This window comes from Streptosporangiales bacterium (genome assembly GCA_009379825.1).
In the GTDB taxonomy this organism is placed as follows: domain Bacteria; phylum Actinomycetota; class Actinomycetes; order Streptosporangiales; family WHST01; genus WHST01.
In genome coordinates this window covers 1-47,265 of sequence record WHTA01000044.1, presented here as the reverse complement: position 1 = coordinate 47,265, position 47,265 = coordinate 1, and the positions used below count along the sequence as shown (strand labels likewise).

Below are 47,265 nucleotides of genomic sequence, written 5' to 3'. Positions count from 1 at the left end.
CTTTCCACTACCGATCAGGAAGCTGATCTACACCACGAACGGGATAGAGAGCCTGAACTCGCGGTTCCGGCAGGCCGTCCGGCGTCGCGGGCACTTCCCCACTGAGCAGGCCGCGATGAAGATCCTCTACCTGACCGTGCGACAAGATCACCCTCACCGGCACCACCATCGACACCGTCGCCGCCACCAGCACCACAGCGCTCGCCCAACCCACACCAATGGGCGGCGATAATCGACCCGAAACGGGCTCAACCGCCATCGACAAGCGGGAACCTGGGACCGTCTGTGTAGCGCCCCCGGCAGGAATCGAACCTGCGACACACGGTTTAGGAAACCGTTGCTCTATCCCCTGAGCTACGAGGGCAACTCTGGTGACCAGGCTACCGGTTGGCCTGCGGGCGCTGTCACGGTGTGGGCGTGTTGCGGGCGGCGTGTGCGGCTAGGCCGCGGGCGGTGGTCTCGATGAAGGTGCCCAGGGTGCGTTTGAGCATGCCGCCGGTGCCTGGCAGCTTCGGATAGAAGGTGGAGTGCCAGTGGATCGCGGTGCCGTTGGTGTCCGGGGTGAGGGTGATGTCGGCGCGGTAGTCGCGGATCGGTAGGCCGGACAGGGTCGTGTAGCTGACGCGCTCGTTCGGTACCAGCTCGAGCACCTGCTCGCGGTTCACCACGGTGCCTGACCAGCGCTTCGTGCGGAAGACGCGGATGGCGCCGGCGGCGTCCGGGTCGCCGTCGACCGGCGTCTCCGACTCGTAGCTGTCGACGGGGGACCAGGTCGGCCAGCTGGCGCCGGCGCGCAGCAGTGCGTACACGGTCGCCGGGGTGGCGGCTGTGTGTACGCGGACGTCGATCTCCTGCCTTCTCATCGCGGGCCTCCCAGCGGTGTGTACCTCTTGGTACACGTACCAGATGGTACACACCGTTCGGCAGTCTGGCCCAACGCCCCTGGCGGCCCTACCATCCTGGGTAGGCGACCCGCCCGAGGCGTGCGCCGCCTACTGGACCCGGACCGCCGGCGGCTGGCCGGTGAGTGAAGCGGAGGCCCGAGACCACGACACTTCGGCCGGCTGCTCGGCATCCCGTCCAGCCGGTTCGGTGCGGACGAGGGAGGTTCTAGTGACCAGGCACGTCGACTTCGTCATCGTAGGTGGTGGGTCGGCCGGGTCGGCCCTGGCGAACAGGCTCAGTGCCGACCGGTCGACCTCGGTACTGGTCCTCGAGGCCGGCCGCAGTGACTTCAAGGTCGACCCATTCGTCCACATGCCGGCCGCGTTGCCCTACCCGATCGGCAACCGGTTGTACGACTGGAAGTACGAGTCCGAGCCCGAGCCGCACATGGGTGGCCGGCGGGTGTACCACGCGCGCGGCAAGGTGCTCGGCGGTTCGAGCAGCATCAACGGGATGATCTTCCAGCGGGGCAACCCGATGGACTTCGAGCGATGGGCCGCCGACCCGGGCATGGAGCAGTGGGGCTATGGCCACTGCCTGCCTTACTTCAAACGGATGGAGACGTGCCTGGCGGGTGCGGACCAGTGGCGGGGCGGCAGCGGCCCGCTCGTCCTGGAGCGCGGTCCGGCGACCACCCCGCTGTTCGGTGCGTTCTTCGAGGCGGTCCAGCAGGCCGGATATCCGCTCACCGACGACGTGAACGGGTACCGACAGGAAGGCTTCGCGCCGTTCGACCGCAACGTGCACCGCGGGCGCAGGCTCAGCGCCGCGCGAGCGTATCTCCACCCGGTGATGGGCCGACCCAACCTGCGCGTCGAGACGCTGGCACACGCGACGCGGCTCGTCGTCGAGGGTACGCGCGTCGTCGGAGTGGACTACGTCCGCGCCGGCCGGGTGCGCCGCACGGTGCGGGCCGGCGAGGTCATCCTGTGCGGCGGAGCGATCAACTCACCGCAGCTGCTGCAGCTGTCCGGCATCGGCAACGGCAACGACCTCCGGGCGCTCGGCATCGACGTGGTCGCGGACCTGCCGGGCGTCGGGGAGAACCTGCAAGACCACCTCGAGGTGTACGTGCAGTACGCGTCCAAGCAGCCGGTGTCGCTCGCGCCGTGGCTCAGGCACCGGCACAAGCCGCGGATCGGTGCGGAGTGGCTGCTGATGCGGAAGGGGGTGGGTGCGTCGAACCACTTCGAGGCCGGCGGCTTCGTCCGTAGCAATGACCGCGTCGACTACCCGAACCTGATGTTCCACTTCTTGCCGGTCGCCATCCGGTACGACGGGTCGAGGCCAGCTGCCGAGCACGGCTACCAGGTACACATCGGTCCGATGACCTCGGACTGCCGGGGAACGGTGCGGTTGCGCTCCACCGACCCGTTCGAGCATCCGGCGCTGCAGTTCAGCTACCTGTCGACCGAGAACGACCGGCGCGAGTGGGTCGAGATGGTGACCGCGGCGCGCCAGATCATGTCCCAGTCGGCGTTCGACCCGTTCAACGACGGTGAGATCTCGCCGGGCCCTTCGGTCGAGACCGAGCAGCAGATCCTCGACTGGGTGGCGCGCGACGCGGAGACGGCGCTGCATCCGTCCTGCACTGCGCGGATGGGTACCGACGAGCGCAGCGTCGTCGACCCGGCCAGCATGCGGGTACACGGCATCGAGGGTCTCCGCGTGGTCGACGCGTCCGTGATGCCCTACATCTCCAACGGCAACATCTACGCGCCGGTGATGATGCTCGCCGAGAAGTCGGCGGACCTGGTCCAGGGCAACACCCCGCCCGCGCCCGTGGACGTCCCGTACTACCGATTCCGGGACAACAGCCCGCTGTATCCGCCCGGCGACCCACGCAACGCGACCGCCACAGGAGCGACGTCATGAGCCAGACAGAACAGGCCGCGCCGCCCACCGAACCCGCCACTCGCGTCAACTGGGTCGTCTTCGTCGGCTCGTCGGCCGGTATCCTCGCGATCGCCGTCTGGTCGATGGTCGCCCCGAGCGCTGCTGCCGCGGCGATAGGCGTCGTCGTGGGTTGGGCGTCGCGCTGGTTCGGCTGGTTCTACATCCTGCTCGCGACGGTGATCCTCGTCTTCGTACTGGTCCTCGCGTTCTCGCGATACGGCAAGACGAAGCTGGGGCCACAGCACTCCAAACCCGAGTTCGGCACGTTCTCCTGGGCCGCCATGCTGTTCGCCGCCGGTATTGGTACCGACGTGATGTTCTTCTCGGTCGCCGAACCCGTCACGCAGTACCTCGACCCGCCGGCGGGTCAGGGCGAGACCGTGGAGGCCGCCAGGCAGGCCACCGTGTGGACGTTGTTCCACTACGGGATCACCGGATGGGGTATGTACGCGTTGATGGGGATGGCGTTGGCCTACTTCGCGTACCGCATGAACCTGCCGTTGAGCATCCGCTCGGCGCTCTATCCGCTTGCCGGCCGGCGCATCTACGGTCCCCTCGGGCACGGCGTCGACCTGGCCGCCGTGCTCGGCACGATCTTCGGCATCGCGACGTCGCTGGGCATCGGTGTGGTGTTGCTCAACTACGGGCTGACGGCCCTGTTCGGTATCCCTGAGGGCCTGGGTGCGCAGACCGGCCTCGTCGTCCTCGCCATCATCATGGCCACCGTCTCCGCGGTGACCGGGGTCGACCGGGGCATCCGTCGCCTGTCCCAGCTCAACGTACTGCTGGCGATCGTGCTGGCACTCTTCCTTCTGGTCAGTGGGCGTACCGCCTTCCTGCTCAACGCGTTCGTGCAAGACATCGGCAACTACGTCGCCACCTTCGCCGACAAGACGCTGGAGACCTTCGCCTTCACCCAACCCACGGCGTGGCTCAACACCTGGACCCTGTTCTTCTGGGCGTGGTGGATCGCCTGGGCCTCCTTCGTGGGGCTGTTCCTGGCACGTATCTCCCGTGGGCGCACCATCCGCCAGTTCGTCGTGGGAACGCTCACCATCCCGTTCTTCTACATCGTCATGTGGGTGTCGATCTTCGGTAACAGCGCTCTGTCGGTCGTGCGGGGCGGGAACGAGGGGTTCGGCGAGACGGCGGTCGACAACCCCGCCCGTGGGTTCTACGACCTGCTGGCCGAGTACCCGGCGTTCGGAGTCGTCGCCTCGGTGGCGACGTTCGTCGGGCTGTTGTTCTACGTCACGTCCGCCGACTCCGGTGCGCTGGTGATGGGCGACCTCACCTCGTACCGGAAGACCCCGCAGGACGACGCTCCTCCACCGCTGCGCATCTTCTGGGCCACGGCCACCGGGTTGCTCACCCTGGCGATGCTGATCGTCGGAGGGGTGCCGGCACTGCAGAACGCCACCATCATCATGGGCCTGCCGTTCGCGTTCGTGCTCGTGCTGGTCATGCTCGGTCTGTACAAGGCGCTACGCGTGGAGGGGTACCGCGCGGACAGCCACCAGCGCAGCCTGCCCGGCTCGCTGTCCGGGCGCGGCACCGACGGTGCCGACCGGGCGCCCACCGGAGAATGGCGGCGGCGACTGCGGCGCAGCATGGACTTCCCCACCTATGCGGCAGCAGTGCAGTTCCTCGGCGCGACCGCGCTTCCCGCGGTCTCTCAGGTCACCGACGAGCTGCGCGAGCACGGCGTCGAGGCAACCGTGCACGACGGGACGGGCGACCAGGACGCCGCGTACGTCGAGCTGCGGGCGGGCCTGGGCGAGGAACCGCCGTTCGTCTACCGGATCTCACCGCAGAAGTGCGGTATCCCGTCGTACGGAGTTCGGTTCCAGCCCGGCAGCAACTTCTACTATCGGCTCGAGGTGCACCTGACCGAGGGTGGCCAAGACTACGACGTGATGGGCTATACGCACGGTCAGCTGATGGACGACATCCTCGACCAGTACGAGCGGCATCTGGAGTTCGCCCGGCTGCACCGGGAAGGCATCGGCTGACGCTTACCGGCCGCGTTCCCCGGCGGGTCTGTACCATGTGGTACATGCCTACCTCCGCAGCCGGGTCGCCGCGGGAGCGGTTGCTTGCGGCCGCCACCGCGTACGTCGCCGAGCACGGGCTCGGCGCGGTAAGCCTGCGGCAGCTCGCGACCGCGCTCGGCACCAGCCACCGGATGCTGATCTACCACTTCGGGTCGCGGGACGGGTTGCTGGTCGAGGTCGTGCGCGCGGTGGAGCAGCGGCAGCGCGCCGCGTTCGCCGAGCTGCTGCAGGGGGCCGGCGACGAGGAGCCGCTCGACGTGATGCGCAGGCTGTGGCGCCGCTTCGTGGACACGTCGCAGGCGCCGTACGAGCGGCTGTTCTTCGAGCTCTACGGCCGGGCGCTGCAGGGCGACCCGGCGGCCGCGCCGCTGCTCGACGGGATCGTGGCGTCGTGGCTGCCGCCGCTGACCGAGCTGTGCGAGCGCGCCGGCTTCGACCCGGAGACCGCGCAGGCGCAGGCACGGCTGCAGGTCGCCGTCACCCGCGGGCTGCTGCTCGACCTGCTCGCCACCGGCGACCGGACCGCGGTGCAGGCAGCGATCGACCACTACGTGGACATGCTGGAGCTACGGTTGGCCGCCTCGGCGCGGCGGCAGTAGAGGAACAGCTGCACCTCGGGCGGTGCGTCCGGCGTGGCCGGTTCGTACGCGTACTCGCGCAGGTCGAGGACGTCGAAGCCGGCCGCGGTCACCAGTGCGCACAGCTCGTCGCGTGGATAGCCGGTGACGCGCAACGTGTTGCCGAGGAACGGGATCGGGACGTCGTCGAGGTCGGCCTCCACCATGGCGAGCGCAAGCAGCCCGCCGGGTGAGAGCACGTCGCGCAGCCGCTGCAGTGCCGTCGGTACGTCCGCGCGGAGCAGCATGAGCAGCGCGAAGAACGCCACGACCGCGTCGAAGGTGCCGAGCGAAGCGTCCAGGTCGAGCACGTCGAGCTGCCGGAAGTCGGCGTCAGGTACGTTCTGCCTGGCCAGGTCGAGCATCCCCGCGGAGATGTCCACGCCGGTCACCGCGTGACCGGCCTCGTGCAGACGCCGCGCCGTGGGCACGCCGGTGCCGCAGCCGGCGTCCAGCACCCGGCCACCGGCGGGTAGTTGTGTGGCAAGCCAGTCGCCCGCCTCGAGCTGGCCCTGCTTGTGGGGGAACGCCTCGTCGTACCTGGCGCCGATCTGGTCGAAGGCCGCCGCCTGCCGCTGCGCCGGGGTGTCTGGCTGCATGGTCATCCCGACAGTGTGGCGCGTTCTGGCGCGTCATGGGAGGCTCGTACGGTGAAGCTGAAGCTCGACCTACACGACATCTACAACCGCGGCCACGAGATCGACCGTGCACTCGAGCAGATCATCGACGAGGCGATCGAGAAGAAGGCGCCCGTCGTGGAGATCATCCCCGGCAAGGGCTCGGGACAGCTGAAGAAGAAGGTCCTACGGTTCCTCGACCGCAAGGACGTCAAGGCCAGGTACCACCGCGTGGACAAGGACGCCAAGAACCACGGCCGGCTGTTCGTCTACTTCAAGCACAAGTAGCCGGCAGGTCAGCCGTCGAGCAGACGGGCGGCGTCGACCACTAGTGGGTCGAGGTCGTCGACGTCGCCGGATGCTACGTGCTCGACCAGCTGCTGGCGCATCCGGCGTTCCCAGAACTGCCTGATGTGGTTCGCGATCGCCTTCGCGGCCGCGTCCGGGGGCAGGTGGTGGAACTGGACGGCGATGTCGTTTGCCAGCCGCACCTGAGTCGCGATCGTCACCGCGGCCTCAATCCACCAACGCCGCGGGCACGTCGACCTCGGCCTCGTGTGCCGGCTGCTGTGCTCTCGGGCTGGCGAGGCCGACCTGCACCGCCGTCACCTTGTACTCGGGACAGTTGGTCGCCCAGTCCGAGTGCTCGGTCGTGACCACGTTCGCGCCGGTGACGGGGAAGTGGAAGGTCGTGTAGACGACGCCCACCGGCATCCGGTCCGCGATCTTCGCGTGCAGCGTGGTCTCGCCGACCCGGCTGGCCAGCGTGACCGGATCGCCGTCGTTGATGCCGCGGTCCTCCGCGTCGTGCGGGTGGATCTCCAGCACGTCTTCGTGGTGCCAGGTCACGTTGTCCGTACGCCTGGTCTGCGCGCCCACGTTGTACTGCGACAGGATGCGCCCGGTCGTGAGGATCAGCGGGAACTTCCGCGTGCTGCGCTCCTCGGTCGGCACGAACGCGGTCGGGATGAACTTCCCCTTGCCGCGGACGAACTCGCCGATGTGCATGACCGGGGTGCCCTCTGGGGCCTTGTCGTTGCACGGCCACTGCACGCTACCCAGCCGATCGAGCTTGTCGAACGAGACGCCGGCGAACGTCGGTGTCGTCGCGGCGATCTCGTCCATGATCTCGCGCGAGTGGCCATAGTGCATGTCGTAGCCCATCGCCTGTGCGATCTCGCAGGCGACCTGCCACTCGTCCTTGCCACACTTTGCGGCCATCACCGGGCGCACCCGGTTGATCCTGCGCTCGGCGTTGGTGAACGTGCCGTCCTTCTCCAGGAACGACGTGCCGGGTAGGAACACGTGCGCGTACTTGGCGGTCTCGTTCAGGAAGAGATCCTGGACGACCAGCAGGTCGAGGTTCGACAGTGCCGCGACGACGTGCTTGGTGTTCGGGTCGGACTGCGCGATGTCCTCGCCCTGGACGAACAGCGCGCGGAACGAGCCGTCGATGGCGGCGTCGAACATGTTGGGGATCCGCAGGCCAGGCTCGGGCAGGATCTCCTTGTGCCACAAGCTTTCGTAGATGTCTCGTACGGAGTCGTCGGAGACGTGCCGGTAGCCAGGCAGCTCGTGCGGGAACGACCCCATGTCGCAGGAGCCCTGCACGTTGTTCTGTCCGCGCAACGGGTTGACGCCGACGCCCTCCCTGCCGATGTTGCCGGTGGCCATCGCGAGGTTGGCCATGCCCATCACCATGGTGGAGCCCTGGCTGTGCTCGGTGACGCCGAGGCCGTAGTAGATCGCCGAGTTCGGGGCCGTGGCGTAGAGCCTGGCCGCCGCCCGTAGGTCCGCGGCGGGTACGCCGCTGATCTCCTCGATCGCTTCCGGGCTGTTCTCCGGCCTGGCGATGAACTCCGCCCAGGTGTCGTAGTCCTCGCAGCGCTCCTCGACGAACTCCCGGTCGACCAGACCCTCGGTCACCGCGACGTGCGCGATCGCGTTCACGACCGCGACGTTGGTGCCGGGCCGCAGCGGCAGGTGGTGCGCGGCCTCGACGTGCGGTGACTTCACCAGGTCGATGCGGCGCGGGTCTACGACGATGAGCTTCGCGCCCTCGCGCAGCCGGCGCTTCATCCTGGAAGCGAACACCGGGTGGCCGTCGGTCGGGTTGGCGCCGATCAGCATGATGACGTCGGCCTTGGCGACCGAGCGGAAGTCCTGCGTGCCCGCGGACGTGCCGAACGTCTGCTTCAGCCCGTAACCCGTCGGCGAGTGGCACACCCGCGCACAGGTGTCCACGTTGTTGTTGCCGAACGCGGCGCGAACCATCTTCTGCACCGCGTAGACCTCTTCGTTTGTGCACCGGGAAGAGGTGATGCCACCGATGGCGCCCATGCCGTAGCTGTCCTGGATGTCGCGCATCCTGGTGGCGACGAACGAGATCGCCTCGTCCCAGGACACCTGCCGCCACTCGTCGTCGATCGAGTCGCGCATCATCGGGTCGAGCTGGCGGTCGCTGTGCGTCGCGTAGCCGTACGCGAACCTGCCCTTGACGCAGGAGTGCCCCTCGTTCGCGCCACCCTGCTTCGACGGCACCATGCGGACGACCTCGTCGCCGCGCAGCTCGGCGCGGAACGAGCAGCCGACACCGCAGTACGCGCAGGTGGTCTCGACGCTGCGGGTGGGCATGCCGAGGTCGATCACCGACTTCTCCAGCAGCGAGTCGGTGGGGCAGGCCTGCACGCAGGCACCGCAGGAGACGCACTCAGAGTTCATGAACGAGTCGCCGGCGCTCGCCGCGACCCGCGAGTCGAAGCCGCGCCCCTCGATGGTCAGGGCGAACGTGCCCTGGGTCTCGTCGCACGCACGTACGCAACGGGAGCAGACGATGCACTTGCTCGGGTCGTAGGTGAAGTACGGGTTGCTGTCGTCGACCTCGTCGTGCAGGTGGTTCTCGCCGTCGTGGCCGTACCGCATGTTCACCAGGCCCACCTCGCGGGCCCGATCCTGGATCTCGCAGTCGCCACCCTCGCCGCAACCCGAGCAGTCCTCCGGGTGGTCGGAGAGGTACAGCTCCATCACGCCCTGGCGGAGCTTGTCGAGCTTCGACGTCTTCGTGGTGACGTTCATGCCGTCACGTACGGGGGTGGTGCACGACGCGGGTGTGCCGCGCTGGCCGTCGATCTCCACCAGGCAAAGGCGACAGGAGCCGAACGCCTTCAGCGAGTCGGTGGCACACAGCTTCGGCACGTCGACACCGGCGAGCGCGGCCGCGCGCATCACGGACGTACTTTCGGGCACGCTGACCTGTCGACCGTCGATCTCCACCTCGACCGTCGACTCGGCGGTGCTCGCCGGGGTACCGAGGTCGCTGTCCTTCATGACCGTCATGGATTGGCCTCCGTCACCGATTCGGTTCGGCCGTTGCCGAGGAAGTCTTCCTCGAAGTTCTCGAGCGCGCTCTTCACGGGCATCGGGGTGAGCCCGCCCATCGCGCACAGCGACCCCTCGGTCATCAGGCCGCAGAGGTCGTCTAGCAGCACCAGGTTCTCGTCGCGGTTCTCGCCGGCGACGATCTTGTCGATCACCTCGACACCGCGCACCGAGCCCACCCGGCACGGTGTGCACTTGCCGCACGACTCCTCGGCGCAGAACTCCATGGCGAACCGCGCCTGCTTCGCCATGTCGGCGGTGTCGTCGAACACCACGACGCCGCCGTGCCCGATCATCGCGTCCGCGGCGGCGAACGCCTCGTAGTCCATCGGCAGGTCGAACCGCGACGTCGGCACGTACGAGCCGAGCGGGCCGCCGACCTGTACGGCCTTCACCGGCCGGCCCGACCTGGTGCCGCCGCCGTAGCCGTTGACCAGCTCGCCCAGGGTGATGCCGAACGCGGTCTCGAACACCCCGCCGTGGGCGATGTTGCCGGCCAGCTGGAAGACCTGGGTGCCGCGCGAACGCTCGACCCCGAGCTCGGCGTACGCGGCGGCACCCTCGGCCATGATCGTCGGCACGCTGCCCAGGGTCAGCACGTTGTTGACCACTGTCGGCTTGCCGAACAACCCCTCGATGGCGGGCAGCGGCGGCTTGTACCTGATCATGCCGCGCTTGCCCTCGAGGCTCTCCAGCATCGACGTCTCTTCGCCGCAGATGTACGCGCCCGCGCCCACCCGTACGTAGAGGTCGAAGTGCAGCTCGGAGTCGAGGATGCGTTCGCCGAGCACCCCGCGCGCGTACGCGATATCGATCGCCCGCTGCAGTGTGGCGACGGCGTCGGGGTACTCGGACCTGATGTAGATGTAGCCCTCGGTGGCGCCGACGGCGTGTGCGGAGATCGCCATGCCCTCGATGAGCGTGAACGGGTCGCCTTCCATCAGCATCCGGTCGGCGAACGTGCCGCTGTCGCCCTCGTCGGCGTTGCAGCAGATGAACTTCAGCTCACCTGGGGTGTCGAGTACGGTCTTCCACTTGATGCCGGCGGGGAAGCCGGCACCGCCGCGGCCGCGCAGCCCGGAGTCGGTCACCGCGGCCACCACGTCCGCCGGTGCCATGGACAGTGCCGTACGGAGCCCGTCGAGCCCACCGGCGGCGACGTAGTCGTCCAGCGAAAGCGGGTCGATGACGCCGACCCTGGCGAAGGTGAGCCTGGTCTGGTCGCGTAGCCAGGGTAGCTCCTCGACCGGTCCGAGGCGCAGTGCGTGCTCGGCGCCGTCGAGCATGCCCGCGGCGACCAGGTCGTCCACGTCGCCGGGGGCGACCGGGCCGTACCCGACGCGTACGCCGTCGACGACGACCTCGACCAGCGGCTCCAGCCAGAGCATGCCGCGGCTGCCGTTGCGTACGACCTTGACGTCGCGGCCGGCAGCGGCGGCGGCGCGTTCGACGGCGGCTGCGACCTCGTCGGCACCGACCGAGCGGGCGGACGAGTCGCGCGGGACGTAGACCGTGGTCATGGCGCCACCGCCTTGCCGACGAGGGAGTCGAAGCGGGCGGCGTCCACCCGGCCGTACATGGTGCCGTCGACCTGTACCGAGGGGCCGAGCGCGCAGTTGCCCAGGCAGAACACCTGGTCGACGGTCACCCGCCCGTCGGCGGTGGTGTCACCGAGCTCGACGCCCAGGGAGCGCCTGGCGTGCGCCACCAGCGCCTCGGCGCCGACCGACTGGCAGGCCTCCGCGCGGCAGATGCGTACGGTGCTCTGGCCGGGCGGGCGGTCGCGGAAGTCGTGGTAGAAGGTGACCACTCCGTGCACGTCCGCGCGGGAGAGGTTGAGCTCCTCGGCGAGGATCGGCACCACGGCGGGGTCGACGTGCCCGAACTCGTCCTGGATGCCGTGCAGGACGGGCAGCAGCGCACCGCGTTCGCCGCGGTGGGCAGCGACGACCGCACGTACCCTGTCGTCGAATGACTCGTTGCTCCGATCGGCCGTCACGACCGCTTCCACCCACCTTCACACCGCAGGCGGCCAGGCTGGCATCCTTCGGCGAGAGACGCCATTGTCTGCAGAATAACGGCCGGCACCGACCCGTGGCACGACTCTTTGCGCAAGTCGCATCGCGGCCCCCGCCGGCGCAGGGGATTCCCATATCGTGAGCCGAAAAGTCCCAGATACTGAGCTTTCCGGCGCCGGCTCCGGTGCCGTCATCATTCGCCACGAGATTCTACGCGGTGAACGCCATGACACAAGGGTGCGGTTGCCGCGACCGCGGTGGGTCAGCGGCCGGTGAAGTTCGGCGGGCGCTTCTCCTGGAAGGCGGCCGGGCCCTCCTTGGCGTCGTCGGTGAACTTCAGCAGCCGGCTGAGCGCCTGCTCCATCCGCAGCCCGCCGGCCAGGTCGAGGTCGGACGAACGTAGCGCCAGCTCCTTGATCGCCTGCAGGGCGAGCGGCGCGTTCTTCGCGACCCGCTCGGCGTACGCCCGCGCGGTGGCCATCAGGTCGCCGGCGGGCACCACCTCGTTGACCAGCCCCCACCGCTCCGCGCGCTCGGCCGAGATCGAGTCGCCGGTCAGCAGCATCTCCATGGCGATCGCGTGCGGCAGCTGCTTCACCACCCGTTGGGTGCCGCCGTTGGCCGGCAGCACGCCGCGCTTGACCTCCGCCAGGCTGAACGTGGCGTGCGACGCCGCGATGCGCAGGTCGGTGGCGAGCAGCAGGGTCATGCCGCCGCCGAGGCAGTAGCCGTTGACGGCGGCGATCACCGGCTTCCAGAACTCCAGCCCGCGGTTGAGCAGCTGGTCCTTCTGAGTGAGCCAGAACTCCTCCAGCCCCGGCGGGTTGCCGACGAAGCTCTTCAGGTCCGCGCCGGTCGTGAACGACTTCTCGCCGGCGCCGGTGATGATGACGACCCGGACATCCTGGTCGTCGCGTGCACGCTGCCAGGCCGCCGACAGTGCGGTGTACGCCTCGGCGTCGAGTGCGTTCAGCCGCTCCGGACGGTTCATCACGATCGTCGCGATGCCGTCGGCGACCTCGTAGTCGATGCTCACTGGCTACCCCTTCATCGCCTTGCCGAGCAGGCTGCGCGCGACCACCATCCGGTGCACCTCGGACGGCCCCTCGCCGATCCGTTTGATCCGCAGCTCCCGGTACCAGCGCTCCAGCGGCATCTCCTTGCTGACGCCCATGCCGCCGAGCACCTGGATGCAGCGGTCGACGACCCGCCCCGCGGTCTCCGTAGCGTAGACCTTGGCCACCGAGGAGGCGGTCTTGAAGTCCTTGCCCATGTCGGCGAGCCAGGCCGCCTGGTAGACCAGCAGCCGGGCGGCGCGCAGCTCGATCTCCGAGTCGGCGACCATCCACTGCACCGCCTGCTTCGCGGCGAGCACGCTGCCGAACGTCTCCCGCTGCTTCGCGTAGTCGACCGCGAGGTCGAGCGCCGCCTGCGCGATGCCGATGGTGCCTGCGGCGTACGGCGGCCGGGCGTGCAGCAGCCAGCGCTCCGCCACCTGGAAGCCCTTGCCCTCCTCGCCGAGCAGGTTCTGGGAGGGGATGCGGCAGTCCTCGAAGTGCACCTCGCAGGGCGACCAGGCGCGGATGACCTCGACCGGCCGTGCGCTGAAGCCCGGGGTGTCGGTGTCGACGATGAAACAGCCGATCCCGTCGCGCCCGCGCCCCGGCCTGGTCCTGGCGAAGACGATGCCCCAGCGTGCGGTGTCCGCGCCGGAGATCCAGAGCTTGGTGCCGTTGAGCACCCAGCTGTCGCCGTCGCGTTCGGCCCGTGTGCTGATGCTGCGGCCGGGGTCGGAGCCGCCGCTCGCCTCGGAGATGGCGACGAACGTCTTGCGGTCGCCGTGCTCGATGGCCGGCAGCGCGTAGCGCTCGATCTGCTCCTTCGTGCCGTCGAAGATGATGTTCGGCGGGTCCCAGCCGAACGCGCCGAGCGCGGGTACGTAAGCGCCCATCCGGCACTTCGCGGCCTCCTCGGCCACCACGCACTCGCCGAGGTTGCTGAGACCGGCGCCGCCGTACTCGGCGGGGGTCTGCATGCACCACAGGCCGGACTGGCGGGCCTTGCGATGGAGCTCGGCGAGCTGGTCGTCGGGCACCTTGTACGCGTCTGAAGGCAGCTGCTCCTCGAGCGGCAGCACCTCGCGGCGCATGAACGTCGCGACGGAGTCGCGCAGCTCCACCAGCTCGTCGGGCAGCTCCCAGCCGTCGGTCGTCGCAGTCATACCTTCGCCTTCTCCTCTGCCGCCTCGATCACGCCGGTACCGGCCACCGTCCGCACCCGGCACTCCCCCACGGTCACCCAGACGTCCATGCCGGGCGCCCAACCGTCGAGCTCGTCGGGTACGGCCTGCGAGCGCAGGGTCATCTCGCCGACGCGGACGTAGAGGTCGGCCAGGTTGCCGAGGTAGACGATGTCGTCGACGACGCCGCGGACGGTGTTCCCGCTGGCCTCGGGTGCTTGCGCGGACACCTTCACGTGCTCGGGCCGGATGGCCACCGTGACGTCGGCGCCGCCGCCGACGTCCGTGCCGGCGCGGCCGGTGAGCGCGACGTCGCCGGGCAGCCGTAGCCGTACGGTGTCACCGTCGGTGCCGGCGACCTTGGCCTGCACGAAGTTGGTGATGCCCATGAAGTCCGCTGCGAACGGTGTGCGGGGCTCCTCGTAGAGATCCTTCGCCGAGCCGAGCTGCACGATCTCGCCGTCCTTCATGAGCGCGATGCGGTCGGCGACGACCATCGCCTCCGACTGGTCGTGCGTGACGTAGACGGCCGTGATGCCGACGCGTTGCTGGATCTGCCTGAGCTCGAACCGCATGTGCTCGCGCAGCTTGGAGTCGAGGTTGCTCAGCGGCTCGTCGAACAACAGCAGCCGCGGTTCGGGGGCGAGGCTGCGCGCGACGGCCACCCGCTGCATCTGGCCACCGCTGAGCTGCCCGGCATAACGGCTCTCCATGCCGGGCAGGCCGACGAGCTCGAGCACCTCGCGCACCCGGTCGCCGATCTTGTCCTTCGGCCACTTGTTGGTCTTCAGCGTGTACGCGATGTTGCCGTGCACCGTCATGTGCGGCCACAGCGCGTACGACTGGAACACCATGCCGAGCTGTCTGCGTTCCGGTGGCAGCGTGAAGCCGGGCTCGGAGAACGTCTTGCCGCCCACGGAGATGCGGCCACCCTCGATGCTCGCGAGTCCGGCGATGGACCGCATCAGCGTCGTCTTTCCGCAACCGCTCGGGCCGAGCAGGCAGAGGAACTCGCCCTCCGCCACGCCGAGCTCGATGCCGCGCAGCGCCGTGAAGTCGCCGTACTTCTTGACGACCTGGTCGACTTCGATGAATCCCATCTCTGCACTCCAGCTTCGGTCAGCGGTCGCTCATCGTCTTGGCCAGGTCGACGCGGAGCACCTTGCGTGCGACCACGAAGGCAGCCGCGACGATGGTGACCTCGACGAGTGCGACGACCGCTGCGCCGCCGTACTGGCCACCTTCGATCTCGCTCCACAACATCACGGGGAGCACGGTCGTCTGGGAGCTGTACACCATGATCGCGACGTTCAGCTCGCGCACCATCATCATGAACAGCAACAGCCACGCGGACAGCGTGGAGTGCTTCAGCAACGGCAGCGTGATGTTGCGCAGCGTCCTTACGATGCCAGCGCCCGACACTCTCGACGCCTCGTCGAGCACCGGGTCGATCTGCACCAGGGTGGCGGAGAAGATCCGCAGTACGTGGGGCAGGAACCTGGAGACGTAGGCGATGACGAGGATGGCGAGCGTGCCGTAGATCGGGGTGCCGACGTACGCCCAGACCATCCCGACGCCGAGCACGATGCCGGGGATGGCGACCGGGAGCATGGCTACCGTCTCGACGGCTTTGCCGAACGGCGCCCGCAGCCGCTGCCACAGGTAGGTGAGGGAGAACCCGAGGACCAGCCCGAGCAGTGGACCGCCGACGGCGATGAGCAGGGTGTTGGTCAACGACTGGACGAACTTCTCCGTCGTCAGCACCCGCACCCAATTGTCCACGGTGAACAGCTCGAGTGACAGGCTCGGCGTGAAGGACCGCATCGAGGCGCCGACGATGAGAGCCAGCAACGGCAGGAAGATGGCGACCGACAGGTACGTCCAGCACAGGCCGGCACCGAGCCAGCGCCAGCGTCCGACGTTGGCCGGGACGATCGCAGGGCCCTTACCGCCGACCGTGACGAACCGCTCGCTCGCCCTGGTGGCACGACGTTGCAGCCACACGCCGATAGCCATGATGGCCAACAGCAACAGGCCACCGGCGGCGGCCAGCGGCCACTGCGGGGGCGAGAAGTTCGTCGCCTGGTAGATGAAGTACGGCAGGGTGTAGTAGTCGGCGGGCACGCCGATCAGGCCGGGCAGGCTGAACATCTCCGCGGACAGCACGAACGCCATCAGCAACGCGGCCAGCACACCGGGGAGCACGAGCGGCAGCGTGATCCGCGTGATGGTGCGTACGGCCGACCCGCCGTGCACGCGGGAAGCCTCTTCGAGCGAGGCGTCCATGTTCCGCAGCGGCCCGAGCGTGAACAGGTACGCGTACGGCGTCATGAACAACACCATGGCGAACACCAGCCCGGGGAAGCTGAAGATGTTTACCAGCGCCTTCTCGGTGTCGAAGAGCGCGCGGTAGCCGACGTTGATCAGGCCCGCGCTCTTGGAGCCGAGGAAGACCCAGGCCACGCCGCCGGCGAACGGCGAGAGGAACAACGGCAGCGGCAGGAGTACTTCGAGCAGCCGCTTGCCCGGCATGTTCGTACGGGCGACGAACCACGCGAACAGCACGCCGAGCGCGCACGAAAGCACGGTGACGATCGCACCGAGCCGCAACGTGTTCCACAGCACCCGGCGGTACGCCTCGCGCCCGAGCACTGCCTTGACGTTGTCCAGCGTGAACTGGGAGCTGGGGTCACTGGGGGAGCCGGTCTGGAACGCCGCGAAGACCAGGTAGCCCAGCGGCATGACCACCATGACGGCCACGATGAGGTAGAAGGGGATGGCCAACCACGTGCCAGGGTTGGCCCGCATCCGGTCGGCGACCGATCGCCGCCTCGGCGCGGCGTCGGGGAGGGCGAGCGATGTACGCCCTGTCGTGTCGTGCACGCCTGCCCTCCACCTGTTGCCGTGTGACGCTGTCGGAGCCGAAGCCGGATTACTCCTTGGCCGGGCCGATCAGCTTGTTCCACTTGTCGGTGATCGACTTGCTGTGCTTCTCGAACTCGAGGTCGTTGGGCACGACGAGCTTCTTCGGCTCGTCGAACCAGTCCTCGTCGGTCACCGGAGCCTTCTGCTTCAGGTCCTGGTTGAGCGAGTCGGTGGCGACGTGCTCGATCATCACCTTCTGGCCGTCGTTGCTGAGCAGCCACTCGATGAAGAGCTTCCCGGCGTTCGGGTGTTCGGCCTTGCTCGCCAAGCCGATCAGTGCCGGGTTGGCGACGCTGTACTCCTGTGCGGCGAACCCGATCGGTGCACCGTCGGGCGCAGCTCGCGCCGCGGTGATGCTCATCTGCGGGAAGCTCGCCACGTACTCACCCGCGATGACCCGCTCCGCGGCCGGCGTCACGCTGTTGAACGTCACCGGGTCGAGAGCCGCGTAGTCCTCCAGCCACTGGTCGCCGAGGTTCTTGTCCTTCTCGACCCACTGGTACAGCGCTCGCTGGATGGACGCGGAACCCGGGCTGCCGCCACTGATCCGTCCCTTCCAACGTGGGTCGCTCCAGCACTTGATCTTCCGCAGGCACTCGAGCTCGGCGTCGGTGATCTTGTCGGTGTTGTAGATCGCGCCCATTGTGTAGTTCAGCCACGGATACGCGTACCCGTCGACCACCGAGTCCTCGGGGAACTGGTCCGCCGAGCTCGGGGTGAACGGCTGGATGAACTTCTCCTTGCGGAACGTGCCCTCGAACGGCGCGATGCCTGGGTACTGGATGACGTCGGCGGTGTTGACGTTGGCGCGCTTCTCGCTGAGGAACGTCTCCAGGATCGCCGAGCCGGTCTTGTTGGTGATCTCGACGTCGATGTCGGGGTACGCCTCCTTGAAGGCGTCCACGACATTCTCGATCTGCTCCGAGTCGGTGACGTGGCTGTAGAGGTTGAGCGTGCCCTCTTTCTTCGCCGCCTCGTAGAGCTTGGGGAACTTGTTGCTCGCTTCTGACGCCTCGTCGCCGCCGCAGGCGCCGGCGAGCATCGCGGTCGCGGCGAGCAACCCAACGACCTGCACCCGACGTGGCGTGCATCCCCCGCGCGGATGGGAGTACCTGCTGACCCTCATGACATCTGCCCTCTTCGCTTCTTCGCGGTGGGAATGTACGCTATACGTACACACGTACGGTACGAGTACAGATTCTTGACGGCGGTTCAGTGCGCTGTCAAGCCGGCCGTGATGTCCGTTGTGTTGACAGCGGCGCTGGTCACGGACAAGGATGAAGTGTTCCCTCTGTGAACAGATGTACGTATAACGCACGCAGCGTAGCTGGCGAGGAGACATGGCCGTACTGCTGACCTGGGAGCCGACCGACGTCGAGCTCGATCGCATGCGGCAGACCTGGCCGGACGCCAGCTCGGTCGTGCGGATGGGCGAGCTGACGCCTGCCGAGCTCGACGGGCTGCTGCCCGAGGTCGACGTGATGGTCGGCTACATGCGCACGATCCCCGGCGACCGGCTCGCCGACGCGACCGGGCTGCGGCTCATCCACGTGCTCGGGCACGGTGTCGATGGGCTGCTGACTCCTGACGTGAAGACCCAGGTACGCGAGCGCGGTATCCAGGTGGCTCGCTCGAACCCCTGCGCGATACCGATGGCGGAGTTCGTACTGATGGCGATGATCGCGCTGACCAGGAGAACGGTGCGGCTGCACAACTCGCTGGTAGAGCGCGGCGACTGGTCCACCGAGCTGACCGCACGGCGCGCCGAGGGTGTGCTCGGCGGCGAGCTGTACGGCGCCACGCTCGGCCTGGTCGGCTACGGCAACATCGCTGGCGAGATCCACACCAGGGCCGCCGCGTTCGGCATGCGGGTGGGCACCGTTGTACGCCGGCCGGACGCCGTAGCGGACAGCGGACTCGACTTCGTGAGCGACTGGCGCGATCTGGACGACTTCCTCGGCCGCTGCGACTACGTCGCGCTGTGCATTCCGCTCACCGACCAGACCAGGCACCTCGTGGACGCCGGCCGGATCGCCGCCATGAAGCAGGGCGCGTACCTGGTGAACATCAGCCGCGGCGCACTGGTTGACGAGGACGCCCTGTACGACGGGTTGGCGAGCGGCCGGCTGGCAGGTGCGGCGCTCGACACGTTCGAGAGCGAGGACACCAAGGGCAAGCGCGGGTACCCCAGCCGTCGCCCGTTGCACGAGTACAACACGCTGCTGACGCCGCACTACTCGGGCGCCACCGCACAGTCGCGCGACCGCGCGCTCGCGACCGTCGGCGACAACCTCGGTCGGCTGCAGCGCGGCGAACCGTTGCGCAACCTGGTGCGGTTGGCCGAGGGTTTCTGAAACGTGCCGGACAGCGAGGAGCATGTGGTGAAGGCTGTTGTCGCGACTGCCCCAGGCGGGCCCGATGTACTCGGCTTCGTCGACCGTCCGGCACCGGTGGCAGGCGCCGGCGAGCTGCTCGTCGAGGTCGTCGGCACCGCCATCAACCGGGCCGATCTGCTGCAGCGGGCCGGCAGGTACGCGGTGCCGCCGGGATCCACGGACGTCCTTGGCCTGGAGCTGGCCGGGCGGGTCGCGGCCGTCGGCGCGGACGTTACCGGCTGGTCGACCGGCGACCGGGTGTGTGCGCTGACACCCGGCGGCGCGCACGCCGAGCTGGTGACGATCCCCGTGTCGGCCGCGATGCGCATACCCGACTCGATGACCTACGCGCAGGCGGCGGCGGTGCCGGAGACGTTCCTCACGGTTTACGACAACGTGCTCGTCCGCGGTGAGGTGGCGGCCGGTCGGACGCTGTTGGTGCACGGCGGTGCCAGCGGTATCGGCACGACGGCGATCCAGCTCGCGCGCGAACGCGGCGCTTCGGTGTACGTCACCTGCGGGTCGCAGCGGAAGATCGACGCCTGCCTCGAGCTCGGCGCGGCGGCGGGGATCGACTACCACACCGAGGACTTCGTCGAACGGGTGCGCGAGCTCACTGACGGGCGTGGCGTCGACGTGGTGCTCGACCACGTGGGTGCGCCGTACCTGCGGCGCAACGTCGACTGCCTGGCCATGGACGGCCGGCTGGTGATGATCGGCACGATGGCGGGTGCCGAAGGCATGCTGGACATCCAGGCGGTGATGCACAAGCGCGTGTGGCTCACCGGGTCGAGGTTGCGGCCGCGTACCGAGGCGGAGAAGGCCGAGCTGGTACGCGCACTCGACCGTGACATATGGCCCGCACTCGCCGCCGGCCGGATCGCACCGGTGGTCGACCGCGTGCTGCCGTGGGAGCGTGTGGCTGAGGCACACCGCGTGCTTGAAGCCAGCGACCATGTCGGCAAGGTCGTGCTCGCAGTACGCGAGGAAGAGAAGAGGTAGGTGGTTGTGATGTCCGACGTGGTCGTCTGTCACCCGTTGCGCACACCGGTGGGCCGTTACGGCGGCGCGCTTCGTCAGGTGTCGGCACAGGAGCTCGCGGCAACGGTCATCCGTGCCGTCGTCGAACGCAGTGGTATCGCGCCCGACCGGGTCGACGACGTCATCCTCGGCAACGCGTACCCGTCGGGGGAGTTCCCCGCCATCGGTCGGGTGGCGGCGCTCGACGCGGGTCTGCCGATCGAGGTGCCTGGCACCCAGGTCGACCGGCGGTGCGGTTCGGGGCTGTACGCGGTGCTCATGGCGGCGATGCAGGTGCAGACCGGCGCGTGCGAGGTGGTGCTCGCCGGCGGTGCGGAGAGCATGAGCCAGGTCGAGTACTACGCGGGCGGCCTCAGGTTCGGGCACCCACCGCCTGGCGTACAGCTGCACGACCGGCTGGCCCGTGGCCGGGTGACCGCCGGCGGTGTCAACCACGTCGTCGAGGGCGGCATGCTCGAGACGGCGGAGAACCTGCGCGCGGAGTTCGGCATCCCGCGGGAGGAGCAGGACCAGCTCGCGCTCGCCTCGCACCAGCGTGCAGTGGCGGCACAGCAGGCGGGCAGGTTCGACGACGAGATGGTGCCCGTGCAGGTGCCAGGCCGTGGCGGGGCGACGACCGTCGACGTGGACGAGCACCCGCGCGCCGACACTACGCTGGACGCGCTGGCCGGCCTGCGTCCGGTGCGCGTGAAACTCGACCAGAAGGCGACCGTCACCGCGGGCAACGCCAGCGGCCAGAACGACGGCGCCGCGCTCTGCGTCGTCACCACACCCGCCGTGGCCGAACGGCTCGGGCTGCAGCCGATGGCGCGGCTGCGGTCGTGGGCGCTCTCCGGTGTCGAGCCCGAGCGGATGGGCATCGGGCCGGTACCCGCGAGCGCGACCGCGCTCGACCGCGCCGGGCTGACCATGACCGACATGGACCTCATCGAGCTGAACGAGGCGTTCGCCGCGCAGGTGCTCGCCGTGACCCGCAGCTGGCAGTTCGGCGCCGACGACTTCGACCGGATGAACGTCAACGGGTCCGGCATCTCGCTGGGCCACCCGGTCGGCGCGACCGGCGCCCGGATCCTCGCGACGCTGCTGCACGAGATGCACCGCAGGGACGCACGGTACGCGCTGGAGACCATGTGCATCGGCGGCGGCCAGGGCATCGCCGCCGTCTTCGAGAGGTGGCACTCATGAGTGATCAACCACTGGCCGACGTCACTGCAATCGTCACGGGCGGGAGTGCCGGCATCGGCAAGGCGATCGCCGCCAGGTTGCACAGCGAGGGCGCGCGCGTTGCGATCTGCGCGCGCTCCGAGGGCCCACTGGCCGCCGCGGTCGAGGAGATCGACGCGGGCGGCACCGGGCGGGTCATCGGGTTGCCCACCGACTGCCGCGACGCCGACCAGCTGGCGAAGCTCTACGCCGACGTGGTCGACGCGTTCGGCCAGGTGAACGTGTTGGTGAACAACGTCGGCACGTCCAACCGTGGGCCGTTCCTCGAGCTGACCGACGACGACTGGCACAACGACTTCGACCTGAAGCTGTTCTCCGCCATCCGGCTCGCGCGGTTGATGGGCAAGGATCTCGTCGGCCGGCAGCAGCCGGGCCGCATCGTCAACATCCTGGCCATCGGCGGCAAGCAGCCGGGCGCGCGCAGCGCGCCCACCGCCGTCACGCGCGCGGCCGGGCTGGCGCTCACGAAGGTGCTCTCGAAGGAGCTCGCGCCGCACCAGATCCTGGTCAACGCCGTGTGCATCGGGCTGGTGAAGGCCGAGCAGCACGACGCCAAGTGGCGTGCTGCCGGCACCCTGGGCACGAGGGACGAGTTCTACGCCGAGCTGGGCAGCGGGGTGCCGCTCGGCCGCGTGGGCGAGCCGGAGGAGGTGGCGGGCCTGGTGCGGCTGTTGGTCTCCGCGGAAGGCGGTTACATCACGGGCACGGCCGTGAACGTGGATGGTGGTGCGGCGTCGGTGCTGTGAGCGCCGGCTCCCCAGGAACGGAAGGTTGGCAGCGCGTTGGCTGGTACCGAAGGCAAGGAGCCCCTCGCCGGGTTGGTCGTGATCGACCTCGGGCAGATCTATGCCGCACCGTACGCGACGCTGTTGCTCGCGCTCGGCGGCGCGACGGTCATCAAGGTCGAGCCCGTACACGGCGAGCACCTGCGGGTGCGTGGGCAGGTCGGTGGCCCGCGGTACGCGTTCGCGAACCTGCACTCCAACAAGAACTTCGTCACGCTCAACCTGAAGGACGACCGCGGTAAGGACCTGCTCAAGCAGCTGGTCGCGAAGGCCGACGTGCTGGTCGAGAACTACCGTCCCGGCGTGATGGAGCGGCTCGGCGTCGGCGCCGACGTACTCCGTGCCATCAACCCGCGGTTGGTGTACGCGCAGTCGTCCGGCTTCGGGCGGTCCGGGCCGTACCGGGAGTACCCGGCGATGGACCTCTCTGTGCAGGCGATCTCAGGCGTGCTCGGCGTGACGGGTTTCCCCGACGGGCCGCCGGTGAAGTCCGGCCCGGCGATCTGCGACTTCTTCGGCGGCATCCACCTGTACGGCGGCATCCTCACCGCGCTGTACCGCAGGGAGCGCACCGGAGGGGGCGCGGTCGTGGAGATCTCCATGCACGAGGCCGTGTACGCGTCGATGATGTCGAACCTGGGCCACTTCTTCTCCTCCGGCGTGGACGGCTTCCGCAGCGGCAACAGGCACGGCGGTTACTCGGTGGTGCCGTACAACGTGTACGCCGCGAAGGACGGGCACGTCGGCATCATCTGTGAGAGCGACGGCCACTGGCGCAAGCTGCTCGAGGTGATGGGCAGACACGACCTCGTCGACGACCCGCGCTATGCGCAGACCAAGGACCGGGTGGCGCACATCGACGCCATCGACGAGCTGGTCGGCGACTGGGTGGGCACGCTCGGCAAGGAGGACGTCTTCGCCAAGCTGCGCGACGTGGGTGTGCCCGTCGCCCCGGTGCAGACGCTCAGCGAGGTGACAACGGACCCGCACCACTACGCACGCGGCATGCTGCAGGACATCGAGCATCCCGAGCTCGGCACGGTGACCGTGCCGCACAGCCCGATCCTGCTCGAGGACGTCGGCAGGAAGAAGCCGCGCCCGAGCGGCGCGCTCGGCCAGGACAACGAGCAGGTGTACGGCGACTGGCTCGGCCTCGACCGGACGACTCTCGACGAGTTCGCGGCCGCGGGGGTCATATGAGCGGCCCCGACGACAGGATCGTCATCGCGGGCATCGGGCACACCGAGTACGGCAAGCTGCCCGGCAGGTCGATCACGTCGCTGAACGTGGAGGCGTGCCGCGAGGCGCTGGGCGACGCGAACATCGAGAAGTCTGCGGTGGACGCCGTCTTCACCAAGTCGATCACCTCCGGCTTCGAGCGCTTCTTCGGGCAGAAGCTCGCCGAGGCGCTCGGCCTGCAGCCGCGGATGGGCGGCCTGTGGGACCAGGGCGGCGCGTCCAACGTCACGCTGATCTGTCTCGCCGCCGCGGCCATCGAGGCCGGGCACTGCGAGGTGGCGCTGGTCAGTTACGGCGACAACCCCCGCACTGGTACAAGGAGCGCCTACGAGCGCCCGCTGGCGTCCGCCGAGGCGCCGTACGGCTGGTTCGGCGTGCTCTCCGGGTACGCGATGATCGCGCAGCGGCACATCCAGCAGTACGGCACGACGACCGACCAGCTCGGTGCCATCGCCATGGCGTGCCGCAAACACGGCGCGGACAACCCGAGCGCCCACCTGCGCAAGCCGTTGACGCTCGATGAGTACCAGGCCGACCCGTACGTCGTGGAACCGTTGCGTCGCAACGACTGCTGCCTGATCTCGGATTCCGGTGCCGCCGTGGTCGTGACGACCGAGCGTCGGGCGAGAGCCCTTGGGGTGCCGGCTCCGGTGCCCGTGCTCGGGTTCGGGCACGGGCAGACGTCGTGGGAGGTCGCGCAGCGGCCGGACCTCACCACGACGGCCGCATCGGTGGCCGGCGCGCGGGTGTTCGAGGCCAGTGGCCTGAAGCCGTCCGACATCGACGTCGCGCAACTGTACGACTGCTTCACCATCACCGTGCTGATGACGTTGGAGGACTACGGGTTCTGCCCGAAGGGTAGCGGTGGCCGCTTCGTCGAGGACGGCGCGTTGGAGCTGGGTGGCCAGCTGCCGGTGAACACCAGCGGCGGGCTGCTCGCCGAGACGGGCACGCCGGGTATGCAGCTGGTGATCGAGGCCGTACGCCAGATGCGAGGCACGTCGGTGAACCAGGTGCCTGGCGCAAAGCACACGTTGGTGACCAACCAAGGAGGCGCCATGCACACGCACGCCTCGATGATCCTGGGGAACTGAGGTGACCACGTTGGCCGACTTCCCCGCCCCGCCGGTGACCGACCTGACCAAGCCGTACTGGGACGGTCTCGCCGCGGGCGAGCTGCGTTTCCAGCGATGCCAGTCGTGCGGGCACGCGTGGCTGCCGCCGCGGGAGGAGTGCCCGCAGTGCCTGTTGCCCGACTGGCGGTTCGAGGTGAGCGCGGGCACGGGGATGTTGATCAGTTGGGTCGTCTACCACCGGGCGTTCCACGCGTACTTCGCCGACAAGGTGCCGTACTACGTCGCCGTGGTGGAGCTGACCGAAGGCCCGCGGCTGATCACCAACCTGGTGTTCGACGACGAGGAGTCGAAGCAACAGTTGCGCATCGACCAGCGGGTGCGGCTGCGGATCTCGTCGGAGGCCGGCTGGTCGCTCGCCCGGTTCGGCCCGGCCTAGGCGCGGGCGGCGCGCAGGTCGCTCTCGATCCGCTTGGTGGCGTCGAGCAGCGGCGGGAGCAGGTCGCGGCGCATCTTCGCCACCGGGGTACGGCTCGCCGCCGTGGAGATGTTCGCCGCCGCGATCACCTGGCCGGTGTGGTCGTGGATCGGTGCGGCGATGGAACGCAGCCCGTCCTCCAGCTCCTGGTCGACGAGCGCCCACCCCTGGTCGCGCACCTTGCGCAGTTCGCCGCGCAGGGTGCTGGCGGACGTGGTGGTCTTGCCGGTGAGCTGACCGCGGTCGGTGCGCTCGAGGTAGTCGTCGAGCTCGGCCTCGGGCAGTCCGGCCAGCAGCACGCGGCCCATCGACGTCGCGTACGCGGGGAACCTGGTGCCGACGTTGATCGCGACGGTCATGATGCGCGACGTGGGCACCCGCGCGACGTAGATGATGTCGTCGCCGTCGAGCACGGAGACGGACGCAGACTCCTTGATCTCACCGGCCAGCCGCTCCAGGTGCGGTTCGGCGACCTCGGGCAGCGACAGCGAGGACAGGTAGGCGTAGCCGAGGTCGAGTACGCGCGGGGTGAGCGAGAACTGCCTGCCGTCGCTGCGTACGTAGCCCAGGTCGACCAGGGTGAGCAGGAAACGGCGCGCGGCCGCCCGGGTGAGCTCGGTGGCGCGGGCGACTTCGCTGAGGGTCAGCTCGGGGGTGTCCGCGCTGAACGCCTTGATCACGTTGAGGCCGCGTTCCAGCGACTGGATGAAGTGCACCCCTCGCGGGTCGCTCGCGTTCTCCTCGGAGGGATCCTCCGGTGCTGCCATCGGATGCTCCTTCGTGTACGCGGTCAGGGTGCGTTCGCGCTCGCGGTGAGCGAGCGCAGCTCGGCGAGCTCGTGCGCCGTAGGCGGTTCACTTTCTCGTACGTCCGGTGCAACCGCCAGTTGCCACCCCACGGTCTCGCGTGCGGTAGCGAGGTCGACACCTGGATGGAGTTGGGTGAGGGTGAGCTCGCAGCTCGTCGGATCCGGTTCCAGCACACCGAGATCGGTGACGACCTTGGTCGGCCCGCGTCCACGATAGCCGAGCCTGTCCCGGTCTCCCGGCCCGGTGCCGTGCCCGATGGAGGTGACGAAGTCGACGCTCTCGACGAAGGTCCGCTTGCTCTGGCGCACGATGATGATGACCTGGCCGCACGACGCGGCGATCTCCGGCGCGCCGCCGGCGCCTGGCAGTCGTACCTTCGGGTTGGCGTAGTCGTCGCCGATGACCGTCGTGTTGATGTTCGCGAACCTGTCGATCTGTGCGGCGCCGAGGAAGCCGACCTCGAGCCTGCCGGGTTGGAGCCAGTAGTTGAAGATCTCCGGCACGCTGACCACGGCGTCCGCGGTGTCGGCGAGCACGCCGTCGCCGATGGACAGCGGCAGGCCAACCGGGTTTGGCGCCGAGTGCGCCCGCCTCGTAGATCAACGTGAGGTCGGGGGCGTGCAGCCGCCTGGCCAGGTTGGCCGCAGTACTCGGCAGCCCGATGCCGACGAAGCAGGTGGCGCCGTCGCGCAGTGACCTGGCCGCGGCGACGGACATCATCTCGTCGGCGATCCACTGTGGCTCCGTGGTCATGTGGCGACTCCGACGGTGGCTTGCAGCCAGTCGGTGAACCGCTCGCGGTCGGCGCTGATCTCGCTCCACTCGCGGTAGGCGTCGTTGTCGCGTTCGTAGTAGCCGTGCGCGTACGAGGGGCGCGCGCCACCGGGTGCGGCGGCGACCGCGGTCACCGCCCACGAAGGCAGGATCACCTGGTCCGGCATGGGGGTCAGCGTGTCGACGGCCTCCTCGACGGTGACCAGCGAGCGTTCGGCGGCGAGCACCGCCTCCTTCTGGATCCCCGTGAGTCCCCACATCTGCACGTTGCCCGCGCGGTCGGCGCGTTGCGCGTGCACGATGGTGACGTCCGGCCGCAGGGCAGGTACGGCGGCGAGCCGCTCACCGGTGAACGGGCAGTCGACGGTCCTGATGTTCGGGTTCTGATCGGCCAGCCCGGTGCCGAGGTAGCCGCGCAGTACGGCGAACGGCAGGCCGCTCGCCCCGGCGACGTACCTGTTCGCCATGCCGGCATGGCTGTGCTCGTCGACGGTGAGCGGGCGCGGCCAGGAGTTCTCGATGGCGTCCCTGAACCTGTGCAGCGAGCCGACGCCGGGGTTGCCGCCCCAGGAGAACACCAGCGCGCTCGCGCAGCCGGCGCCGATGAGCTGGTCGTACACGATGTCCGGGGTCATCCGGACGAGGGTCAGGTCGCGCTTGCGCTGCCTGATCACCTCGTGTGCGGCGGCGGTCGGGATCAGGTGGGTGAAACCTTCGAGTGCGACGGTGTCGCCGTCGCGCACGAGTTCGCCGATCCCGTCGATCAGGGTGCGGATCCTGGCCATCTTCTCCGCTCGTAGTCCTTCGGATGTGTGTTCACTATCCAAACACTAGTACAGTATTCGCACACTATCGAGATCAACTGTTCCCGGTCAACGAGGTGATGGTGACCCGATCCTGGCCAGGCTGGCTCGCGCGGATGGCGTTCGTAGCGCTCGCGATCCAGTTCTCGGCCAACGTCGCACGCCCGTTGGTGACGTACCGGGTGCTGCAGCTCGACGGCGGCTCGTTCGAGGTCGGTGTCATCGCCGCGAGCTTCTCGCTGCTGCCCGTCGCCATCGCGTTGCCGGCCGGGCGCTGGTTGGACCGCAGGCGCGAACCTCCTGTGGTCCGCTTCGGCGCGGCGCTGTTCGTCGTCGGCGTGGTGCCGATGGTCTGGTCGGTGAACCTCTGGTCGCTCGCCATCGGGTGCGCGGTCACGGGTCTCGGCCAGGTGCTCGCCATGATGGGACTGCAGACGCACATCGCGAACAACTCCCCACCTGCGCGGCAGGACGCCAGGTACGGGCTGTTCACCATCTTCACCTCGCTCGGCCAGATCATCGGGCCGATCGTCGGTACGGCCGTGGCAGCCGGAGTGCCGGGCGGCAGTGGTCAGCTCAGCACTGCGCCGGGCTTCGTGATCGCGGGCCTGCTGGCGGTCGCCGCGGCGTTGTCGACGGTCGGCATGCGCACCGCCGACCCGCGGCAGCGGCTCGCGGGCGCCGCCAAGACGCGCGTCGGCCAGGGCGCGGGGATCAGGCGCGTGCTCACCAGGCGCGGGGTGTCCGCGTACATCTACGTCGGCATGGCGCTGTTCATCGCCGTCGACCTGATCGCCGTGTTCCTGCCGGCGTACGCGGAGGAGAACGGCGTCGACGCACGGATGGTGGGCCTGCTGCTCGGTGTGCGGGCAGGTTGCACCATGCTGTCCCGGCTGTGCCTGCCGCTGTTGGTGCGCGCGGTCGGCAGGACCGTGCTCGTGCGGTTGAGTGTGTTGGTGGCCGGCGTGGTGCTCACCGCGGTGCCGTGGCTGCACACGCCGGTGTTGCTCGTCGCGGCGATGGCGCTGGCCGGGTTCCCGCTCGGCGTAGGGCAGCCGCTGACCATGTCCGAGATCGCGCAACGCACGTCGGCGGAGCTGCGGGGTACCGCGATGGGGCTGCGCATGGTGGCCAACCGCGTCGGCCAGGTGGCCATCCCCGCACTCGTGGGGCTGGTCGCGGCCGGTGTCGGCGTGGGTGCGGCTTTCTGGATGATGGGCGGCCTGCTGGTCTCGGCCGGCGTGCTGCCCGGCCTCGGTCGCATTGACAGCCGTAACCGCCGTCGGTAGGTTCGCATACGGTACACGTACAAGTGTACGGATACCGTACAAGTGCTAAGGGCGGCGCATGACTACCCTCGACCTCCAGCGGGTGCACCAGGTGGGTGCTACTGCTGAAGAGGTCGACGACTTCGCCGCCGCGCACGGCTGGAGCGATGGCTTGCCCGTCGTCGCGCCCACCGGCGAACGGGTCGCCGCCATGGGCGCGGCGGCCGGCGAACCCGCCGACACACGGATCGGCCCGGTGCCGGTGAGCGGACGGATCGCCGACGTGCAGAGCGTGGCCGTCAACGCCGTACTCGCCGGGTGCCGGCCGGCGCACTTCCCGGCCGTGCTCGCCACCCTCCGCGCCGTGCTCGAACCCGCCTTCAACCTCGCCGGTGTGCAGGCGACGACGCACCCGTGCGCACCGCTTGCCGTCTTCGGCGGACCCGTCGTCGATGCGCTCGGCATCAACTGCGGCGCCGGCGTCTTCGGGCCGGGCACCCGCGCCAACGCGGTGATCGGCCGTGCCGTGCGGTTGGTGCTGCTGAACGTGGGCGAGGGCATCCCGGGCACCGGCGACGAGGCCACCTTCGGGCAGCCGGGCAAGTTCACCTACGTCGCCGGTGAGAACGAGGACACCAGCCCGTGGCCGCCGCTGCGGGTCGACCACGAGGTCGACGCCGACGCGAGTGCGGTCACCGTGTTCGCGGCCGAGGCGCCGCACAACGTCAACGACCACGGCAGCACCGACGGCCGCGGCGTGCTCGTCACCGTCGCCGGCACCATGCGGACGTTGGGCAACAACAACATCTACCTCGGCGGCGACGTGCTCGTGCTGCTCGGGCCGGAACACGCGGCCCTGTGCGCGCGGGACGGGCTGACCAAGGATGCGGTGGCACAGCAGCTCTTCGAGCTTGCTCGAGTGCGGGCGGGGGAGCTCGCACCGGAGAACCGGGCGCGGTTCGCCAGGATCAGGCCGGACCCGTTCGCGACGGCGGCCGACGACGACCTGGTGCCGATCGTCGCGTCCGCGGACAACGTCGTCGTCACGGTGACGGGTGGTCCTGGGCGGCACTCCATGGTGGTGCCCACGTTCGGCGCCAGCCGCACGGTGACCCGAAGGCTCGACGGTAAGGAGGTGCCATGACGATCGAGTTCCTCGATCCCACGGGCCTTGCGCCCGAGCCCGACGCCGGCACGGTGGCGCCGCGGTTGACCACGTTGACCGATGCGCGCATCGGCTTGCTCGACAACAGCAAGCCGAACGCTGCGGTGCTGCTGAGCCTGCTCGGTGACAGGTTCGAGCGGGTGTACTCGGCCAAGGCCCGGCTGTACCAGAAGGGCGAGGGGATCGGCGCGGCCGGACCGATGCCAGAGGTGCTTGCGCTGTCGGTCATCGCGTGCGAGACGGCCGTGCTCAACGCGTCCGGCGACTGAGGCTCGTGCACGTCGTGGAGTGTCCACGACTCCGTTGTCCTGGAACGCGCAGGAATCCCGACCGTCACGTTCGTGACGACGCCGTTCGAGGGGTACGCACGTGCCCGCGCGGCGGCGTTGGGCATGCCGCAGTTGCGTATCGCCGTTGTGCAGCACCCGTTGGCGGACCGTACCGAGGAACAGCTCGAGGAGATTGCCTCCGCGGTCTTCGCCGACGTGGCCGCTGCGTTGACCGAGGTTGGGTGACAGGTGCAGGGACGATGTGTGCTGGTGTCGGCGCTGACCGACTTCGCCGCGGAGGTGCTCGCGGCCGCGGGCATGGAGACGTCCGAGAGCCGTGTCGTGGCAAGGCATCTCGGCGTGGCCAGCCTGCGCGGTGTGGACTCGCACGGCATCACGAGGCTGCCGGTCTACGCGCAACGGGTGCGCGCAGGCGGCATCCGTAGTCCCGCCGAGCTGAGGGTGGTGCGTGACCACAGCGCTGTCGTGGTGCTCGACGGTGGTCACGGTGCCGGTCAGGTCGTCGGCGAGCGCGCCATGGAGACTGCCGTGGAACGGGCGCACCGCTTCGGGGTCGGTGCGGTCGCAGTGCGGCACGGCAACCATCTCGGCGCGCTCGCCGCGTACACCATGCGTGCCGCCGAGGACGGTGTCATCGGCATCGTGGCGACGAACGCAAGTCCGCGGATCGCGCCGACCGGTGGTGCGGAGCCGTTGCTGGGCAACAACCCGTGGAGCGTCGCCGTGCCCGGTGACGACCGGCCGGTGGTCGTGGACATGGCGACCAGCGTCGCCGCGCTCGGCAAGGTGCGGCAGCTGAAGGAGCGCGGCGAGCCCATGCCGTCGGGTTGGGCGCGCGACCTCGACGGCCGGCCGACGACCGATCCTGCGGCGGCTATCGACGGCTTGCTCGAACCGATCGGCGGGCACAAGGGTTACGGCATCGCGCTCGTCGTCGACCTGCTCACCGGCGCGCTCGCCGGCAGCAGCACCGGACCCGACGTCGGGGTGCTGACCGACGCCGGCCGCGTCGGCGACCAGGGGCACCTCTTCCTCGCGCTGGCGGCGGAGGCGTTCGGGCCGGCCGACGAGTACCGGCAGCAGGTCGGCGCGATCGCCGAACGGCTGCGGGGGAGCAGGACTGCGCCAGGCGTCGACGCGGTGCGGGTGCCAGGCGACCCCGAGGAGCTGGTCGAGGCGCAGCGGACGGCAGAGGGGATACCGTTGTCGGACGCGCTCACCGTGCGGCTACGGGCAACCGCGGCCGAGTGCGGCGTCCACGTACCGACGTGGTTAACGGAGGCGGAATGAGCTGGCAGCCACCACACGAGGTCGACGACAGCGGGATCGAGGAGCTGCTGCACGGCGGGTACGACCTGCACGTGCACGCCGCCCCCGACGTGCGACCGCGGCGGATGGACGTCGTCGACCTGGTGGAGCACTACCGTGCCGCCGGCATGGCGGGCGCGTTGCTGAAGGACCACTTCCTGCCGACCGTCGGGCGTGGCTACGTGCTCGAGAAGTGGTACGACGACTTCCGTTGTATCGCCTCGTGCGCGCTGAACACGCCGTCCGGCGGGTTGAACCCGGTGCACGTGGAGGCCGCGCTGGCAGCGGGGGTGCAGTGGGTGTTCCCGCCGACGGTGACGTCGGCCTGGTTCGTGGAACACGCCGCCGACCCGGCCGAGACCGCGTGGCTGCTGCCCCGTGGCGCGGCGGCGCTGACCGTGCTCGACGACGCGGGCGAGCTGCTGCCGGCCGTACACGACGTGCTCGACGTGCTCGACGGCCGCGACGTCGTGCTGGCGTCCGGTCACCTCAGCCCACCGGAGACGCAGGCGTTGTTCGCGGAGGCGAGCCGCCGCGGCATCGAGCGCAGGGTCGTTACGCACGCGTCGATCGGGTTCATCGCCATGCCGGTGGAGCTGCAGCGCGAGCTCGCGGCTGACGGTGCGCTCATCGAGCACTGTTACGTGTCGTGCCTGTTCCACGAGCCGATCGAGCTGGCCAGGATCAAGCACGACATCGACGCCGTGGGAGCGAGCTCGTGCTACCTCGCCTCCGACCTCGGTCAGCCGCACAACCCGGCGCCCGTCGACGGGCTGGCGGCAGCCCTCGGTGGTCTGCAGGCGCTCGGCATGCCGAAAGACGACCTGCGGCAGGTGATCGCCGGCACCCCTGGCCGGTTGGTCGAGTCGCTGCCAGGCAGGTAGTGCGGTCAGCGCACGGTGATCGCCACGTCGCCCGGTTCGGTGAGCCGGCCGATGACCGGCGCGCCCGGGAGCTCGCCGGCGACGAGCAGGCCGCCGGACGTCTGCGCGTCGGCGAGCAGCAGCGCCTCGTCCTCGTCCACGGCGGAGCGGTCGACGTGCGGGCGTACCCAGTCCAGGTTCCGTTTGGTGCCACCGCTGACGTAGCCCGCGCCGAGCGCCTCGCGTGCGCCAGCCAGGTACGGCACGGCGGACGCGTCGATCTCCGCGCCGACGTTGCTGGCCCGCACCAGCTTCAGCAGGTGGCCGAGCAGGCCGAAGCCGGTCACGTCGGTGGCGCACCGTACGCCGGCTTCGACCGCCGCGCGGGCAGCGGCCGCGTTCAGCGTGGTCATCGCCTCGATTGCCGCGGCGCTGACCTCGCCGGTCGCCTTGTGCCGGGTGTTGAGCACGCCGATGCCAAGCGGCTTGGTCAGCGACAGCGGCAGGCCGGGACGGCCGGCGTCGTTGCGCAGCATCAGGTCGGGGTCGACCAGGCCGGTGACCGCGAGGCCGTACTTCGGCTCGACGTCGTCGACGCTGTGTCCGCCGGCGAGGTGGCAGCCGGCGGCGCGGGTGACGTCGAGCCCGCCGCGCAGCACCTCGGTGGCGAGGTCCATCGGCAGCGTGTCGCGCGGCCAGCCGAGCAGGTTGACCGCACCCACCGGGCGGCCGCCCATCGCGTAGACGTCGGAGAGCGCGTTGGTGGCGGCGATGCGACCCCAGTCGTACGGGTCGTCGACGACGGGCGTGAAGAAGTCGGTCGTCAGCACCAGCGCAGGCCCGCCGTCCGGTGGCCGGATGACCGCGGCGTCGTCGCCGGTGTCCAGGCCGACGAGTAGCTCACCGAAGGCGCCCGTCGGGGTGCCGGCGGTGAGGCCGGCGACCATGCCCTCCAGCTCGTCCGGCGGGATCTTGCAGGCGCAACCACCGCCGTGGGCGTACTGCGTCAGACGCGGGGCGGTGGACAGTTCGCTTCCGGCCATCGTCCGAGTATCGCCGATCACGTAGTCTTCGACCATGACGGACGCGCGGCGCCGCATTCCCGCCACCGACGAGGTGCTGGCACGACCGGAGTTCGTCGAAGCCGCCGTGCGGCTAGGGCGTACCGCGGTGAAGCGGACCGTCGCGGCGATGCAGGAACGTGCCAGGCACGGTGAGGTGAGCCCGGAGTCGGTGCCCGAGCTGGCGTTCGCCGCGTTGCCAGGGCACGCGACGGCGATGCAGCCGGTGATCAACGCCACCGGCGTGCTCGTGCACACGAACCTGGGGCGCGCACCGTTGTCCGCCGCGGCGCGCGACGCGATGGCCGCGGTGACCGGCCCGACCGACGTGGAGTTCGACCTGCGCACCGGACGGCGTGCGCGCCGTGGTGCGGGCGCGTTGGCCGCACTCGCCGCCGCCGTGCCGGCCGCAGGTGGCGTGCACGTGGTGAACAACAACGCGGCCGCGCTGCTGCTGTGCGCACTCGTGCTCGCGCAGGACGGCGAGATCGTGGTGAGCCGCGGCGAGCTGGTGGAGATCGGCGACGGGTTCAGGATCCCCGAACTGCTGGCCAGCACAGGCGCGCGGCTGCGCGAGGTGGGCACCACGAACCGCACCTCGCTGCGCGACTACGCCGACGCCGTCGGCCCGCGTACGGCGTTCGTGCTCAAGGTGCACCCGTCCAACTTCCAGGTGTCGGGGTTCACGTCCGGGGTGGACGTGCCCGAGCTGGTGGGTCTGGACGTCCCCGTCGTCGTGGACATCGGCTCCGGCCTGCTCGCGCCGCACCCGATGCTGCCGGACGAGCCGGACGCCACGACCGTGCTGCGTGCCGGCGCGGCGCTGGTGACGGCGAGCGGCGACAAGCTGCTCGGCGGACCGCAGGCGGGCCTGCTGCTCGGCGACGCCGCCCTGGTGGAGCGGCTGCGCAGGCACCCGTCGGCGCGCGCGTTGCGGGTGGACAAGTTGACGCTGGCCGCCGTCGAAGCCACCCTCGAAGGGCCACCGGTGCCGGTGCGCGCGCAGCTCGAGGCGCCGGTCGCGGACGTGCGCGCGCGGGTCGACCGGCTGGTGGGCCGGCTGACCGAGGCGGGGCTGCCGGACGTGCTCGCGGTGACGTCGGAGTCCGTCGTCGGCGGCGGTGGCGCTCCGGGCGTGACCGTACCGAGCGCGGCGGTGAGCCTGCCGGCGTCGTACGCCGAAGCCCTGCGGCTCGCCGCGCCGCCGGTGGTCGGCCGCGTGGAGCAGGGCCGTTGCCTGCTCGACCTGCGCACGGTGCCCCCGACGGACGACGACGCGCTCTACTGCGCGGTGCGTACCGCCGGAGTCGACCGGTAACGGATGTGAGGTCTGGCACAGCGCCCCGGCTCATTCTCCAGTACTTTGTGGGTAATAAGGCCTAGGTAGCGGCTGCGCGTGTCTGCCCGTGCCGAGCTGGCCGGGAAAGGTTACGAGCATGCGCCCAGCACGTATTCCGCTAAGTGGTCAGAGGGCTGACCACAGATGAACAACCCAGGAACAGGCCGCCAACGCCGCGAACCCCCAGGCCGCCGCGCCCGGGCGTGGTTGCCGTGGCGGTCGCGCGGAGAGGTGGCCGGCAGGGGGACGCCCGCGTGGGGGAGTGCGGCATCCGGTGGCGCAGCGCCAGCCAGGGGTGGGGCGGCACCCGGTGGCGCAGCGGCATCCGGTGGCGGAGCGCCAGCCAGTGGTGGGTCGGCACCCGATGGCGGTGCGAAACCCGGTGGCGGACCGGCGGCCGGTGGTGGGGGTGCGCTGAAGAGGCGGGCGGTCGGGGCGTTGCGGTCGCTGCGGCCGGTGCCGCCTACGCGGGGGGATCTGGTTGCCGGGGTGAGTGTGGCGCTCGTGTTGGTGCCGCAGGCGCTTGCTTACGCGGAGCTTGCCGGGGTGCCGCCGGTGCATGGGCTGTACGCCGCCGCGGCGGCGCCGATTGCGGCGGCGTTGGTCGGGTCCTCGCCGTACCTGCAGACCGGGCCGGTCGCGTTGACCAGCCTGTTGACGTTCGGGGCGTTGGCGCCGATCGTTCCTGCCGGGTCGGTGGCGTTCGCCAGCCATGCGGCGTTGCTCGCGTTGCTCGTGGGGGTGGCGCGGCTGCTGCTCGGCCTGCTGCGGTGGGGTGCGGTGGCGTACCTGATGTCGCTGCCCGTGGTCACCGGATTCACGGCGGCCGCGGCGATCCTCATCGTCGCGTCGCAGGTGCCCAGTTTGGTCGGCGCGGGTTCGGACGCGCTCAGCCCTGCGGTGGCCGCCGCCGACGTGCTGACCCAGCCGCAGCACTGGCAGCTGGGCGCCATCCTGATCGGGCTTGTGACCGTGGCGGTCGTCGTACTCGGCCGGAAGATCAGCGTGGTGTTCCCGTGGATGCTGCTGGCCACCGTCGCCGGGCTGGCGGTCAGTGCGTTCGGCCTGGTACGGGTGCCGGTCGTCGGTGACATCCCGAGTGGGTTGCCGTCGATCACGCTGGGGCTGCCGTGGCACGCGGTGCCCGACATGGCGCTGGCGGCCGTCGTGATCGCCGTGGTCGGGTTCGCCGAGCCCGCCTCGATCGCACGCAAGTACGCGGCCGCCGACCGCCGGCCGTGGAACCCGCACCTCGAGTTCGTCGGGCAGGGGCTGGCGAACATCGGCGCCGGCCTGGCCGGCGGTTACCCGGCGGGTGGGTCGTTCTCCCGGTCGGCGCTCAACCGGCTGGCCGGCGCCCGTACGCGCTGGAGCGGCGCGATCACCGGGGCGGTCGTGCTCGGCGTGCTGCCGTTCGTCGGCGTGCTCGGTGCCCTGCCGAAGGCGGTGCTCGCCGGGCTGGTCATCGTCGCGGCGATCTCACTGGTGGAGATCTCCGCCTTCCGGGACTACTGGTACCACTCACGGGCCCAGTTCCTGGTGGCCGTGCCGACGTTCGTCGCGACGCTCGTGTCGGCGCCGCGGGTGGAGCGCGGGCTGCTGATCGGCGTCGTGCTCGCCATGGCCGTGCACCTGTGGCGGGAGTCCAGGCTGGACGTCGACTCCTGGCGCGACGGCGACACCCTGCACGTCCGCCCGCAGGGCGTGCTCTACTTCGGCTCGGCGCCGGCACTGGAGACGCGGCTGCGCGCGCTGCTCGCCGACAACCCGGACGCCACCCGCGTCTCCATCGACCTGCACCGGCTCGGCCGGCTCGACCTCACCGGGCTGTACGTCCTGCGCGGAGTCGCCGAGCAGATCCGCGACAGCGGCGCGGACGTCGAGTTCGCCAGCATCCCGCCACATGCGCGCGACCGCGCCGGCGCCGTGCTCGGCGACTGCTGACGCCGGTCAGGAAGCGGACCAGACCTGCTCGCCGCCGATCCAGGTGGAGAGCACGGGGATGTCCGGCAACGTCTCGGGGTCCGCCTCGAGCGGGTTCTCCGCCAGCACGGCGAAGTCGGCCAGGTAGCCGGGCGCCAGCTTGCCCTTCACCTGCTCCTCGCCGCTCGCCGCGGCCGAACCCGTCGTGTAGACGCCGAGCGCCTGGCGCGCCGTGAGCCGTTGCTCCGGGCCGAGCACCACACCTCCAGGCGTGCGCCTGGTGACCATCGACCGCATCGCAAGCAGCGGTTCGTACGGCCCAACGGTGTAGTCGGACGAGCCACCGACAGGCACCCCGGCCGCGAGCAGCGAGCCGTGCGCGCACGCACGCCGTGCCCGGTCCTCGCCGTAGAGGTCGATCAGCCGGTCGCCGAGGTACCCGATCATCGCGCCGAACGGCACCGCGGCGACACCGGCGGCCGCCAGCCGCGCGATGATCGCGTCGTCGACGAGCGAGCAGTGCTCGATGCGGTGCCTCGTCGGCCGTGGGTCGCGCGCCTGCGCGGCCTCGATCGCGCGCAGCACCCGGTCGATGCCGGCGTCCCCGTTGGTGTGGATGGCCAGCCGGTTGCCCGACGAGTGCACGCGGTCGACGGTGTCGTCGAGCTCGGCGTCGGTGAGCACCTGCAGGCCGGTGGTCGGCCCGTCCGGACCGGCGTACGGCTCGCTGCAGAAGCAGGTGCCTGTGGTCAGCGCGCCGTCGAACATCATCTTCACGCCGGTCAGCCGCAGCCACTCGTCGCCGAAGCCGGCGTGCAGGCCGAGCCCCGCGAGGGTGTCGATGTGGTCGTACCACACCAGCATGCCGATCCTCGCGGTGAGCGCGCCGCGTTCCCTTGCGGCGGTGAACAGCCGCCACTCCGGCGGGTGCGTCAGCGCGTCGCACACCGACGTGATGCCGGCGGCGTTCATGCCCGCGAGCATCGTGCTCAGCGCCTGGACGCGGCCGTCGAGGTCGTCGAGCGGGATCAGTCGGGTGCGTCCGCCGAACCCCATGAAGCCCTCGAACCACGCGCGCTCGTGCAGCAGGCCGGTGAGGTTCCCCGCGCCGTCGCGCACCAGCTCGCCGCCGACCGGGTCGGGGGACTGCTCGCCGTAGCCCGCGGCCGCCAACGCGGGGGAGTTCGCGCTGGCGCTGTGGTACGACTTGTGGATCAGCAGGATCGGGTGGTCGCTCGACACCGCGTCGAGGAACGCGCGGTCGATCCCCTGGCCGCCTTCGGTGCGTTTCGCGTCGAAGTCGTGGCCGACCACCCACTCGCCGGCCGGCGTTCGGGCGGCGCGCTCGGCCAGCGCGGTACGCACGGCGTCGGCGGTCGGTGTGTCGGCCGGGTTGAGGCCGACGTAGACCGAACCGACCGCGCACATGCCCGGGTGCGCGTGGGCGTCGTTGAACCCCGGGATCACTGTGGCCGCACCGAGATCCACCACCTCGGCGGCGGGCAGCTGTGCACGCAGCTCCGCGAGCAGGCCGGTGGCGAGCACGCGCCCGTTCGCGGTCGCGAACGCTTCGGTGTCGGCGCCGTCCAACGTGATGACATTGGCGGCGCGGTAGATGGTGATGGTCGTCATGCCCCTCCTTCGCCACGTACGTCGGCGCCCAAGTTGCGTCCGCCGACCGTCCACTCCGCGAGATCGTTGGTGGACTTGCGTCGGCCTAGCGGTCGGCCGTACGGAGGAAAGGCAACAACGGGGCCAGTACCAGAGCTGCTGCGGGAACAGCAGCGACGGGATATTGCCTGCGTATGCACTTCAATCCCTTGTCGGTGAGGCACAGTGGGCGCCACTATAAGTGGCGGTGGCCTTACGGAACAGGGACGTTTTGTTACCGGACAAACTGGCTGCTGCGGAACGTGGGAAGGGGCGCCGATGACGGTCGTCAGGGCAGCGCTTGTGCAGTGCGCATGGGCGGGCGACAAGCAGTCCATGGTCGACAGGAACGTCGAGCTCGCCAGGCAGGCGGCCTCGCAGGGCGCGCAGGTGCTGTGCTTCCAGGAGCTGTTCTACGGCCCGTACTTCTGCCAGGTGCAGGACGCCGACTACCTCGACTACGCCGAGCCGATACCCGACGGCCCGACGACACAGGCGATGCGTGAGCTCGCCCGCGACACCGGCATGGTGCTCGTCGTGCCGATCTACGAGGTCGAGCAGCCCGGGGTGTACTACAACACGGCCGCGGTCATCGACGCCGACGGCACGTACCTCGGCAAGCACAGGAAGAACCACATCCCGCAGCTACCAGGCTTCTGGGAGAAGTTCTACTTCCGGCCGGGCAACCTGGGTTACCAGGTCTTCGACACCGCCGCCGGCCGGATCGGCGTCTACATCTGTTACGAGCGGCACTTTCCCGAGGGCTGGCGCGCGCTCGGGCTCGCCGGCGCGCAGGTGGTGTTCAACCCGTCGGCGACCAGCCGCGGGTTGTCCGCGCACCTGTGGCAGCTGGAGCAGCCCGCGGCCGCCGTCGCGAACGGCTACTACGTCGGCGCCATCAACCGGGTCGGGACGGAACCATTGGGCGACAACGACTTCTACGGCACGTCGTACTTCGCCGATCCGCGTGGGCAGCTGGTCGGCGATGCCGCAGCGACCGACGCGGACGAGCTCGTCGTCCGCGATCTCGACCTGGACCTGATCGCCGCCGTGCGCGCAGAGTGGGCGTTCTACCGCGACCGCAGGCCGGACACCTACGCGCCGCTGACGGCGCCCTAGCCGTCCTCGCCGGTCTCCCGGTCGGCGAGGAAGCGCTCCGCCTCCGCCGCGATCTCGTCGCCGGTCGGCAGGTCGTCGGAGAGTGTGGGCAGCTCCTTGCGCGCCGGCCCGTCGGTCTGCGCGTCGTACTGCGCCTCCAGCTCGTGCACGACGTTCTGCACGGCCTCGTTCGACGCGACCTGGCTCTCTACGAGCGTCTGCACGTACGTCGCCTCCTCCTCCAGGTTGCCGAGCGGCAGCAGCAGCCCGGTGACCCTGGACAGCGACTGCAGGAGCGTGATGATCGCGTCCGGGTAGCGGTTCTCGGCGAGGTAGTGCGGTACGTGTACGGCGAAGCCCATCGCGTCGTGGCCGGCCTCGCCGAGCCGCAGCTCGAGCAACGTCGCTGCGCCGGCGGGCATGTGGATCTCGCCCTCCCACGGGTTGCTGCCGGTGACCAGCTCGGGCCTGGTGGCGTGCGAGGTGACGCCCAGCGGCCTGGTGTGGGGGACGGTCAACGGCACGCCGTGCGCGCCGGCCGTCAACCGGACGCCGAAGTGCCGCACCAGCCGGATCAGCGCCTCGCTGAACCGCTCCCACCTGTTGTCCGGCTCCGGCCCGGTGAGCAGGAGGAACTCGGCGTCGGCGTCGTCGCGCAGCGCGTAGAGCGTCAGCTGGGGTGCGACGTACTGCTCGAAGTGATCCTCGGCGAACACCACCGTCGGCCGGCGGGCGCGGTAGTCGTAGAGCTCGTCGATGTCGAACCTGGCGACGACGCGGTGCGGCAGCGTGTTGAGCAGGTGCTCGGCGAGGCCACTGCCCGCCTCACCTGCGTCGATGAAACCGGTCAGCGCGTGAATCAGGACCGGCGCGCCTTCGGCCACCGCATCGTCGGTGATCTCGTACAGGTCGTCGGGGCTCATCCAACCTCACCCTCAGATCGCTTCTACCGGTGCCAACGACCCGTGCCCGCCGGAGAATTCCCCGGCCGCGGTCAGCCGACGTCGCGGCGTCGGAACCCGGCGAGGCCGAGCACGGTGAGCGCCGCCGCGATGCCGAGCAGGGTGACCAGCGGGCCAGCCGTCACGTCACCACCTGGCAGGTCGGGGATGTGCGCGTACGGTGACAGGTCGAGTACCCAGTCGTCGAGCTGCAGCAGCGGCCCGAGGAAGGAGAGGAACGCGCACGCCGCGAACATGCCCCAGGCGACCGCGGTGGCGGCACGTGGCAGCAGGCCGAACATCGCCACCGTCAGCCCGGCGAGCACCCACCGCGGGCACCTGGACGACGCCGGCGGCGAGCACGCGGGTCACCTGGTCGGCGACCTCGTTGCCCGAGGCCGCGCTGGACGCGAGGCCGGTGGACGCGCCGAGCACCGCGAGCGCGACCGCCGGGCCGAGCGCGACGAACAACAGATGGCTGGCCATCCAGCGCAGCCGCCCGGTCGCCGTGCCCAACAGCGGCTCGGCGCGCAGGCCGGTCTCCTCGGCGCGCATGCGTAGCGTCGCCTGCACCGCGTACGCGCCGGCGGCGAGGGCGAGCATGCCGAGGCTCACCGTCACGTAGGTGTCCTTCAGCTCTGCGGCGCCGCCGAGCTGGCGGATCATCGCGCCCAGCCGGTCGCTGCCCTCGGTGAGCTGGTCGACGCTGCGCACCGCGCCGCCCATCACCAAGCCGATGGCGGCGAACCCGACCGACCAGCCGAGCAGTAGCCCACGGTGCAGCCGCCAGGCCAGCCCGAACGGGCCGCGCAGCGCGTGGGACGCCGTCGGCCGCCCCAGGCGCTGCGGCAGCACGCCGGCGCCCGCGTCCCGCCGGGCGAGCAGCGCGCCGGCGAGCCCGGTGAGCAGCGCTGCGCCGCCGACCAGCGGCGCGAGCACCCACCACTGCTCGTCCGCGTACGGCCGCACGCGCTGTGCCCAGCCGATGGGGGAGAACCACGACAGCCACACCAGGTCGCCGTCCTCGCCGCCGGCGTCGCCGGCCGCGCGCAGTACGAAGGCCACCCCGAGGACGCCGAGGGCGATGCACGCGCCGCTCCTGCACCCTGGGTCAGCTGGGCCGCCACCGCGCCGACCGCCGCGAACAGCGAGCCGCTCGCGGCGAACGCGGCGCCGACGGCGAGGCTGCCGGTGGCCGGCAGGCCGTAGCCGACCAGCGTGGCCGCCATGACCGCGCCGAGCACGAGGTTGCCGCCGCCCGTCACCAGCAGCGCGGCGGTGAGCGGCGCCTGCCGGCCGGCGACCGTCGAGCCGAGCAGCTCGCGTCGCCCCGCGTCCTCTTCCGCGCGGGTGTGCCTGGTCACCGTGAGCAGGCTGATCACCCCGGTGAAGACGAACAGGATGCCGGCCCGCCAGACGGTGAGCGCACCGAGGCTGGACCCGAACGCGGGGCCGATGCTGGACATCAGCGACGGGTTCTCCACGATCGACAGGTAGTACTGCCGCAGGCCCGCGTGCGTCGGGTAGAGCTCGTGTGTCGCGGACGCGTAGAGCACGGGGAGCAGCCCGAGCACGACGATCCACAGCGGCAGCAGCACGCGGTCCCTGCGCAGTGCGAGCCGGACCAGGTGTCGGGTGCCGGTGAGCGCGGTCATCGCCTCGCTGCCGCGCGCCTGCCAGCCGGTCGCTTCGCTGGCGCGGCGGCGGCGTGGTAGTGCCTGAGGAAGAGCTCCTCCAGCGTCGGTGGCTGGCTGGTGAGGCTACGTACTCCGGACGCCGTCAGCTGCCTGAGCAGCTCGTCCAGCTGGTCGGTGTCCACGTCGCACTTGACCCGGTGGCCGTCGACCTGCAGGTCGTGTACGCCGGGCAGGGCGCTGAGCCCGTTCGGTGCCGTGGTCAGGTCGGCGGATATGGCGGTGCGGGTCAGGTGCCGCAGGTCGGTGAGTGTGCCGCTCTCCACGGTGCGGCCGCTCCTGATGATGCTCACCCGGTCGCACAGCGCCTCGACCTCCGCCAGGATGTGGCTGGACAACAGCACCGTGCGGCCGGCCGCCTTCTCCTCGGCGATGCACTGCTGGAAGACCTCCTCCATCAGCGGGTCGAGGCCTGAGGTCGGCTCGTCGAGGAGCAACAGCTCGACGTCGGACGCCAGCGCGGCGATCAGCCCGACCTTCTGCTTGTTGCCCTTGGAGTAGGTACGTCCCTTCTTCCGCGGGTCGAGGTCGAACCGCTGCAGCAGGTCCGCCCGGCGCTTGCCGTTCAGCCCGCCGCGCATCCGGTCGAGCAGGTCGATCACCTCGCCGCCGGAGAGGTTCGGCCACAACGTGACGTCGCCGGGCACGTACGCCAGCCGCCGGTGCAGGCAGGTGGCGTCGCGCCAGGGGTCACCGCCGAGCAGGGTGGCAGTGCCGGAGTTCGCCCGGAGCAGGCCGAGCAAGATCCTTATCGTCGTCGTCTTGCCGGAACCGTTTGGGGCCGAGGAAGCCGTGCACCTCCCCGCTCTCGACGGTGAGGTCGAGACCGTCGAGTGCACGCACTCGGCCGAAGGTCTTGACCAGACCGGCAACCGAGATAGCTGTGGTCATGTCGTCGACGATACTCCCGTGGGGCGCGCCGAGACTGTTTACTCAAGATATCGAAAGCGTTTTCAGCGCTCTAACGTCCGGTTGTTTGTTCAACATTTTCCGATGCAACCAGCCTTGGATGAACTTATAGGTCCGTTATGTGCGTTCGGGTGTCGCCGGTCAGCTGCCTGACGTACGATGCTCGCGATTGCAACCGCGCACTATGCAGGTAGCTGAGGGATTTCATGGTGCAAGTAAGACAGCGGCCCCGAACCGTAGCTTCGATGGACGTCGAGGACACTCTGCACGCGTCGCGATCCGGTCGCAGGAGACAGGAGCTCGTCGACGTCGCCGCAAACATATTCGCCGAAAAGGGTTACCATGCGACGTCGGTTCAGGATATCGCCGAGTCGCTGGGCATCCTCAAGGGAAGTATCTACTATTACATCGACTCGAAAGAGGACCTGCTCTACGAGATCGTGGACTCGCGCCTGAAAAACATGGAGTCGGTTCTGCGTCGGCTGCGCTCGTCGCGGCTCGACCCGCTGGCGAAGCTGCGCGGCTTCATCTGCGACATCGTCGCCCACGTCCACGCCGACCCGGTGAAGTCGGCGGTAGTGCTGCGGGACCTCTCGGCCCTCACCGGTGAGCGCCTCGAGCGGGCGACGGCCGCCCTCGAACGACAGGACAGGTTCCTGCGGCGCCAGGTGAGCGCGGGACAGAAGGCCGGTCTGATCTGTCCGGACGCCGAACCGGCGCTCACCTCGCGCGGGATCCTCGGCATGGTCACCTGGACGTACCGTGGGCTCGGCCAGCAGGCGCGGTTCGGCGCGGAGCGGACCGGCGAGGCGTTCGCCGACATCGTGCTCGCCGGCCTGCGCTGCGACCGCAAGGAACACACCCAGGGACACCGCCGCGCGCTCGGTGCGCTGCCGGTCTCCTGGTGAGTCCGCCGTAGGCAGGTGAGGAGCAGGCCGGCCGGTTGGCTAGCCTGGCTGAATGCATCCGGTGGCGCATCCGTTGCGGGGGCTTCGCGCCTCCGCGGTCGCCGCTTTCTGCGTGACGAGCTCCCTGGCGCTGCACGTCGGTGCGGGCGGTCCGGTCCCGCCGGTCGCCGGTTTCCTGGTGGCGTGGGCCGTCGTCGCCGGGGTGAGCTACGCGCTGTCCGGTCGCCGTTGGACCTTCGGCCGGTTGCTCGTCCTGCTCGGGGCCGGGCAGCTGGTGTTGCACCCGGTGTTCGAGTCGACGAGCCGCGGGTCGGAGGTCGGCTACGCGGAATCGACGATGGCGGTCGCGCACCTGGCCGCGGCCGTCCTGCTCGCCATCGTGCTCGCGTACGGCGAGCGCGTGCTCTGGCGGCTGGCCGAGGCGGCCGAGCAGCTGATGCGACCGCTCCTCGTGCTGGTCGATGCGACGGGCCTGGTGCCGGCCGGCGACTGGCGGCCGGTGGCCGTAGCCGTCGAGCGCGCCACGCCTGCCAGTCACGCCGCGCTGCCGCGGGCCGAACGCGCTCCGCCCGCGCTGTCGTCGTCGTGAGCTGACCGCTGCTGGCGGCGGCTCGCGACCTGTGTCGCCCAGCGTCAGCAACGGACGGCCGACGTGGCCGAGGAAGGTGTTCCACGATGGCGAGATGGCCCGCGCGTGCGGCAGCGGCCGGCGCGGCCGCGCTGCTGGTGGCAGCGTTGACCGCCCCCCAGGTGGCGGTGGCGCACGCCAGCTTGGTGAAGACGTCGCCCGACGACCGGGCGGTGGTGAGCGCGCCGCGGAAGGCGGTGGCGCTGACCTTCAACGAGGAGATGCAGGCGCGGTACGCGCGGGTCGCGGTGACCGGGCCGGACGGCGAGAAGGTCAACGACGGCGGCCCCGCGGTCGACGGGAAGGTGATCAGGCAGCCGATCACGCCGCTCGAGTCTGCCGGGCGCTACCGCGTCGGGTGGCGCGCGGTCTCCACAGACGGGCACCCGGTGTCCGGCAGCTTCTCGTTCCTGGCAACCGCCGACGCGGTGCGGGCCACCGAGTCGGCGACGTCGCCGGCGGCCACGCCGAGCTTGGCCACGGCCACCGCGGCACGCAAGGTCAGCAGTCAGGACGAAGGCTCGTTCCTCGAACGCCATGCAGTGCACATCGCGCTCGGCGCCCTGGTGATGGTGGTAGGAGTGGCCGTTGTCATCTGGGAGCGGCGCAGGCGACATGATTGAAGATGTGACCGAGCAGACCAGCCCACCCGCCACCCGTCCTGGCCAGTGGTGGCCGTGGTCGTACGCGCTCGGCGTGCTCCTGCTCGGTGGCGGCGTGCTCGCGCTCGCGCTGTGGGTCGGCGGTGGCACGCCGACGGAAGCGCCGCCCGGCCTGCCGGACCCCGGCCCGTTCGTCGGGTGGGCGCTGCCAGGGGCGCGGCTGCTGACCGACGTGGCGACCGTCCTCGCGGCCGGCCTGACGCTGACCGCGGCGCTCCTGCTGCCGCCGGGCGAGCAGACCACGGGTGGCCTGACCGTCGCCGGCCGGCGGCTCGTCCGCACGGCTGGCGTCGCGGCCGGGGTCGGCCTGGTCACCGCCGCGGCCGAGCTGGTCCTCACCTACGCGGACTTCCTCGGCATCCCCGTCACGGCGGCGGTGGCCGACGCGGGACTGTCTTCGTTCGTGGTGGAGATCGTGCAGGGGCGGGCGTTGCTGGCGCAGCTGGTGCTGCTCGGCGTGGTCGTGCTCGCCGTCTCGTCGGCGCGTACGACCCGAGGTGCGGGCGGCCTGGCGCTCGCCGCCGTCGCCGCAGCCACCGTGCCCGCCCTGTCCGGGCACTCCGCCGGCGCGTCCGACCACATGCTGGCGCAGGCCAGCCTGCTGGTTCACATCAGCGCCGCGACGCTCTGGCTCGGTGGGCTCGCCGGCGTCGCGTTGCTCGCCCGGCGCGGCGACGCGCCGCTGGCGACCGTGGCCGGACGGTTCAGCACGCTCGCGCTGTGGTGCGTCGTCGCCGTCGGGCTCAGCGGCCTCGCCAACGCGTGGGTGCGGCTCGGCACGCCGGCGGAGATCGCCAGCTCGTACGGCGTGCTCGTCATCGGCAAGACGGTCGCGCTCGTGGCGCTCGGCGCGCTCGGCTGGTGGCACCGCGCGCGTACGCTGCCACGGCTGGCGACGTCGCGGCGGCCGTTCGTGCGGCTGGCCGCGGTCGAGCTGGCGGTGATGGGGGCCACCGTCGGCCTGGCGGTGGGCATCTCCCGGTCGGTGCCGCCGGTGCCGGACGACGGCTCCGGCACGATCTCCGTGGCCGAGTCGATCCACGGGTTCCCGCCTCCGCCGCCGTTCCAGCCGTGGCGGTTGGTCACGGAGATCTACCCGGACGGCTACTGGCTCACCTTCGCGCTGGTCGCGGGTGCGTTGTACGCGACCGGCCTGCGCGTGCTGCGCGCGCGCGGCGACGCCTGGCCGGTAGGGCGCACGGTCTCCTGGTACGCCGGTCTGCTGGTCATCGTCGTACTGACCTGCACCGGGGTCGGCAAGTACGCGGCGGTGCTGTTCAGCGTGCACATGGTGCAGCACATGTCGTTCAACATGCTGGTGCCGATCCTGCTGGTGCTCGCCGGGCCGATCACGTTGGCATTGCGTGCGCTGCCGGCGCACCGGGACCGTACGGGACTGCGCCAGCTGCTGCTCGACCTGTTGAAGAGCAAGGTCGTACGGTTCCTCACCCACCCGTTGGTGGCCAGCGCGATCTTCGTGGTCAGCCTGTACCTCGTCTACTTCACCGGCCTGTTCGACTTGCTGATGCGTGACCACTGGGGTCACCTGGCCATGCAGGTGCACTTCCTGCTCTCCGGTGGACTCTTCTTCTGGGTACTCGTCGGCATCGACCCCGGATCGCGGCGGCTGCCGTACCCGATGCGCATGGTGCTGCTGCTCGCCGTGATGGCCGGGCACGCGTTCTTCTCCGTGGCGCTGATGTCGTTCGGCCGGCCGATCGCGGGCGAGTACTACCGGCTGCTGCAGATCGACTGGCTGCCGGACCTGGTGGCCGACCAGCAGCTCGGCGGCGGCATCGGCTGGGCGTTCGGCGAGATCCCGGTTCTCGTGGTGCTAGGCGCGCTGTTCGTGCAGTGGGTGCGCGCAGACCGCCGCCGTGCCGCAGCGATCGACCGCGCCCTGGACCGCGCGGAAGCGGAGCAACTGGCCAAGGAGCGAGAGAACGGCCAGACGCTTGGGTAGTCGCGGTCGAGCCGGCCGGGCAGCGGCTGCTGCCGCGTCTCGGCGGCGACCGCCGCCATCCGTTCCTTGACCCGCCGATCGAGCTCGGCGAAGTCCATGATGGTGGCACCGTTGCTCTCGGACACCGCGTCCCCTTCCCGGCGCACCCGCTTGTGTCCGCCGCCGATCCTAGATGAGTGATTCCTTGAAGGGTGTGGTCGGCGCGGCTGCGGAGACGTGGGGCGGAGGGTGTTCAAGATCGATGTGTGACCAAAGAACTGAACACCCTCCTGACAGCACTGTATGTGGTGGTCGACGATCACGTG

General features: G+C 70.0%; 39 protein-coding genes, 1 tRNA gene and 4 pseudogenes. 24 read left to right on the top strand and 20 right to left on the bottom strand.

All coding sequences use genetic code 11. The annotated features are described in order from the left end of the window. Positions 1-133 (top strand): annotated as a pseudogene (locus GEV07_19690) (IS256 family transposase). A gap of 158 nt (positions 134-291) precedes the next feature. Here the strand turns inward: GEV07_19690 and GEV07_19685 are convergent. Together GEV07_19685 and GEV07_19680 are read right to left on the bottom strand one after the other, a co-directional pair. After that, positions 292-364, bottom strand: a tRNA-Arg gene (locus GEV07_19685). A 40-nt stretch (positions 365-404) separates the two neighbouring features. Further along, positions 405-863 (bottom strand): SRPBCC family protein, encoded by a 459-nt coding sequence (locus GEV07_19680; GenBank protein MQA04842.1) that lies wholly within the window; start codon positions 861-863, stop codon positions 405-407. A 43-nt stretch (positions 864-906) separates the two neighbouring features. Here GEV07_19680 and betA point away from each other — a divergent pair, with 43 nt between their 5' ends. The 3 genes from betA to GEV07_19665 are packed head-to-tail and all read left to right on the top strand — an operon-like array spanning position 907 to position 5,494. Then, positions 907-2,820 (top strand): choline dehydrogenase, encoded by a 1,914-nt coding sequence (gene betA, locus GEV07_19675; GenBank protein MQA04841.1) that lies wholly within the window; start codon positions 907-909, stop codon positions 2,818-2,820. After that, positions 2,817-4,853: a BCCT family transporter gene (locus tag GEV07_19670; protein ID MQA04840.1), complete on the top strand. Its 2,037-nt coding sequence runs from the start codon at positions 2,817-2,819 to the stop codon at positions 4,851-4,853. Before betA ends, GEV07_19670 begins: the two co-directional genes overlap by 4 nt. Before the next feature lie 35 nt (positions 4,854-4,888). Further along, the gene (locus GEV07_19665; GenBank protein MQA04839.1) at positions 4,889-5,494 is read left to right on the top strand and encodes a TetR family transcriptional regulator; all 606 of its coding nucleotides are present in this window, start codon (positions 4,889-4,891) and stop codon (positions 5,492-5,494) included. Here the strand turns inward: GEV07_19665 and GEV07_19660 are convergent. Continuing rightward, positions 5,443-6,117, bottom strand: a complete 675-nt coding sequence (locus GEV07_19660; protein ID MQA04838.1) for a methyltransferase domain-containing protein — start codon at positions 6,115-6,117, stop codon at positions 5,443-5,445. The two genes, GEV07_19665 and GEV07_19660, sit on opposite strands and share 52 nt — an antisense overlap. Positions 6,118-6,162: 45 nt before the next feature. Here GEV07_19660 and GEV07_19655 point away from each other — a divergent pair, with 45 nt between their 5' ends. Beyond that, complete coding sequence (locus GEV07_19655; GenBank protein MQA04837.1) at positions 6,163-6,417, top strand: DNA mismatch repair protein MutS; 255 nt, start codon at positions 6,163-6,165, stop codon at positions 6,415-6,417. Positions 6,418-6,425: 8 nt separating this feature from the next. On the opposite strand, the gene GEV07_19650 is transcribed toward GEV07_19655, so the two are convergent. The 9 genes from GEV07_19650 to GEV07_19610 all read right to left on the bottom strand — a co-directional run bounded on the left by GEV07_19650 (position 6,426) and on the right by GEV07_19610 (position 18,079). After that, positions 6,426-6,614: a formate dehydrogenase gene (locus GEV07_19650; protein MQA04836.1), complete on the bottom strand. Its 189-nt coding sequence runs from the start codon at positions 6,612-6,614 to the stop codon at positions 6,426-6,428. A 31-nt stretch (positions 6,615-6,645) separates the two neighbouring features. After that, entirely contained in the window at positions 6,646-9,465 is a 2,820-nt protein-coding gene (locus tag GEV07_19645) for a formate dehydrogenase subunit alpha (GenBank protein ID MQA04835.1), read from the bottom strand. After that, positions 9,462-11,027: a formate dehydrogenase gene (locus GEV07_19640; GenBank protein MQA04834.1), complete on the bottom strand. Its 1,566-nt coding sequence runs from the start codon at positions 11,025-11,027 to the stop codon at positions 9,462-9,464. Before GEV07_19640 ends, GEV07_19645 begins: the two co-directional genes overlap by 4 nt. Next, entirely contained in the window at positions 11,024-11,506 is a 483-nt protein-coding gene (locus GEV07_19635) for a formate dehydrogenase subunit gamma (protein ID MQA04833.1), read from the bottom strand. The genes GEV07_19640 and GEV07_19635 overlap by 4 nt, the downstream gene beginning before the upstream one ends. Before the next feature lie 281 nt (positions 11,507-11,787). Continuing rightward, the gene (locus GEV07_19630; GenBank protein MQA04832.1) at positions 11,788-12,561 is read right to left on the bottom strand and encodes an enoyl-CoA hydratase/isomerase family protein; all 774 of its coding nucleotides are present in this window, start codon (positions 12,559-12,561) and stop codon (positions 11,788-11,790) included. A gap of 3 nt (positions 12,562-12,564) precedes the next feature. Further along, a complete protein-coding gene (locus GEV07_19625) occupies positions 12,565-13,746 on the bottom strand; it encodes an acyl-CoA dehydrogenase (GenBank protein MQA04831.1) in 1,182 nt (393 codons plus the stop codon). Then, entirely contained in the window at positions 13,743-14,864 is a 1,122-nt protein-coding gene (locus GEV07_19620) for an ATP-binding cassette domain-containing protein (protein MQA04830.1), read from the bottom strand. The genes GEV07_19625 and GEV07_19620 overlap by 4 nt, the downstream gene beginning before the upstream one ends. A 19-nt stretch (positions 14,865-14,883) precedes the next feature. Further along, positions 14,884-16,647, bottom strand: coding sequence for an ABC transporter permease subunit (locus GEV07_19615; protein ID MQA04829.1), 1,764 nt, complete (start codon positions 16,645-16,647; stop codon positions 14,884-14,886). Between the two features lie 49 nt (positions 16,648-16,696). Continuing rightward, positions 16,697-18,079, bottom strand: a complete 1,383-nt coding sequence (locus GEV07_19610) for an extracellular solute-binding protein (protein MQA04828.1) — start codon at positions 18,077-18,079, stop codon at positions 16,697-16,699. Here GEV07_19610 and GEV07_19605 point away from each other — a divergent pair. From GEV07_19605 to GEV07_19575, 7 genes are read left to right on the top strand one after another with little or no spacing between them, the layout of a single operon-like run. After that, the gene (locus GEV07_19605; protein ID MQA04827.1) at positions 18,030-19,043 is read left to right on the top strand and encodes a hypothetical protein; all 1,014 of its coding nucleotides are present in this window, start codon (positions 18,030-18,032) and stop codon (positions 19,041-19,043) included. The two genes, GEV07_19610 and GEV07_19605, sit on opposite strands and share 50 nt — an antisense overlap. Before the next feature lie 27 nt (positions 19,044-19,070). Continuing rightward, complete coding sequence (locus GEV07_19600) at positions 19,071-20,066, top strand: zinc-binding dehydrogenase (protein MQA04826.1); 996 nt, start codon at positions 19,071-19,073, stop codon at positions 20,064-20,066. A 9-nt stretch (positions 20,067-20,075) separates the two neighbouring features. Then, on the top strand, positions 20,076-21,290 hold the full coding sequence (locus GEV07_19595) for an acetyl-CoA C-acyltransferase (protein ID MQA04825.1): 1,215 nt from the start codon (positions 20,076-20,078) through the stop codon (positions 21,288-21,290). Beyond that, a complete protein-coding gene (locus tag GEV07_19590) occupies positions 21,287-22,075 on the top strand; it encodes an SDR family oxidoreductase (GenBank protein ID MQA04824.1) in 789 nt (262 codons plus the stop codon). Before GEV07_19595 ends, GEV07_19590 begins: the two co-directional genes overlap by 4 nt. Before the next feature lie 36 nt (positions 22,076-22,111). Then, entirely contained in the window at positions 22,112-23,314 is a 1,203-nt protein-coding gene (locus GEV07_19585) for a CoA transferase (protein MQA04823.1), read from the top strand. Next, on the top strand, positions 23,311-24,447 hold the full coding sequence (locus GEV07_19580) for a thiolase family protein (protein MQA04822.1): 1,137 nt from the start codon (positions 23,311-23,313) through the stop codon (positions 24,445-24,447). Before GEV07_19585 ends, GEV07_19580 begins: the two co-directional genes overlap by 4 nt. A 34-nt stretch (positions 24,448-24,481) precedes the next feature. Beyond that, a complete protein-coding gene (locus GEV07_19575; protein MQA04821.1) occupies positions 24,482-24,865 on the top strand; it encodes a DNA-binding protein in 384 nt (127 codons plus the stop codon). Here the strand turns inward: GEV07_19575 and GEV07_19570 are convergent. The 3 genes and pseudogenes from GEV07_19570 to GEV07_19560 form a co-directional block, all read right to left on the bottom strand. Further along, positions 24,862-25,671, bottom strand: a complete 810-nt coding sequence (locus tag GEV07_19570; GenBank protein MQA04820.1) for a helix-turn-helix domain-containing protein — start codon at positions 25,669-25,671, stop codon at positions 24,862-24,864. The genes GEV07_19575 and GEV07_19570 overlap by 4 nt on opposite strands. Positions 25,672-25,694: 23 nt before the next feature. Next, positions 25,695-26,466, bottom strand: a pseudogene (locus GEV07_19565) (CoA-transferase subunit beta). After that, entirely contained in the window at positions 26,463-27,272 is an 810-nt protein-coding gene (locus GEV07_19560; protein ID MQA04819.1) for a CoA transferase subunit A, read from the bottom strand. Before GEV07_19560 ends, GEV07_19565 begins: the two are co-directional and overlap by 4 nt. A 23-nt stretch (positions 27,273-27,295) precedes the next feature. Between GEV07_19560 and GEV07_19555 the strand changes: the two genes are divergently transcribed. From GEV07_19555 to GEV07_19535, 5 genes are all read left to right on the top strand, one after another. Continuing rightward, on the top strand, positions 27,296-28,579 hold the full coding sequence (locus GEV07_19555) for an MFS transporter (GenBank protein MQA04818.1): 1,284 nt from the start codon (positions 27,296-27,298) through the stop codon (positions 28,577-28,579). A 58-nt stretch (positions 28,580-28,637) separates the two neighbouring features. Beyond that, positions 28,638-29,702: a hypothetical protein gene (locus tag GEV07_19550; GenBank protein ID MQA04817.1), complete on the top strand. Its 1,065-nt coding sequence runs from the start codon at positions 28,638-28,640 to the stop codon at positions 29,700-29,702. Next, positions 29,699-29,992: a hypothetical protein gene (locus GEV07_19545; protein MQA04816.1), complete on the top strand. Its 294-nt coding sequence runs from the start codon at positions 29,699-29,701 to the stop codon at positions 29,990-29,992. Before GEV07_19550 ends, GEV07_19545 begins: the two co-directional genes overlap by 4 nt. Before the next feature lie 249 nt (positions 29,993-30,241). Next, positions 30,242-31,303, top strand: a complete 1,062-nt coding sequence (locus GEV07_19540; protein MQA04815.1) for an Ldh family oxidoreductase — start codon at positions 30,242-30,244, stop codon at positions 31,301-31,303. Next, positions 31,300-32,205, top strand: coding sequence for a hypothetical protein (locus tag GEV07_19535; protein MQA04814.1), 906 nt, complete (start codon positions 31,300-31,302; stop codon positions 32,203-32,205). The genes GEV07_19540 and GEV07_19535 overlap by 4 nt, the downstream gene beginning before the upstream one ends. A gap of 5 nt (positions 32,206-32,210) precedes the next feature. On the opposite strand, the gene selD is transcribed toward GEV07_19535, so the two are convergent. Continuing rightward, a complete protein-coding gene (selD, locus tag GEV07_19530; protein MQA04813.1) occupies positions 32,211-33,227 on the bottom strand; it encodes a selenide, water dikinase SelD in 1,017 nt (338 codons plus the stop codon). Positions 33,228-33,261: 34 nt separating this feature from the next. Between selD and GEV07_19525 the strand changes: the two genes are divergently transcribed. Then, on the top strand, positions 33,262-34,563 hold the full coding sequence (locus tag GEV07_19525; protein MQA04812.1) for an L-seryl-tRNA(Sec) selenium transferase: 1,302 nt from the start codon (positions 33,262-33,264) through the stop codon (positions 34,561-34,563). 252 nt (positions 34,564-34,815) lie between these two features. Next, positions 34,816-36,528 carry an STAS domain-containing protein gene (locus GEV07_19520; protein MQA04811.1) on the top strand — a complete coding sequence of 571 codons (1,713 nt, stop codon included), beginning with the start codon at positions 34,816-34,818 and terminating at the stop codon, positions 36,526-36,528. 6 nt (positions 36,529-36,534) lie between these two features. Here the strand turns inward: GEV07_19520 and GEV07_19515 are convergent, their stop codons facing one another. Continuing rightward, complete coding sequence (locus GEV07_19515; GenBank protein MQA04810.1) at positions 36,535-38,139, bottom strand: amidohydrolase family protein; 1,605 nt, start codon at positions 38,137-38,139, stop codon at positions 36,535-36,537. A gap of 297 nt (positions 38,140-38,436) precedes the next feature. On the opposite strand from GEV07_19515, the gene GEV07_19510 reads away from it, so the two are divergent. After that, entirely contained in the window at positions 38,437-39,276 is an 840-nt protein-coding gene (locus tag GEV07_19510; protein MQA04809.1) for an acyltransferase, read from the top strand. On the opposite strand, the gene GEV07_19505 is transcribed toward GEV07_19510, so the two are convergent. The 3 genes and pseudogenes from GEV07_19505 to GEV07_19495 all read right to left on the bottom strand — a co-directional run bounded on the left by GEV07_19505 (position 39,273) and on the right by GEV07_19495 (position 42,781). Beyond that, positions 39,273-40,178, bottom strand: a complete 906-nt coding sequence (locus tag GEV07_19505) for a PAC2 family protein (GenBank protein ID MQA04808.1) — start codon at positions 40,176-40,178, stop codon at positions 39,273-39,275. The two genes, GEV07_19510 and GEV07_19505, sit on opposite strands and share 4 nt — an antisense overlap. Positions 40,179-40,249: 71 nt before the next feature. Then, a pseudogene (locus tag GEV07_19500) lies at positions 40,250-41,851 on the bottom strand (ABC transporter permease). Continuing rightward, positions 41,848-42,781: pseudogene (locus tag GEV07_19495) on the bottom strand (ATP-binding cassette domain-containing protein). The pseudogenes GEV07_19500 and GEV07_19495 overlap by 4 nt, the downstream one beginning before the upstream one ends. 224 nt (positions 42,782-43,005) lie before the next feature. Here GEV07_19495 and GEV07_19490 point away from each other — a divergent pair. The 4 genes from GEV07_19490 to GEV07_19475 all read left to right on the top strand — a co-directional run bounded on the left by GEV07_19490 (position 43,006) and on the right by GEV07_19475 (position 46,960). Further along, positions 43,006-43,707 carry a TetR family transcriptional regulator gene (locus tag GEV07_19490; GenBank protein MQA04807.1) on the top strand — a complete coding sequence of 234 codons (702 nt, stop codon included), beginning with the start codon at positions 43,006-43,008 and terminating at the stop codon, positions 43,705-43,707. Positions 43,708-43,819: 112 nt separating this feature from the next. Then, a complete protein-coding gene (locus GEV07_19485; protein ID MQA04806.1) occupies positions 43,820-44,296 on the top strand; it encodes a hypothetical protein in 477 nt (158 codons plus the stop codon). 86 nt (positions 44,297-44,382) lie between these two features. After that, a complete protein-coding gene (locus GEV07_19480) occupies positions 44,383-44,958 on the top strand; it encodes a hypothetical protein (protein ID MQA04805.1) in 576 nt (191 codons plus the stop codon). 4 nt (positions 44,959-44,962) lie between these two features. Further along, positions 44,963-46,960, top strand: coding sequence for a copper resistance protein CopD (locus tag GEV07_19475; GenBank protein ID MQA04804.1), 1,998 nt, complete (start codon positions 44,963-44,965; stop codon positions 46,958-46,960). Positions 46,961-47,265 lie beyond the last annotated feature (305 nt).

Bases quoted from the DNA above. Each gene is read 5' to 3' on its own strand.
- GEV07_19680 (MQA04842.1), bottom strand. From the start codon at position 863: ATGAGAAGGCAGGAGATCGACGTCCGCGTACACACAGCCGCCACCCCG.
- betA (MQA04841.1), top strand. From the start codon at position 907: ATGGTACACACCGTTCGGCAGTCTGGCCCAACGCCCCTGGCGGCCCTA.
- GEV07_19670 (MQA04840.1), top strand. From the start codon at position 2,817: ATGAGCCAGACAGAACAGGCCGCGCCGCCCACCGAACCCGCCACTCGC.
- GEV07_19665 (MQA04839.1), top strand. From the start codon at position 4,889: ATGTGGTACATGCCTACCTCCGCAGCCGGGTCGCCGCGGGAGCGGTTG.
- GEV07_19660 (MQA04838.1), bottom strand. From the start codon at position 6,117: ATGACCATGCAGCCAGACACCCCGGCGCAGCGGCAGGCGGCGGCCTTC.
- GEV07_19645 (MQA04835.1), bottom strand. From the start codon at position 9,465: ATGACGGTCATGAAGGACAGCGACCTCGGTACCCCGGCGAGCACCGCC.
- GEV07_19640 (MQA04834.1), bottom strand. From the start codon at position 11,027: ATGACCACGGTCTACGTCCCGCGCGACTCGTCCGCCCGCTCGGTCGGT.
- GEV07_19625 (MQA04831.1), bottom strand. From the start codon at position 13,746: ATGACTGCGACGACCGACGGCTGGGAGCTGCCCGACGAGCTGGTGGAG.
- GEV07_19620 (MQA04830.1), bottom strand. From the start codon at position 14,864: ATGGGATTCATCGAAGTCGACCAGGTCGTCAAGAAGTACGGCGACTTC.
- GEV07_19605 (MQA04827.1), top strand. From the start codon at position 18,030: ATGGCCGTACTGCTGACCTGGGAGCCGACCGACGTCGAGCTCGATCGC.
- GEV07_19610 (MQA04828.1), bottom strand. From the start codon at position 18,079: ATGCGATCGAGCTCGACGTCGGTCGGCTCCCAGGTCAGCAGTACGGCC.
- GEV07_19595 (MQA04825.1), top strand. From the start codon at position 20,076: ATGTCCGACGTGGTCGTCTGTCACCCGTTGCGCACACCGGTGGGCCGT.
- GEV07_19590 (MQA04824.1), top strand. From the start codon at position 21,287: ATGAGTGATCAACCACTGGCCGACGTCACTGCAATCGTCACGGGCGGG.
- GEV07_19580 (MQA04822.1), top strand. From the start codon at position 23,311: ATGAGCGGCCCCGACGACAGGATCGTCATCGCGGGCATCGGGCACACC.
- GEV07_19570 (MQA04820.1), bottom strand. From the start codon at position 25,671: ATGGCAGCACCGGAGGATCCCTCCGAGGAGAACGCGAGCGACCCGCGA.
- GEV07_19560 (MQA04819.1), bottom strand. From the start codon at position 27,272: ATGGCCAGGATCCGCACCCTGATCGACGGGATCGGCGAACTCGTGCGC.
- GEV07_19555 (MQA04818.1), top strand. From the start codon at position 27,296: ATGTGTGTTCACTATCCAAACACTAGTACAGTATTCGCACACTATCGA.
- GEV07_19550 (MQA04817.1), top strand. From the start codon at position 28,638: ATGACTACCCTCGACCTCCAGCGGGTGCACCAGGTGGGTGCTACTGCT.
- GEV07_19545 (MQA04816.1), top strand. From the start codon at position 29,699: ATGACGATCGAGTTCCTCGATCCCACGGGCCTTGCGCCCGAGCCCGAC.
- GEV07_19535 (MQA04814.1), top strand. From the start codon at position 31,300: ATGAGCTGGCAGCCACCACACGAGGTCGACGACAGCGGGATCGAGGAG.
- selD (MQA04813.1), bottom strand. From the start codon at position 33,227: ATGGCCGGAAGCGAACTGTCCACCGCCCCGCGTCTGACGCAGTACGCC.
- GEV07_19525 (MQA04812.1), top strand. From the start codon at position 33,262: ATGACGGACGCGCGGCGCCGCATTCCCGCCACCGACGAGGTGCTGGCA.
- GEV07_19515 (MQA04810.1), bottom strand. From the start codon at position 38,139: ATGACGACCATCACCATCTACCGCGCCGCCAATGTCATCACGTTGGAC.
- GEV07_19510 (MQA04809.1), top strand. From the start codon at position 38,437: ATGACGGTCGTCAGGGCAGCGCTTGTGCAGTGCGCATGGGCGGGCGAC.
- GEV07_19505 (MQA04808.1), bottom strand. From the start codon at position 40,178: ATGAGCCCCGACGACCTGTACGAGATCACCGACGATGCGGTGGCCGAA.
- GEV07_19490 (MQA04807.1), top strand. From the start codon at position 43,006: ATGGTGCAAGTAAGACAGCGGCCCCGAACCGTAGCTTCGATGGACGTC.
- GEV07_19480 (MQA04805.1), top strand. From the start codon at position 44,383: ATGGCGAGATGGCCCGCGCGTGCGGCAGCGGCCGGCGCGGCCGCGCTG.